Here is a 57,091-nt window from a genome sequence, read left to right on the forward strand (position 1 = left end):
CTTCTTTATCTCCTTTACTGTTCTTTCTTTCCACACGCTTAACGTACTTAATATAATAAAGCGCTTCCCACTTATTTAATAAATTTCGTTCCTTTTGTTTCGTCTTTTATTGCCCGGTGGCCATAGTGGAGAGGTCATACCCGTTCCCATCCCGAACACGGAAGTCAAGCTCTCATTACGCCGATGATACTGCTCTTTCAGAGTGGGAAAGTAGGTAGCTGCCGGGCTTTTTTTATCCTCTTATGAGAGGGTATAAGGTAGGTATTGATGATTATGGTTCTTCGCCCTATCTCAAAGTATTTCATATTATATTTGTTGTTTTTTTCTCTTCTGTTTACCTGTTTTTCATGTACTACGGTTAAAGGCCGTGTTAATACTACCGATACCTCTGACCAGTCTCTAACTGCTACTATTTTACCGTTACCTTCTGCTGCGCAGCTTGCATTAAGCCGCACGGATTCGCAGGTACAGGCTGATATGGAGATCGCTTCTCCTGAGAGCATCCGGAGAGCTGTAAACCGTGTGTATTCCGCATCGCAAGGCTTTACTGTGGAGAAGCAATTTCAATTGACACTGGCTGCACGCTTGATGCGTCTCGTATACCCGCTTGAACTTGTCGATTGGAATGTACCGAGTTATCAGCAGAGTGATCCTTCTCTCGATGCATTGGCTCAGATTGAAAAAGGTGTTTATCCTCAAAAACTGGGGCTTAATACATTCTTTGATGCCGTTATTCCTGCGATTATCTTAACACGCGGAATAAATGTAACGGAATATGCTGATGCACTGGAAAAGCGTTTATTTGCTGCGAGAAATTTTAATTCTTTATCTGTCTTGCCTCCTTATCTTTTGGGGCTTTTGTATGAGCAGCAGGGTAGACTTTCTGATGCGGAAGCTTCCTATCGAATGGCATGGGGACAAGATGAAAGCTGCTATCCCGCCGGTATGCGCTTGGCTTATTTGGCGCTCCGGAACAATAATAATGATATAGCGTATGAAATTGCTGAAAAACTATATAGCCGTTATCCTAATGCGGCAGCAATTCAGTTGCTGCTTGCGGAAACGTATCTTGAAAAAGGTGATTTAGAAAAAGCAGAAGAGATTGTTTATGCACTGCTTAAAACGGGTAATGATTTTGGGCGTCCATTCTTTTTGCGTGTTCGTCTCCATATTGTGAAGAAAGAGTATTTAACTGCTAATGCCTTGCTTGATGAATTTGCTAAACAAAATAGGGTTGATAAAGATTATCTTTTACTGCGTGGACGCGTTTTACTCGAATGGAGCAAAAATGTTACTGAAGCAAAACAATGTTTGGAAAAAGCTGTAACTTTGTATCCGGGAGATTCAGAAGTTATGCTGGCTTGTGCGAATTTTTGCTTTGAAACAAAAAATACCGTTAACGGGAAAAACACTAACGATTTTATTGAAGCGCTATTAAAGCAAAATCCTCGTAATATTCTTGCAATCCGCCTTTTGGTAAAGGATGATATAGCGGAAAAACGATGGGAAAGCGCCTTTGAGCGTGCACAATATTTGTATGATAATAATCCTTCTGAAGAAGATGTCGTACTCTATGCCCGTGTTTGTGCCGGAATGAATAACTGGGAAGCGGCGGTGGATACGGCGCGAGCTGCATATAACGCCGCCCAAAATAAGCCGTCCGACGAAATTATTACATTATATTTGCAGGCTCTTTACGGGGCGAAAAGATACGGCATTCTTAGGCAAGTTATTAACCGCCATCTTGCCGATGCCCGTTCAGCTTTGAAGTCGGTTTTAATTTATTATCAATCGCTGCTTGAATCTAATGATGAAGAGAAGCTCGCGCTTTTGCGCTCGAGTCTTTTAGCTGATCCGCGCAGTTCGCTAACGCTGTTTGCCTTATACGGATGGTATTTTGAGCATAAAGATTATCGCAAAGCATACTATTATTTACAGCAAGTTATTGCACTTGACCCTTATAATAAAACTTATTTGCAACTCGCCGAAAAATTGGAAAGACTCCAGTAAAATTTTGAAGACAGAAGAAATAAAAAAGCCTAAAATAAACCGTTAAGTTTATTTTAGGCTTTGCCATCTCCTAGGGGAATTGAACCCCTGTTGTCGGGATGAAAACCCGATGTCCTAACCACTAGACGAAGGAGACATCACAATTCTGTTGCATAACAACGGAATATATTTATACCGAAAAAGCATCTTATTGTCAAGTAGGAATCTAAAACTGTTGTTATTCGGTAAAATTGATATTGACTTCCCCTATACCGGCTTTAACTTCAATAGTATGTAAAGCAGTACGCTGGTTTTCTTTAACGATATTACCCATTAGTCCGCTTCCGCTCGCGCCGTTTACCGAAACTGAACCGATGCCGGAGGTTATATCAATTGCATAGTCGTCCTTTTTTCCGTTGATGCGCATATCTATTTCACCGATTCCTGCATGAATTTCAAGATTCTGAAATATCTTTCCGTCAAAAACGGTTTCACCGACTCCCGTGTGCATCTCGGTATCCGTAAAACTGCAATTTCGGAACACGGTTTCTCCTACTCCTGTTTTAATGTTCACATTTGATGCGGTAATATTGTTGATATTGACCTCGCCGGCGCCGGTATTCAGTATAAATCGTTGAGTGGCGGTAAATCCGTCAAGCGTCAGCGATGCCGCTCCCGTATTGATGTCAACGGTATCGAAGAGCGTATTTTGAGGTATCTTTACCGTGATAACCGTTTTAGAGCGCCCTATTTCATCCCGATGCCATCCCAAAAACCAATTCCAATTGCGGTTCTTTTTTGTGCTAACCGTCAAAACATTTCCCTCAACTTGCACGGACGCATCGACCCTTTTGGTGTTATTCGTGATGCTGTAGGCAACGGATTGTTTATTGTGCGGTTCAATCCGCAGCGTAACATAAGAAATATCCGCTTTAAGCTGTTTTAAAACGGAATCGTTCGAGGTGAGCTGTACTTCATGTATATCTGCCGGCTGCACCATATTTGTATGCTTGTCATCCATGTTCCACTCCTCATAGTCTGATTTATAAAAAGCTTTTTTAACGCTTCCGCCCATCATCATTCCGATAATGACGAGTATACCGCCAATTCCAATAATCAAAAAAGCTGCTGTTATTCTTTTTTTCATCAGGCGCTCCTAAAATAAGAATGCCAAGCCGCCGAAAAATAAGCCTGCTATTAAAAGGGGAATACCGCATAAAATAACGATGAGCAGCAGAATGCCGAAGGTGAGCAGTTTAAATGAAAGCTTCAGTAAGCCGCCTGCAACGGTAAAGATTAATCCCTCTATTCCGAATATTGTAAACAAAATACATAAAACAATGAGTGTCAGCATTTGTTCCTCCTATAATACACTTAATACGCTCCCCTTATTGTTCCGTGTCGCCTTCATCTTTCCGGACATATTCATATTCGAGCGGTTCCTCTTTTTTTACCGGCATGACTAATGCACAGATGATATAGCAGAGAATACCGCTGCCGAAGAAAAGGGTCGCGAGAATCCACAACAACCGGATGACGGTTGGGTCGATGTCAAAGTATTCGGCAATACCGCCGCATACACCGCAGAGTTTTTTATCGTTTTGGCTTCGATAAAGCTTTTTTTCCATAATAATCCTCCAAAATGTTGTTTTGAGAGCTTCTAAAAATTCGCCTGAGTTTTTAGAGGTTTTCTTTAGATGTCATCTATCTGACTTATTCTTAATATGAGTCCCAATACCGGCAATTAATGCGCTGATACCGTGAAAGATCAGCAATGCAAAACCTACGAGAATTAATGCGCTGCCGAAAAGCAATAACGCGGAAGCGGAACCTAAGAACAAGCTGCCGATACCTTTAATAAAAACAGCTCCTGCTGCAATCACCAAGGCAAAGACAACCGCAAATCCTGCAAATCCGAGCGCTATAATAATGACTACCGATGCGATAATCAGCGGTACTGCGACGGGTGCTGCACAAATCGCCAGTATGGTAAACCAAAAAGCGCGCCACCCGCTTTTTGTAGATGCACGGGCTTTTTTCGCTTCTTTTACGGCATAATCCGATAAAATCTTTGAGGCAAGATGTGCGGGACTTTTTAGTTCGTTTATAACAGCTTGTTCATTTTGACTGCCTGCTTCGTCAAAATACTCTTCGTAATATTGCAATGCCGCCTGTAAATCTTCTTGCGGCAGCCGATGCAGCCGTACAGCCAGCTCGGCCATAAATTCTTTACGGGTCATGAACGCTGTGCTCCTTTAAAAATCTTTTCGATTAATTCCTTGTATGATTTCCATTCATCGCAGTATAAGCTTTGCTGCCGTTTCCCGGCAGTTGTTATACGATAATATTTTCTATTGCGTCCATCAATGGGCATGTCATAGGTTTCTAAAAAGCCCGCAGTTTGCAGCCGTTTTAATACCGGATAGAGTGTCGATTCAGAGATGGACATTACATCCTTTACATCCTGTGTTAACTTATAGCCGTAGGAATCTTCATTACTCAAGATGGCAAGCACGCAGGCTTCAAGCAATCCTGAGTTAATTGAAAAAAGCACTTTTACCTCCTGAGTTCATATTTTTAAAGACGCACAAACAAGGCTGTATCAACCTGTAACGTGTATAATATTATACACTATATAATATATTGTCAAGTATGATATAATGCCTGCAAGTGTGTTTTCTTGCCAGCCTATTAAAACTTTCTTAAATGATATATACTTTCAGCCGATAATTAAAAGCGATGATGTGTATAAAAAAAATTTTTGCAGTGTTATTTTTTTTCTCGTGCGTCCTTGCCGCTGCTTTTACCGGTGATGCGGTATTTGAATTAGGCGGAAAACAGGGCTGGGGAATGCTGCAATATACTGAGAATATACAGATGTGCCCGGGAAAATACGGGAATCCCGGTATTTCACTGAGCAGCAGTGCTCCCAAGATAACGCAGGAAACCGATCTCTATCTTAACTTTGATTCTCCCTCTATTATAGAAGAGACAAGTTCATATACGGTTGTATCGTCAACAATGCGCTTCGCAGGAGCCGAACAGGCAAAGCTCGGCGTAGGGGCGGCAATGTGCAGCCCTCATGTAAAAACGGCCGGTTTAATTTTAAAACCGCAAAAAGGTTCTTTTTTTGCAGGCGAAGGTTCCGCCGGTTCGTTTACGATAGAGTTTTGGATAGCGCCGTCGGTTACCGAAAGCGGCAGCGTCATTCTTCAATGGTATTCCGCATATTTTGAACGAGATCGCCTAACCGATCAACATATCATTGCTCAAATTCTTCAAAATAAGTTGCAATGGGACTTTTTTAATATTTGGCAGGATAAATATAATAACGGTATTTCTATTCAGTTGAAGGGACGTACTAATTTAATTCCTTCTCAATGGTCGCATCATTTGATTACATACAATGAAGAGATAGGCCTTTTGGAATACCGCATGAACGGACATACGGAAAATATCGTTTATGTTACCGAAAACGGACGGGAAGGCGATGCCGTTTTATTATCAAGGCTGGGACATGCCGCCGATCTTTCAATCGGTGTGCACTATTCGGGACTGCTTGACGAAATGAAGATAACCAAGCGTTTTTTTGAACCGCCGACCTTTGCCGAACAAGCTGCGTTATTTGACCGCTATCACCTTAACGGCGGCCGCTTTGAATCCCTTATTATCGATTCAGGCGGTTCGATGTCGCAGGCAAAGAAGCTTACTATTTCTGCAGATACTCCAATCCAAACGGAGGCGGTGTTTTTTGTCCGCTCCGGCGAAAACCGCTATTCTTGGACGGATACGGAGCCGGCGTGGAAGCCTGTCCGCAGCGGCCAAGCTATTACGGGAATGCAGGGGAGATTCTTTCAAATAGCGGGAAATCTCTATCCGGATGCTGAAGGACAAAAAACACCGGTTGTGCATTCCATCAGCTTTGAATACGAAAAAGATTCCGAACCGCTGCCGCCGGCCCGCTTATTTGCAGCGCCGAGGGATGGCAGTATCGAACTGTCATGGACACCGTCGATTGATTTTGATGTAAAAGGTTATATGGTATATTATGGGGAGCGCCGGGGAGAATATTTTTCGGCAGGATCGCCGCTTAATGTAGGCAAGGTACTTTCCTATCGTGTACCGAATTTGGATAACGGCAAAATTTATTTTTTTGCAGTTGCAGCGTATGATGATGAAGAAGGTATACGGGTGGGTTCCTTTTCTCAAGAAGTATGGGCAAGGCCGCGGAAGGAATAGCGGTTTATAGAGGAACTATGTCGGAGTCACTTGATTTTATCTTTGAGCGTGCAAATTCAGCTTTAATTACTCAGGACTTTGAATATGCCGAACAGTTGTTGACTAATGTGCTCAAAAAGCATCCTGATATATTGCCGCATGATAAGACCAAAATTGAAAGTTTATTGGCGCGCATCTATGGAGATGAGGGAGATCTTGAACGGTCATTAGCAGCCTATCTTCGTTTATATGAACGCGAACCCGATAATGTTGATTTGATGTTGAGCCTTGGGCGTATTTATCGGCATTTAGGGCGCTATGACGCTGCTCTTGAGATATTAAAAAAAGCAGAAGATATAGGCGGTGATACCGATGAAATACTGTACAATATTGCAAAGACCTATAAAAGGATGGGCAACTATGATGAGGCTGCCGACTATTTTTCCCGTGCAATAGAAGTAAAACCCGACCATGCCCACGCCTATGATCGACTTGGTAATCTTTATGTTCTGACAGGGGATACGGATAAGGCAATTGAAGTATATAAACAAGGTTTACGGGTAGACCCAAATCATCCTTATTTGAATTTTCATCTTGCCGGATTGTTACGGCAAGAAAAACGGTATGAAGAAGCTATTGTATACTACAATTCGGCACTCCGTATTAACCCTGCATGGGGCGAAGTTTTGTCGGGTATTGCCGCTGCCTATTTACAGTTGGATAAACTTGACGACGCGCTGGATACGTATCGTTCGCTGTTGCGGGTAACCGGAGAGAATGCACCGATATATACCGAACTCGGGTATCTCTTTGAAAAAAAACGGCTGCTGCAAGAAGCGGAACAATATTACTATGATGCTTTAGCGATAGATTTCGGCTTTGCTCCTGCCGCCCTTGCGCTGACTCGGCTATTGGAAAATAAACAGCAGTATAATGAAGCGCTGCCGATACTGCTCGCTGCAGAAACCGCTCCGGTAAATGCCGATAATCATGCATTGCGGCTTAAAGCTATCCAAATGTGCATGTATGCGAAGGACTATGCTAAGGCGTATGAGATTTTCGGACGATTGGATGCGGAGCATAGCAACAGCCTTAGCGCGCTGAAACTACGTGGGCAGCTTTATGCCCTTACCGGCGAATCGGAACAAGCCGAAGAAACATTTAAACAGATATTAAAAATAGCACCGGCAGCAATAGAGTTCCGCCAAGAACTTGCAGAGCAATATCTATTAGCACATAAATATGAAGAAGCAAAGGAACAGCTTAACCTCTTTTTAAAGCAAAGGCCGACCGATATTTCCGCATTGATGGCATTAGGAAGAACCGAAGAATTATTGAATAATCCGCAGGCCGCATATCAAGATTATCAAAAGGTACTTGAATTAAAACCCGATGCTATTGAAGCCCGCTCGGCTCTTTCGAGATTGTTTCAAAAGAGAGGAGACACGCTTGAGGCTTTAAAAACTGCAAGTGAAATTCTCAATATGCAAAGCGGTTTTGAAATAGGGGAACATGAGCAAGACATGGCAGCATCGCTCGATCTCTATGAGCAGGCTGCTGAAAGGTATATTGCCGATCCGCTGCTGACCAAAAATCTTGAACAATTAAAACCCGACGATTCATATCTTTATATTTCACCGACTGAACTAAATCCGGAACCGGATAGAAGTATTCCATCATTACGGGATATATCCCAATCCGAACGGGAACTCCCTTTTGAAATGCTCATTGAAGGGACGGAAGAGATTAAGGAACTACCTCCGGAGGAAGACGACGATGTTTCTATCGGCGGTATGCAGCTGAGCGGGAATGCTCAATCCGGTACATCCGGACAGCCTGCATTTCCTCGCTATGACAATTCCGCACCTCTATCCTCTGCAACCGGTTCCGGCGGGAATTTCGGCATGGCGGGAATGTCTCCGGCAGCAGGAAGTACGGCCGATTCCACGCCCCAAACAAGAAACAACTTGCCGGTTATGCAATCCGGTACGGCCGGAAGTCCGGCCTTTTCTTCTCCTATTGAAGAACTTTATCTTAATCCCGAAAATGCTACAAATAATGCTGCTATCGGTATAGGCGGCATTTCCCAAAAAAATGTAGAAGCGCTGCATAAACGCCGGGATCTCCTTAAAGATGAGGCAATACAGGAACGCTTAAAGATATTGAATACCTACGGCACAACGATGGGGTTCTTGCAGGATATTATTTCGGATATCGATAAGCAGCTTGATGAGAATTGGTATGCACAGGCCGTGGAGTTGTTGGCCGAAAGAATTGCCGAAAACTTAAGCCGAAAAGTGCCGCTTCAAATGGTCAGCCCGCAAGAAGCTCCTCATGAGGTGCTGACAACGGATGAACCGGAGATGCCGGATGAAGATAACGGGGATATGCAGAGCGGAGCGGACGAATCGATACCAAGCGAGGAACCCGTATCAATACCGAGCGAAGAAGGCGTGCAAGTTATCGAAACACAGGAAGATGCCATACTTGCTGCCGGGCGAAATAAAGAAGCTGAGCCCGCAATCGATGACTTTCTGGGTGTCGAGATTATAAATGAAGATAAACCTCTTGCAGATACTGAAACGGTAAGCGCTTCTCCCAAATCCAATGATGACGATAACACGGAAACGGGCGATACCGGAAAAACAAGTGATACCGGAAAAACAGGTGATACCGATGACGGAGAGTTGTCATTCGATGATGTAGAAATTGAAGACGAAGCAGAACCCCGTGATAGTCAAGAGCCTTTTGTTCTTGATCAGGAACAGCAAAACCTCTTATGGTGTCATGCAAAACATCAGGTTAAAGATTCTTCTTCGCTTGAACAGTATCTTAATACAACCGATCCTGAACAGCTTGCACAGTTGTTCTTATACTTGCGTGATTTATTCGCCTATCTGCCGCAGGAAGAGCTTGATATTTTCCTGAATAGCAGCGAAAGAATACAAATCTACTATATCATTGCGCGGTTGTCGGGTGAATTGGGACTTAAAGAACGCGCCAATCTTATTCAACAGGCGTGTAGTGTTGTGAGTGCGCAGCCCCCATATAATGATGCGGCGGTGTTTAAATTGCTGAGTTATTTACGCGATTTAAGTATTGCCCTGCCGGATCAAGAATTGGGAACAAGGGTGAGGCAGGAACTGGAACAATTGATGGCAAATATGTCTTCGGTTCTGCCTGATCTGTAATAAAAGTGAAAAAGAGGCCAAATAGGCGTCTGGGATTTTAGGAGAAAAAAATGGAATTGAATAAGTATATCGACCATACCTTATTAAAACCGAATGCTGTAGAATCGGAAATTACCGCATTATGTAAAGAAGCGAAGGAATATCATTTTGCTTCGGTTTGCGTGAATCCTTGCAATGTCGCGCTGGTAAAAAAGGAACTTGCCGATTCCGATGTGATGACATGCAGTGTTATCGGTTTCCCGTTCGGGACACAAACCACCTCGGTAAAGTGTGCCGAAACGGAGCAAGCCATAAAGGACGGCGCCAATGAAATCGATATGGTGATCAATATCGGAAAATTACTGGAAGGTAATACCGAATATGTTGAAAAAGAAATTGCACGGCTCGCATCGATCTGTCATGCAAATAATGCACACTTAAAGGTCATCGTAGAAACCTGTTATTTGTCCGAAAAGGATATTGCAAATGTCTGCGCTGCAGTTGAACAGGCCGGAGCAGACTTTATTAAAACGTCTACCGGTTACGGCTCTCGCGGGGCATCGCTTGAAGATATTGCATTATTTAAAAAATACCTCAAAAAAGGTACAAAGATTAAGGCGTCGGGCGGTATCCGCACCCGCGAAGATGCGCTTAAATATATTGAAGCAGGTTGCTCACGAATAGGCACCAGTAGCGGTATTAAAATAATTAAGGGGTAGGTACACCGAAAATTAAAAGCAAGCGGGCTATTTAACACGTCGGTTGTTATATAGCTCCTGTATTTTCTCAACGGTGATTGCCGGATGACGTTACGGCACCTTCTATTGTATAATCCCATTATACAGTGGGGCATTCAAGATTTACCGATATTTACCGATAATAAGGGTGTCGGAATATGCCTGACGTATATCAAAGAGGCACAAAAAGGGTTTTAGAATGAAAGATATTGAGTATTTAAGATCTCGACCAAAATCGGATATGCATAATCATCTTAACTTGAGCATGAAGTATGAACGCTACAAGCATTGGGCAGGTGTGGCTATTCCGAATTTTCCCCGCAAAATGACAGGCCTCGACGAAATGCACGAAGTAATCGGCTCTTATACGCGCCCGCGCTGCAAAACGGCAAAGGATGTAAAAGATCTCTTTGAAATGTCTATACAGGATGCAATTGCCGATAATGTTGTGTGGCTGGAAACCTCAATCGATATAAACTTTCTAAAACATTACGATAACAACCTTGATAAGTTTTTGTCAGATATTTCTGAATTGGTAGCAAAATATAAAAAAGAGATTGAGATACGGCCTGAAGTCGGTATTCCGAAAACGCTTGACCGCGATTTTATCCGCACGTGGGTCTATCCTCTTTTTGAAAGCAAGGTCTTCAATAATGTCGATTTATATGGCCCTGAGGTTTTTGAAGGAATTGAAGATTTTGCCTATATCTTTAAATTGGCCGAAAAGCACAATATAAAAAAGAAAGCGCATGTCGGAGAATTTTCGGATGCACAATCCGTCCGTAAATTTGTCGAACTTTTTGATTTGGATGAAGTGCAGCACGGGATCGGTGCGGCTTCCGATGATTCCGTACTGAAATTTTTAGCCGACAGAAAGATACGCTGTAATGTTTGCCCGATGAGCAATGTTATGCTGAGTGCGGTTCCGAGCCTAAAAGAGCATCCTATCAAAAAGATGATCGATGCGGGAATTCCGATAGGACTCGGCACCGATGATCTGTTGTTCTTCGGTAAAACAAACAGCGATCAGCTCTATGATATGCTGAAATGCGGGCTGATTACGGATGCCGACGCTGAAATGCTGATGGCTGTCCGCGGCTAAACGGTACACTCCTGTATTCCTCTATGTCGAATATTGATTTCACCGTACCGGATACCGCTGCCGTTAAAAGTATGGCGGTGTTTTTCATTTAATTGCAACCATCAACACCATTATATCGGAAGGCCGGATTCCGGGGATTCTGCTTGCTTGTCCGATCGTCGCGGGCATCACCTTTTTTAATCGCGCTAGCGATTCCGTCGAAAGCCCTGAAACGGCATCGTAGTTAAAGTTTGCCGGTATGCGGCTTGTTTCCATCTTCTTCATTTTATCGATTCGTTTATCCTGCGCAATGATGTAATGCTCATAGCGGATTTCGAGTTCCGCCGCGGTCTTAATGGCATCGGAATACCGGGTGCTTTCGGGATCGCAGCGGCAAATCAGCTCAAGCGAAATGAGTGGATCGTGCAGCGCATCGGCGAAGGACTTACCGAGATGACACTGCAGCGCCGGTTCCGCTTCTGCGAGGCTGCCGGTGATTTTCCGCTCCCGCCAGTGTTTGATAAGTTCGCCGCGCTGCGCCAGTTTTTCCTGCAAGCGGGTAAAAGAGCTCTGTTTTTGCAAGCCGATGCGGAATGCCCGCTCGGTGAGCCGCTCGTCGGCGGTATCGTGCCGGAGCTTGAGCCGGTATTCGGCGCGGGCGGTGAACATCCGGTACGGTTCGTCAACCCCCTGCGTGATAAGGTCGTCTATCATAACGCCGATGTAGGCTTCGTCGCGACGGAGCGTGAACGGCTCGTAGGCTGCCGGCCGTGTGCCGGGTTGCGGCTGTGTGCTGCAGGCACGGGAGTACAGCGCCGCGTTAATGCCGGCGATGAGCCCTTGTCCGCCCGCTTCTTCATAGCCGGACGTTCCATTGATCTGCCCCGCGGTAAAAAGCCCCGCTATCCGGCGGGTTTGTAAATCCGGCCCAAGCTGGAGTGGAGAGATTACCGCGTAGTCGACTGCATAAGCGGGGCGGGTAATTACGGCGTCGGCAAAACCGGTGAGGGTACGGAGCATTTGATCCTGCACATCCTCAGGCAGCGAAGACGAAAAGCCGTTGATGTAAAGCTCATCGCTCATCAACCCCTCCGGTTCGATATACAGCTGATGTCGCGTGCGTTCGGGGAATTTCCGTACCTTATCTTCGATGGAGGGACAGTAGCGCGCGCCCGTCGCGTGGATTTTTCCCGAAAAAAGCGGCGAGCGGTGGAAGTTTTGCCTGATAACCTCGTGGGTATGCTCGTTCGTGTAGCAGACGTAGCACACCGCCGACGGGCGGAATATTTCCGCCGTGTCGAATGAGAACGGGCGCATCACCGCGTCCGCCTCCTGTATTTCCAGCACGGAGAGGTCGACGGATTTCCGCAGCACACGACAGGGAGTGCCGGTTTTGAGCCTGCCCATCGTGAAGCCCTTGCGTGCAAGGGCTGTGCCGAGCCCTATTGCCGCTTTTTCGCCGAGGCGGCCTTCTTCAGCTTCAAATTCGCCGATGTATATTTTCCCTTCCATAAAAGTTCCGGTGGTGAGCACCACAGCCCGTGCGGAAATCGTCCTGCCGCGCGCCGTCAACACGGCTTGTACGCTGCCGTTTTCCACAACTCCGCTTTCCGCAGTTTGCGAAGAAATCACATCGACAACCGTATCCTGATAAATATGGAGATTTTTTTCTTTTTCGAGGGTATACTGCGCTGTCTGCGCATATAAGAATTTATCCGCTTGAATGCGGGGAGATTGCACTGCCGGCCCGCGGCTTTTGTTGAGCAGGCGGTACTGAATCATGCAGGCATCGGCGAGTTTTCCCATTTCGCCGCCGAGAGCATCTATTTCCCGTACGATATTGCCCTTGGAAACACCCCCAATCGAGGGATTACAGGACATTCTGCCGATGGTGTCAACCGTTTGTGTAATAAGAAGGGTGTGTGCCCCCAGCCGTGCGGCGGCGAGCGAGGCTTCGATGCCCGCGTGCCCCCCGCCTACGACAATCACGTCATAATCCGAATAACGAAAATTCATAGCGGACATTATACCGAAAAGGGGGCGGTTTGTCTGGCATATATTTAGATTTTCGGCTATAACTATGTAAAATGCAAGACAATTGCATCAATAAGGAAGATAATTATGGAAGTTGGAATTAAAGGAGATTGTTCTTTTGTCGTTACAAAAGAGATGCTCGCAACTGCGGTAGGCAGCGGAACGGTGGAGGTATTTGCAACACCGACTATGATTGCCCGAATGGAAGATACGGCAACGCGCAGCGTGATGTCGTATTTGGATGAAGGAAAGGCTACGGTCGGCATTCATGTCGATGTACGGCACTTGGATGCAACCCCCGAAGGGATGAAGGTTTTTATTCATACCGAATTGGTAGAAATCAACGCGAATGGGAAATTTCTTACATTTACGGTTGAGGCGCGCGATGAGCACGGTGTGATCGGCAGCGGTATCCATGAACGAGCAATTATCGACGTCGGTCGCTTTATGGAAAAAGTAAATAAAAAGAAAAACGCGTAAAGCGAAATGTATCAAGATAACGAAATAGACGAATTCGGCATTGTGCGCGGGGAAAGGCACGCGGGAGACGAAAAAGACCGCGCGCTTCGCCCGCAGCTCTTGCGGGATTTTCAGGGGCAGCAAAATATCAAAGAAAACTTGTCGGTTTTTATCCAAGCGGCGCGGAGTAGGGGAGAAAGCCTCGATCACCTCTTTTTGATTGGGCCTCCGGGGCTGGGAAAGACAACCCTCGCGCAAATTACCGCGCAAGAGCTCGGTGTCGAGTGTAAGATTACCGGAGCCCCTGCCCTCGATAAGCCTAAGGACTTGGCCGGTATTTTGACGACGCTTTCCGAACGGAGCGTATTCTTTATCGACGAAATTCACCGGTTAAAACCCGCTATCGAAGAGATGCTCTATATCGCTATGGAAGATTACGAGCTTGACTGGATTATCGGGCAGGGGCCGGGAGCGCGTACTGTCCGTATTCCGCTGCCGCCGTTTACGCTGATCGGTGCAACTACCCGCGCGGGAATGGTGTCCAGTCCGCTTATCAGCCGGTTCGGTATTGTGCAGCGTTTTGAATTTTACAGCGACGAAGAGCTTGCGTCGATTATCATGCGTTCCGCCGATATTCTTAAAATCAATATTGAAAAAAAGGCGGCCATTGCGCTTGCCCGCTGCTCCCGCGGAACGCCGCGTGTGGCCAACCGGCTGCTTAGGCGGATGCGGGATTTTGCGTTTATCGAAGGCAGCGATACCGTCCGCGAAGTAACCGTCGCGCAGGGGCTGGAAAGGCTGCATATCGACCGGCTCGGTTTGGAAAATTATGACCGGCAGATACTCCGTTCCATTATCGAAAACTACGGAGGGGGGCCGGTCGGCGCGGAAACGCTTGCGATTTCCATCGGGGAATCGCAGGATACGCTGGAAGACTACTACGAACCCTACCTTATTCAAACGGGACTGCTGCAGCGTACCCCGCGCGGGCGTATGGTTACGGAAAAAGCATACGCCCATCTCGGTCTTAAAATTCCGGCGGCTGCAGCGCAGACAGGCAGCCTCTTTGAACAAGAGTAAGAAGCGCCGCCGCCCGCCGCAGATACTGTAGTAGAGCTCTATACCTTAAACGTTCCTACTTCTTTTGCCAAATTCTCGATGCTCTGTTTATTTTGCTGACTAATTCCGTTTACTTCTTGAATTGCATTGTTGATTTCTTCTGCGCCGGAAGCCATTTCGTTCATACTGTCGGTAATGACTCGGGTAAGATTGTCCAACTTGTACATTTCTTCCGCGACGCCTTCTCCGCCTTTCAGCATTTCTTCCGAACCGGCTTGTACTTCCGTCGTTACCGAATTGATGTTCTTAATAGCGGTAAGTATTTCTTTACTGCCGTTTTCTTGCTCTTTCATCGCTGCGGTTAACGTGTCGCTCATTGTTTTTACCTGTTCGGCAAGGTTGAATATTGCGTTAAATTTTCCTTCCACTGTTTTAGAGGACGATGAAAGCGTTTCGATTTCGGTGCTTAGCATTTTTAAGGTTGTAGTAATGTTTTTCCCCTGCATTGCAGAATCCTCTGCAAGCTTGCGGATTTCATCGGCAACTACGGCAAAGCCTTTTCCTGCTTCCCCCGCATGGGCTGCTTCTATTGCGGCATTCATCGCTAACAGGTTTGTTTGCGAAGCAATGTGCTGAATAACACTCGACGCTTCCATAAGCGAGCCCGACTCTTCCGCAATCTTTTGGGTTACGGCATTTGAAGTTACCAACGTCGTTTTGCCGTCGTTCGTCGCCGATGTTAAATCTTTTATAACTACATCGGTCTTTCTGAGTGTTTGTCCGATAGAAGCAATATTTGCAACCATCTGCTCAACAGAAGCGGAGGATTGCGCAACGCTTGCCACCTGTGTTTCAATGCTGGAATTCAGCTGTTTAATGGTACGGACAATTTCTTCAATAGTGGAGGCGGTTTCGGTAACACTCGCCGCTTGTGTCAGCGCTTGCTGTTTTAGTCCGTCGATGTTTGCGCTGATTTGATTAACGGCGCTTGCCGTTTCGGTCATATTGGCGGCAAGCTCATTGCCGGTGGCTTTCATGCTCGTGCTGTTTTCTCCGACGGTTTTGATTGCCATGCCGATCTTTTCAATGGTTTTGTTAAAATATTCGGACATATCGGTAATTTCGTCGTTTCCGTCTATCGGTAAGCGTACTGTTAGGTCGCCTTCGCCTTGGGCAATATTTTGCAGCGCCGACACAACTTTGCCGATCGGCTTTATAATATTGCGTGCAATGAAATACACGATAATCAACGCTCCAATAAGGCTGAGCGTCGCTATAATGCCCATGATCATTTGCAGCCTATCCAATGTTCCCATAAATTCTTCTACCGGCGCTCTGATAATGACCGACCAACCTGATAGGCCGATGGGTGAAGCACTGGCAATATAGCGGACGCCCTTATAGGTGTAATATCCGATTTTGTTTTGGTCATCATCTAAAACATGCTGCATAAATGCCGCCACCGTGTCATATTCGCTGTTTTGTTTAGCTTCCTCGATGGCGTTGAATTGTTCTTGAACTAAAGAAATATCTTTATCTGCAATTATAGTACCGGTTTTTCCGATAATATAGCAGTGTCCCGTTTGACCGATGACTATATCACCGATTTGTTCCGATAAAAACTCAGCCGGTACGGTTGCACACAATACGCTGGTAACCTCTTGGTTATCACCTCTAATAGGCACGGCAAAAATAATCTGGAGTGTGTTGAGTTGGCGGGCAATTCGAGGTTCCGCAATGAAATTGGAGCCTTTTGCCGCCGCTAAAAACCAATCTCTGTCGCCGAGATAAACTTCGTTACCGTCGGTATCGTAGCTATTCCCCTGTAGGCTGCATACGGCGAAAGTTTTTATCGTCCCATTATTTTTTGCTTCGGTGACGAGCATTTGGGCTTTTTGCCGGAAAGAAAGCGTATTGTCCCTCAAAGAAGGCATACGGGAGACGCCTTCGATAAATTGAAAGAGTGCTATTATTTTTCCATCGATGATGACGGCGACATCAGCTGCTTTGTCGGTTAGATGGGCTTCAATTTTTTCCGAAACCGCTTTACGCGCCGTATAAATTGCGAGAACCCCTTCGATAGTTAATGCAACAGCGATTAAAAGTCCGAAAATAAGGACGAGCTTTCTTCTGAGCGAGAACCGTTTGTTTACTTTTGATGCACACATACACAATCCTTTTCTTTTCTTGCATGGTATCGCCTTTTTGAACAAAGTATCGAGCATCGCTAAAAAACAAACGTTTTTAGAGGTTCTCTATAATTTTTTTCGATTGCTCAACGGCGCCACACTTTTAGAGTTTTGTGCTTTTCAGCACTATATACGATAGACCTTTTATACGATGGTGTCTAGCGGATTGCAAAATTAACCTTATCCTCTTTTTTCGGCAAATCGAATATCGCCGTCGACTTTGATGGATTTTTTATGCTATTATTGCTGCAGTATATTCCGGCAGGGGGGCTTGAAAGTTGGGTACGTTTTCGGCATCCATCCCCGCATGGAGCATGGATCAGGAGCACAGCGTATGAAAAAGTTTGAAGAGCGGCTAGCCCGTCTTGAAGAAATCAGCGAAAAGATCAAAAGTGCGGATCTTCCGTTGGAAGAGGCGCTTGCCGCTTTTGAAGAAGGTATTAAGCTCGCCAAAACATTGGAAAAAGACATTGATAAAATAGAAAGCAAGGTACAGATTTTGATGAATCAGCCGGTGCAGCCGCAGGATAAGCCTGAACTGGAACTCTTTTCCACTGATGACATATAGCAATGGATAGCACACCTCAATCACCTGAAATATCCCAAACATCTTCTCATATTGACACGGCAGCGGCGGCTCAGCCGGACATATCCGCGCCTGGTGGCGTTTCTCAGACCGGTGAACTAAAGCACACGGCGATTCCGTCCGCCAATTCTGTCGATGTTTACAAGCCGGTAAAAGCGCTCGATCCGGAAACGGCACGGAAGATTGCGGCAGGGGAAGTTGTCGACCGCCCCGCAGCCGTTATCCGCGAGCTGTTAGACAATGCACTCGACGCCGGCGCGTCAAAGATACAGGTAGAAATCGCAGGCGGCGGCATCGAACGTATCAGGGTTACGGATAACGGCTGCGGCATGAGCAGGGAAGACCTCGCCATCTGCACGGACACTCACACCACCAGCAAAATTTCTACAGCGGAAGACTTGCTCTCCCTGCATAGTCTCGGCTTCCGAGGGGAAGCGCTTTCTTCCATTAAAGCAGTCAGTGATTTGGAAATCACCTCGACGCGGGACGGCCCCGCCGCATGGAAGCTGCAGCTGGGAAAAATACAGCCGGCGCGCTTACCTGCCGGTACGGTGGTGCTGGTAGAAAACCTTTTTGAAAACTTTCCCGCCCGCAAGCAGTTCTTAAAGCGGGCTGCTGCAGAAACGGCGCTGTGCCGAACTATCTTCTTCGACAAAGCGCTCCCCCACTATCAAACCGAGATGCGCTTTATCGCGGACGGCGAACTCCGCTTCCTGCTGCCCCCGGCAAAATCTTTGCGGGAACGCTGTCTCGCGGCTTTCTCGTTTAAAGAACCGGAAGCGCTCTTTTTTGAAATTGAAGGAAGCGGAGAGCATTTTTCATTCCGCATCGTGCTCGGCAGTTCCGATGTTGTCCGCAGCGACAAGCGTGCAATACTGGTGTTTGTCAACGGCAGGCGTATCACCGAGTTCGGGCTGACTCAAGCCGTCGAGTACGGCAGCGAAGGGTACTTTCCGAACGGCGGGCATCCCGTTGCGTTTTTATTTTTAACGGTTGCCCCGTCGCGCGTGGACTTTAACATTCATCCGGCCAAAAAAGAAGCGCGCTTTCAAGATTACAGCGCAATTCACCACGCCGTCAGCAGCGCCGTCGGCTCATTTTACCGGCAGCACACCGTTGCAAGCCTCTTAAAAGAAAAATACGATCCCGGCCTTACACGGCCTTTCGATTTCCGGAACGGCGGTTCTTTGCACTCCGATACCGGCCGGGCGAGCGGAACAGATGGACAGGCAGGCACTATCGGAGATATCTCTTCCCGCCCCAATGCCGGACAAGCCGGCGGGCAGGATGCCGCGCCGTATTCCGTATGGAGCGAACAAAACAGGCTGTACGCCGAATCCCTCGCGCAAAAACACAGGGCAGTTAACGGAAATTATCAGCCGCCTTCAGACCGGGTCAAGAACAGGTACGAAATCCCGCAAGAAAATACCGGTGTATTGCCGGACGGGTACGGAAGCGCAGTCCGCCAAATTGTGGCGGCAGCGGCGGTATCGTACACGGCGGGCGGGCACATCATTCCGCCGCCTGCGGCTGTGGGCAGCTCATACACGGATGAGGCGCCGTATATGCAGCCGCCGCCGGATATTCCGCCTGCGGATTTTAAGCTGCTCGGACAAGTCGCCGGAACATTTATCGCCGTAGAAAAACACGATGCGCTGTATTTAATCGACCAACATGCCGCCCACGAGCGGATTATTTTCGATCAGCTCAAGCACAATACCGGCGGCGTACAGGAGCTGCTAATCCCCTATCGGATTATCACCGCATCGGAAGAAGACGATTCGTTTATCAGGAAGCATCGGGAGCTGCTGTGCAAGGCGGGGTTCGCTCTTTCCGATGAAGGCGCAGGCGTCTGGCAGGTAACCGCCGTCCCCGCACGGTGGACAGGTACGGAACGGGATCTTATCCGCGATATTACCGGTGTCCGTAAAAATGCCGGGGATATCCTCTATCAGATTTTAGCCTCGGCCGCCTGTCGCTCCGCCTGCAAGGATCACGCAATTCTCGATCCCGTAACCCAGCAGCGCATCGCCGCGCAGGCCTTTGAACTGCCCGAACCGATCTGCCCGCACGGCCGCCCGATCTGGATAATACTCACCCGCGAAGAACTCTTTAAACGGGTTAAGCGGACATAAATAAGGAAGCATTATGAACGAAACAATTTTTTTAGGCCGCGGCGAAACTGCGGTTGAACTTTTACCGATGAGGGCGAATAGACACGGACTTATTACGGGGGCAACCGGTACCGGAAAGACCGTTACGCTCAAAGTAATTGCTGAAGCATTCAGCGATTTAGGCGTGCCGGTGTTTTTACCGGATGTGAAAGGCGACCTATGCGGTTTTGCCGAAAAAGGCGAATCGAGCGTCAAACTGCAAGAACGGCTCAGTCTCTTACATATTTCAAACTTTGAATTTAAAAGTTATCCCGTACGGATGTGGAGTATCTTGCAAGAAACGGGACACCCCATACGCACCACAATTTCCGAAATGGGGCCGCTGTTGCTTTCGCGCCTTTTAGACCTTAACGAAGTGCAAACCGGCGTATTGAATATCGCGTTTCGTGTCGCGGATGAGGACGGGCTATTGCTTTTGGATTTAAAGGATCTTAAAGCAATGCTCCATTATATCGGTGAAAATAAGCAGGACTTGAAATTAAAATACGGTAATATTTCCGACACTTCGATTGGGGCAATCCAACGGAATCTCTTAACGCTCGAAAATGAAGGGGCGGATAACTTTTTCGGCGAACCGGCTTTAGACATCAACGATTTTTTCAAGCAAACCTCTGACGGGCGGGGATATATCAATGTATTAAATGCCGTCAAACTGTACCAAAAGCCCAATCTGTATGCAACTTTTTTGCTGTGGTTCTTATCCGAGCTTTACGAAAATCTCCCCGAAATAGGCGATGCCGAAAAACCGAAAATCGTGTTCTTCTTTGACGAAGCTCACTTACTGTTTGATAACGGTTCAAAGATACTGCTCCAGAAAATCGAACAAATTATGCGCCTAATCCGCTCGAAGGGTGTCGCGGTCTTTTTCGTTACTCAAAATCCGTCCGACATTCCGGAAAACATCCTCGGTCAATTGGGAAATAAGATTCAACATGCGTTGAGGGCATTTACCCCTAAGGATGCCAAATCCATACGTCTTGCCGCCGAAACATTCCGCATCAATCCTGCGTTCGATACCGCTCAAGTTATCACGCAGCTTAAAACCGGCGAAGCCCTCGTTTCCGTTTTGCAGCAGGACGGCAGCCCAGCGGTAACGCAGCGGATTATGATAGCGCCGCCTCATAGTAAAATAGGTACAATCGATGATGCAAAAATAAAAGCCCTTGTCGAAGAATCTCCCCTTTTATATAAATATAAAGATCCCATTGATCGGGAATCCGCATACGAAATCCTTACGCGGCAATTTACCGAACAAACGGAAGCTGCGGCGCGTCAAGCCGAAGAAAAACAGCTTGCAAAAGAAAACGCAGCAAAGGCAAAAGAAGAAGCCGCGCTCATGCGGGCCGAAAATGCCAAAGCAAGGGCTGAGGCTGCAAAATTAAGACTGGAAGAAACCGCAAAACGGAAAAATCAAAGCACTGCAGACCGATTGGGAAGAATTTTAGTTGACAGCATCACCCGTTCGGTAGGGCGGGAAATTACCCGCGGTGTGTTCGGTTCCATTAAAAAAATGCTGCGCTGATGCGTTTTCCCGGAGAATTTCCGGCAATACCTTGACGAGAGATAGAAATTCGCATAAGCTAGTGAAGTGGAGGTTTGTCCGTGTTGAAGCTAAAAGCTCCCCTAATCATCGCCGGTGCAACATGCGTTTTATCTATGCTTATCGGACTGATAAGCGGAGTACGGTTTTTAAGTATTTTGGGACGGGGGCTTATTGCCGGCGTAGGAGCCGGAAGCTTTGTGTTATGCGCGCGGATTATTTTGGAGCGATTCATTCCCGACCTCTTTGCTCCGCCAGCTCCATCGGAAACTGTTGTTGATACGGCAGATATTTCCTCCGGGGCAAATATTAATATTACCCTTGACGACGGCCTCGTAGCATCGCCGATAACGGCGGGCGATAATGCTGAACCCGATGGCATGCCGAATGCAGCAAAGCCGCAGGTAGAAACTCAAAGTACAGAGGCTGTTTCTACCGCTCCTGTCTCAGATTTCTCCGGCGCCGGCACTACATCCGAAAATACTGACTTTTCGGCGTCCTCTCCTCTTTCCTTTGATGAAGGCAGTACAGGTGATAGCAGCTTATCGGATTTACCCAATATGGGTTCGTTTATAGATGATGATGATGATTTTGAAGAAACTGTCGATGACGGCATACAAGCTGATAGCAGCGGTTTTACGATGAGCGGTATTCAGACCGGCGGTGCCGATAGCAAAGTAATGGCTCAGGCAATCAGAACGGTTCTAGCAACTGAGGATTAAAAGGGCGGGTGTTGATATAATATGGGAAATGACAGGTTAGATACGAGAGCGGAAGACGAGCTTTGGCTCGAATACAAACATACCCAAGACCCGCAGCTCCGTGAATTTTTTATTATAAAATACGCACCGCTTGTAAAATATGTTGCCGGTAAGGTCGCCGTCGGAATGCCCAATAATGTCGAGTTTGACGATTTAGTCGGCTACGGCGTGTTCGGGCTTCTGGACGCAATCGATAAATACGATCCCGAAAAAAATGTAAAATTCAACACCTATGCGGTTACCCGTATACGCGGAGCTATTTTCGATGAGCTGCGTTCAATCGATTGGGTGCCCCGCTCGGTACGTCAGCAATCCCGTGAAATTGAAGAAGTAATAGCGGATTTGGAAGCGCGGCTGGGACACGCCGCAACCGATTCTGAAATTGCCGAAGCGCTCGGTATGAGTGTAGAAGAATTTCATCAAGTTCTGTTAAAAATTTCAGGCACCAGCATTATTTCTCTTACCGATTTGCGCTTTGGGGCGGATGATTCCGAGCAGACACCCGTTGCCGACAGCATTGAAGCTCCTACCTCACTTAATCCCGATGTTATTGTAGAACGGGAAGAGATGAAACGGATTATCGTAGATGCGATTAATGAACTCCCCGACAGAGAAAAAAAAGTGCTCATCATGTATTACTATGAAGATATGACATTACGGGAAATCGGAAAGGTATTAGAGGTAACCGAATCACGGGTGTCTCAGATCCACACCAGCGCGAATTTAAAACTTAAAGCAAAATTAAGCAATATTCGTAAGGGTATCCGTTAGGAGCGTTGCTATGATACATTTTGAACAAATTCGGGAGCAAATGAAGGAACAGTACGAAAAAGATTCCTCCCGTTTTTTTGTTGAAGTTACCGGGCAAACCCTCGAAGAAGCTATCGACAATGCCGCTGTAGAGCTCGGCTTACGCCGCTCACTTATAGATTATGAAATTTTACAAAAGGGTGCTTCCGGGTTTTTTGTTTTAAACCCTAAAGAGTGGAAAATCCGCGCCTACGAAGTACACAAAATACATAAACCCAATGCCGAATCGGAAACCGCAGCAGGCATAAGCGCTGAAGAGCAAGCAGAAGAGAATATCAATAAAGACGGAGCCGCGTACGTATTCTGTGCTCCGGACGGTGTATTCCTTAAAGTTACGCCGCCCACCGGTAGCGGTAGAAAAATAGCCCTTGCCGATGTTGTGGAAAAAATACGCGACAGAAATCTTGCTATTCCGCCGGATGAAATTTTACGGCCGATTGTCAAGGAATGTGCCGATGAGTACGTCAGAATCGGGCATTACGAATATCTGCCCGGTAATGATGCGCTGATGTCCGTCGAAATCAGCGATGATGAAATGAAGGCGTATCTCTTTGTATCACCCCCGATGCCGGGCGGCGCTGACGTTTCGGCGGATATGATTATCACATTCTTATCCAATAACCGCGTTATTTCAGGTGTGAACGAAAAAAGAGTTAAGCAATTCCAAGACAGTCCCGTATACCGCGAGAATTATCTGATTGCGGAAGGAACTGCACCGCAAAAAGGCGCCGATGCTAAGATCCTCTTCAATTTTGAAACCGATAATACGCAGCTTCGCCTCAAAGAAAATACGAGCGGGCAAATTAACTTTAAAGAACTCAACCTTATTCAAAATGTTATTGAAGGACAGCCGCTTGCGCAAAAAGTCCCTGCCGAGGAAGGAAAGAGCGGGAGAACCGTTACCGGAAAATACTTGCCGGCGGCGCCCGGTAAAGATATTGCCATCCCATTGGGAAAAAACACCCGGTTGGCAGAGGATAATTTGACTGTTGTTGCAGAGACAAAAGGACAAGTGCTGCTGATAAAGAATAAGATCAATGTTGAACCGATTATGACGATTGAAGGCAATGTGTCGATCAAAACCGGCAATATTACGTTCCTTGGTACGGTATACGTCAAAGGCAATGTTGACGACGGGTTTGCCGTTAAGGCTGCAGGCAACATCGAGGTAAAAGGCACGGTCGGGAAAGCATCGCTGGATGCGGAAGGAGATATCGTCGTTAGTCAGGGTATTGCCGGAAAAGAAGGCGGGCATATCCGAGCCGGTAAGTCGATATGGTCTAAATTTATCCAAAATATCGAGTTGGTAGAAGCAGGAGATATGGTTATCGTATCGGACGGTATTTTGAACTCAAAGATCATTGCAAACCACAAAGTTATTTGCCGCGGAAAACGCGCTGATATCATCGGCAGTCAAGTAACCGCATGCGAAGGTGTATATGCCCGAAACCTCGGCAGCCCTGCAGGCGGTTCCGATACGGTTATCAGCGTCGGCTTCGATCCGCGCAGTAAAGAACGGTTGGTCATATTAGAGAAAAATCTGCTTGCCGCCGAAAAAAATCTCACTGCCTTAAAATTGGATGTAAAATCGCTCGAAGGCCAAAAAAAGATTCTCAAAGAGCTTTCCGAAGAAAAAGAAGCATTGCTTAAAAAGAAAAAAGAGCTGCGGTATATCAGTGAAACGGAAATTAAAGAACTGCGGAACGAAATAGAACGGATACGGGATTACCTTGCTGCGCTTAAAACGGATGGCCGCGTTTCGGTTTCCGGAAATATTTATACCGGTGTCCGGATTGTTATTAAAGATATTATCGAAGATGTGCGGGTTGATTGTAAAGCAACAACATTCTTTTTGCAAAACGGTCTTGTGCGATATGGTCCTTATGAAGACTATACCAATGATGAAGACGTAAAAAGGACGCCCAGTGGGTATTCAACCGATTGATTTACAGACACTCTATACTCAACTCGATAAAGTCGGAAAACTTCAAGGCGACGCACGGCAAACTTTTGCGGCAGAATTTGAAAACAGTCAACAAGCCAATAAGGAAGACGCCGCGCGACGTCAACAAACGGTACAACGGACAGAAGCTTCGGGAGCTGAAAAAACTGCGATAAATAAAGACGGTTCAAACGGTTCGGCAGGAGGAGCATTTGACAACGCTTCTCAACAACAAGAAAATGACAGCCATCCTATAGAAGAAAAATCATATTATATTCAAGACCCCTCCCTTGGAAAAAAAATCGATATTTCAGGATAACAGCTATGTTTATTGCTTCTTTGATACTTCTCTGTATTAATATTATTTTGATGATTATTTTCTATCGGAAGACATCGCATAATTTTTCGCAAAATGCGTACCGGGATCGCATTCGGGAAGAAGTTAATCGGCTGATTATCGATATTGAACATGAATCGGATCATGCGGTAACGATACTTGAAGATAAAATTCAACAGATAGAAAAATTGCTTTCGGACACGGATAAACATATCGCCCTCGTTGAACAGGAACATGAAAAATGGAATGCACAAAAAGAGTTTCTGGAGCGCTACCGAAATCCTAATCAAAAAGAAGCTGAAGTGTCTGCCGATACGAAAAAAAATACCGTGATGATCTATAAAAAACCGATCGGTATGCCCGAAGCGGCGACACACGCTTCTCCGCTTTTAAACCCGCGGGAACAGGTTATCGAACTTGCACGCCAAGGCTTCTCGATTGACTTTATTGCCGAAAAGGTCGACCTGCCCCTCGGCGAAATTGCCCTTATTCTCTCTATAGACGGATAAGTTGTGTAGTCTTTTTAATGTATATATTATGTACATCGACGCCCATCTTCACCCTGCAGATTATCTCGATTGCTGCGCCGCTTCCGGCAGCACGGGTATTTTAGACGGACAGTTTGCTCAACCGGTGTCGCTTTGTTGTTCGGCGCATGATCATACCGAATATGAGCGGCACCGCAGTCTTTTTAAACACGGTTTATGCGATAGCTCCGATTCACATACGAGTACACAGCGCATACTTTTTTCCTTCGGTATCCATCCTCAAAATCCGGTAATGGATGAAGCCGAGTTTTTATACCGCCTTTTGGAAACACGGCAAATCCACGCAATTGGAGAATGCGGATTCGATCTTTTTAATGATGAGTATAAACAACTCTTGCCGATGCAGCAAACAGTATGGGATATGCAATTACGATGGGCACACAACTTTCAGCTGCCGGTGGTGATTCATTGCCGGAAAGCGCTGCCGCTCATATTTGATTCGGTACCTCGGTTAAAAAAACTGCCGGCGGTTATCTTCCACGGCTGGGGAGGCAGTCCTCAAGAGGCGTCGGCATTTCTCAAAAAAGGCGTCAACGCCTATTTTTCGCTCGGCAAGGCAGTACTCCGCGGGCAGAAATCCGTATGCGCAATGGCTGCCTCATTCGATAGTACCCGCATTCTAACGGAGACGGATGCGCCGTATATGAGGCTCAAAGCCGAAGAATACTCCCATCCCCGCGATATTATAGCGGTTACGGCGCAATGTGCAAAACTCCGGTACGCAGGAACCGGTACGCTGCAACCAGCCGGCTCCGATGCGGTAAGGCGGACAGGCATTATCAAACAGTATGAATCGTGCACGGTTTCGCTCGCGGAAATCAACATATCCGATACTGTTGTAAAAGAATTTAGCGATATGATTGTGCGGAATTTTAATTGCGCGTTCGGATTATCCGTTTAATTAAAAACCCCGATGCAGAGTATCGGGGTTTTTAAGCTTCTGTATGACTAAAATAAAAGGCGCCGATCAGAATCGAACTGATGAATGAAGGTTTTGCAGACCTCTCCCTTACCACTTGGGCACGGCGCCGATAATGGTGCTACTATAGCAGAAACCGGTATCTTATGCAAGAGGTTCGTCAGGGCAAATGCATCAGTCGGTGTTTAAATAACCCCGCAGAAAAATTGAGGCTATTCGACCAGAACTGCCAAGGATGGCAGTGGTTCCATACAGAAGCGATGTTTTGTGCACGCACAAAACTCGCCTTCAACTGTTGTACACGGATGCACAACAGTTGAAGATGGTTCAAATGGTTTCACAACTTCATTTTTTCTGCGATTTTTTATCTTCTCTGCCTGATGCGTTTGCTCTGTTGTCGAAAAAATGTGCGAAAATTCCTTAGGGACATATTGTTTCGTATCGTGAAATTCGATTTTTGATATACAGAACCAGCTCTTTTTATTTTCATTGACAGGTGAAAATTCTGCTCCTATCATAAAATTATAAGGTTTTATAAAAACTTTTTAATCTTTAATAGGAGGCGTTTATGTTAAAAGTACAAACTGCGAGCAGCAATACTCCAGATGCGGCTCTGGCAGGCAAGGAATGCGCACAGAAAATAAAGCATGCGCTACACGATCCGAAGCTTGTGTTTGTATACAGCGGTGTGTCGTATAACCAGCAGGCTTTGTTAAAAGCGATTGGTGAAGAACTTCCGGGTGTACCGTTAATCGGAAATACATCATTTTCCGGTGTCGTTACGCAGGACGGTTTTGTAACCGGCGAAAAAGGCTATGTCGGAATGATGGCGCTGTCCGGTACCGATTTGACGGTCGGAACGGCAGGGATGGCAAAAAGCGGAACTGCCCGCGAAACGGGGCGAAACCTTGCAAAACAGGCTCTCGCTGCCGCCGGTAAACAGGAAGCGCCTGCATATATGTACATGGTCGCTCCCCCGGGCGAAGAAGAGCACTATTTGAAAGGCGTTTCCGATGTCGTAGGCAGAGTTCCTCTTTTCGGAGGCAGCGCGGCGGACAATACGCTTTCAGGTGAATGGAAGCTCTTTACAGACAAAACGATAACCGGCGGAGGTGCGGCTGTTGCCTTTTTCTATACAAAAGCCGGTTTCGCAAACAAATATACCGGCGGCTACAAAGAGACCGGTAAATACGGTGTCATCACCAAAGTAGCAAAAGAACGGACACTTGTGGAAATCAACGGAAAGCCGGCCATTGAGCAGTACCGCGAGTGGACGGGAGCAAGCGCAAAAGACACGGAGGGAGGTAATCTGCTGGTGCGTTCAATCACAAACCCCCTTGGTGTAAAAGATCCCTTAGGTGATTTGATTGCGGTACGCCATCCGATGAACGGCAATGATGACGGTTCAATCGCGGTAGGAAACAATTTGGCAATCGGAACAGCGATTGCGCTCCTCGAAAGCGATACCGATGGTTTAATAAAAGCCGTAAGTACAGCTCTTGCCGACTTAAAGGCAAAGATGAAAGTACCGGTAGCCGGTTTCCACTTGGTTCACTGCGGCGGCAGACGGATCGGTATCGGCGACCGAATAAACGAATTGACAGCGGCAATTAAAAAAGAAGTGGGGGCAATTCCGTTTATCGTTGAATTTACATTCGGCGAATACGGCTACGAAGACGACGGACGCAATACGTGTGGCGGTCTTATGCTGTCCTTTACGGCGTTCGGCGAAAAGTAAGTTAACGGGGCGTTTCTGATAACTCGGTAAGATTTTTGGAGATGCCCGACAAGAGGTACAATTATGAAGATGATTATCAATGGAAAAAAGACGGACAGCACAAGCGGCCAAACTTTTGGCGTAATCGCGCCTGCAACCGGTAAAGTGATTGACAGCGTACCGCGAGCAAACGAAAAAGATTTGGATTTGGCCATTACGGCTGCCGTTCGCGGGCAAAAAGAATGGGCAAAAGTGCCTGTGTTTAAGCGTGCCGAAGTGTTGTATAAATTCCTGAGCTTCGTGCAAAATGCGCATGAAGATTTGGCTCGGCTGCTATCGAGCGAAAACGGAAAGCCCATAACCGAAGCGCGTGCTGAAATCGGGAATGTTACGATCGGCTTTAGCGGATTTATTGAACGCGCAAAGCATTTTTACGGTACGATTATTCCACAGGGAACGGAAGCAGGACAGCAGACAACAATGCAGATGGTACTCAGAGAACCGGTCGGCGTTGTCGTGTGTATCATCCCGTTCAATTTCCCGTGCGATCTATTCGATCAAAAAGTAGCTCCCGCGTTGATGATGGGAAACTCCGCGCTCGTACTTCCTTCATCGGATAACCCGCTGACACTGATGCGGCTGACTGAGCTGCTTGTTCAAGCAGGTGTGCCCGACGGCGCCATTCAATGCGTTACGGCTCCCGGATCAGTTAAAAGCTATGCTGTTTCCGACAAGCGGGTCGGCTTGGTTACGCTGACGGGAAGCACTGAAGTCGGTATCGATTCGGCAATCAAAGCTGCAGCAAATCTTACGCATACGGCCTTGGAGTTGGGTGGAAACGATGCGTTTATTGTGCTGGATGACGGCGATGTCGATTTAGCGGTCGAGGAGCTGGTATGGGGACGCATGTACAATACCGGACAGGTATGCTGCGCAAGTAAGCGCTTTATCATTCACAACTCGTTAAAAGAAGAGTTTGCGAAAAAAACCGTTGCCAGAATCAAGCAGCTGAAATTCGGTGATCCTGCCGAAGAAGATACGAAAATTGCCTGTCTTATCAGCGAAAAAGCGGCAATACAGGTTGAAAAACAAGTGCAAAAGACAGTCGAGCAGGGCGGAAAAATTGTGCTGGGCGGAAAACGCAACGGTGCTTTCTATGAGCCGACCGTCATCGTAGATGTTCCCAAAACAGCTGACGTTGCAAAAGATATGGAAATATTCGGGCCTGTCGTACCGATTATCGGATTTGACACCGACGACGAAGCAATCGAAATTGCCAACAATTCCATATTCGGCTTGTCGAGCTGCGTATTCTCACGCAGTCAAAAACGCGCATTTAAAGTTGCGAATGCGATGGAAGCAGGCGAAGCGGTTATCAACGGTGCAAGTTTTTATCGCTCATTCGAAATGCCCTTTGGCGGTTGGAAGCACAGCGGTATCGGCACGGAAGGCGTTATGTCTACGTTCAATGAAATGACGAAGGTAAAAACAGTTGTATTAAAAAATATTATTGAAGCATAACAAGCTTTAAAAAGCGCTTTCGGGAAAAAAAATACTCGGGAGCGCTTTTTTTATGCTTACAAGCAAAAACGAAGTATTTCTACAGGACATAGCCCATATTCTGAGAAATCTCCACAGCGGTCTGCTTTAAATATTCCGCTATTTCCGGAATGCGTGCATCGGTGAGTATACTCGTGTTACCGCTCGCGCTTATTGCCGCAATTATATCACCCCGATAATCATAGACCGGTGCTCCAATACAGCGGTGTCCGATTTCGAATTCTTCGTTATCGATTGCCCACCCTTGTTGCCTAACCGTATCGATTTCTTTTTGTAACGCTTCAATCGTTGTAATCGTATTATGGGTAAAGCGGGTAAATTCGGTTTGCCCCATAATAGAGCGAAGCTGTGTATTTGAAAAATTCGCTAAAAGACACTTGCCGAGCGAAGAACAGTATGCAGGCATCCGCAGCCCTATTTGTGAATACAATTTGATATTTGAAAATATATCCATTTTTTCGATATAAACTACTTTATCACCTTCCAAAACTCCCAAATGAGATGTAAGCCCAAACTTTGCCGTAATCTGCGCAATATACGGGCGCACTTCAGTTTGTAATTGTAAACTGTCGATATAATAGCTTGCCGCTTCGATAAGTTTTAATCCGATTTTATAGGTACCGTCTTCGTTCTTTTTTAAATACCCTCGTTTAAGTAGTGTCGAAATAATGCGATATGCCGTACTTTTATGCAGGCCGGTTTTTTCGGCAATTTCCGTCAAGACGGCAGAATTTTTACTTGTCGCTACCGCTTCGATGATATCAAATGCCCGTTCAATAGACTGAACACCGCGCTCATCTGCCATGGCATACCTCCGTTAAATTTTTCAACAACTGTAACACTCTCCTATAGCTTTTGAAGCTGATGCACCGTACTCTTAAAATCCTTGGCGTATTCCGCGGTAAAGGCAAACGGCTGTCCGCTGCGGGGATGGACGCCTTCAAGCCGATAGGCATGCAGTGCAAGCCGCCCGATAAGGGGCTGTTCCGTATATACATCGCCGCGCCATCTCTGTTTAAGCTCGGAAAGGAGTACCGGTTTGCCGCTGCCGTAAAGCGAATCGCAGACAATCGGATAGCCGGCTGCCGCAAGATGAGCCCTAATCTGGTGCGTCCTACCGGTAACGGGGCACGCCTCCAGTAAGGAGAACTGCCGGAAGGTTTCCAGCACCGTAAAATGCGTTACCGCCTCCTTGCCCCGCCGCTTATCGACAACGGTACGGTGTAACGCATCTCCGTCGGCACGCAGCGGCAGATCGACGGTGAACTGTTCTTCCGATACCCGTCCGTGAATCAGCAGCCGGTACGTTTTTTTTATTTCTCTATTCTGAAACGCGGTATTCAACGTACGGTGCGCTTCCGCATTAAGCGCATAGAGCAAAATACCGGAGGTGTCTTTATCGATTCTATGCACCGCATAGAGTTTGTTACATGAAGGGGCAATCTGCGGCAGTTCTTTTTGAATAAGCAAATCAAGCCGCGGAGCTTCCGCATCCCAGCGGTCGGCAGCGACTAAAAGTCCGGCAGCTTTATTTACGGCTATCATATCGTCATCGGCATAAATCAGCGTAAAGGGAGTTTTTTTCATTAACCGTTCCTTGATTTTAAAAATAGGATCAATTCCGTGTAGCTTTCGTAATCGGGTAAAATGGAAGGCGTACCGTATTCGGGAGAGATTAATACGCGGGCGTCGAGCGCCTGCATAAAAAGCGCAGGGTATTCTGCTTCGGGAATATGCGGGAAAAGATACCAGCCTTTTTGTGTCCATACACCGGGAAGCAGACGCTCCGCTTCGGCTTTCCTGTTAAGCACCGCTTGCCGCCGTTTCGCTATCGTGCGGCTTATTCTTTCGCTGCGCCCTGCAGCTCCGCAGTTTTGCACCGGTTCGGCGTGTTCTTCATCTATGTTACGTTTCAGATCGAAAAACGCCCGCGCAAGGCTATAGGCAAGCGGCGGGAACAGCGCATCGGAAGGCGGCAAGGATGCTTCAAACCGGCTGCAGGCAGCGATAATTCCGCAGGGAACCGGATAGGCGGGCGTTACCAGTGTAATAGGGGCTGTTTCCGCAACGGTACCGTTTACGCTGCCGGTGTCAATGCCGAGAAACGGACGCCATACCGGCAGCGGCTGTGCGGCTTCTTTCGGGTAGGACTGCAGCGCGGAACCGGCTATTTGTTCCGCCTTCTCTCGGGTTGCATACCAGCGGATAACGGGATAATCCGGCAGTAGGGCTTCCAGCGCACGCCGTAATTGAGCGTCGGCCTTGGTCGGCAAAAAGCCGGTTAAGCCCTTATCGAGGAATTGCTTGCAGACCAAATTCGCCTGCCCCGTTCTTCGCCCTAAAATTGCTGTTCCGCCGTCAAGCCAGAGGTCAAGCAAGCGGACGTTTTTTTCCGTGTATAGATAATAACCGCGGGCACGGCGGACATTTCCGTACCGCTTGCGGATTTCAGCATAAATATCAATCATCAGGGAACTATCATCGCATAACGGCAAAAAAACTACAAGAGAAAAACGCGCGGTTACGGTGAATATAAATGCTTGACATTTGATACATGCAATGCTAGCCTCAATAACAGATTGTTACATATAAGGGAACCTTTAACAACTAACCGAGCTTTTAGGGGCTCCCATAAGTACGGAGGAGATGTTTTATGAAATTAAACGGCATTCTTGGAGTTACGGTAAATGCGGCTATGAATAGACGGGTAAAAAAGGGCATAGCACTATTGTCTCTTTTGTTTATTTGCATTCCTTTTTGCGCTGCAGAAATTACTTTTTCTCCCGGTATAGGAGGAACTGTCCATACGGTACAGAGCTTTTTTGAAATACAAAATGCAGAAGATCCGGAACATTCGGTGGTGTCTGAAAAAGCTGTTACGTATACCATACCGGTTCCATCAAGCGGCTTGGACATACACTTTACCCATGAAAGCAGCGGTTTTACCCTGAGTGTTATCAATAATATAGGGTTCCCGATTACGCTCTTTAAAAAGGGCGGTTTTGGGAACGAGACTCAGCGTGTTATAGGCTTTATTCTTGATGAGCAAGTACTGTTCGGGTATACCTATGGCGTTAAGCAGCCGTTCAGCATTCATTTCGGTATCGGGCCGGGAGCTGCACTGGGACACTTTTGGACACTGCAGAATGTGCAGATTTCAGAAAATGTATATTATACCGTAACACCGATTGCACTACACCTTGGAGTACAGTATCTCTTTACACAGCACGTCGGCATCGCAATCGGCATACACGATATGCTCGGTGTCTCCGGTATTTTTCTCAGCGATAAAAGCTCAAATTCGTCTGCAGAAAAGCGTAAAGTTACCGGAACTGTTGGGCTGGGAAATACCTTTACACTCAGAATCGCCGCTACTCTAAGGTTTTAGTCACAAAAAAAGAATTCCGGCGGGATGTATATCGGTGATTTACCTCTTGCCTTTTTTTATACGATGTGGTATATTAAGAATCATTACTAATATCAAGGAGATACTTATGGACGAAAGAAATAACATGCCGCTCTTAGGCGATACATTTCCCACTTTGAAAGTTCAAACCACACAAGGCCCGATGACATTACCGGCAGACCTGAAAGGTTCGTGGTTTATCGTGTTCAGCCATCCTGCTGATTTCACTCCCGTATGCACAACCGAATTTGTCGGCTTTCAGGAACTGATGCCCGAATTTGAAAAACTCGGTGTAAAATTGGTCGGTCTTTCCGTCGATCAGGTATTCAGTCATATCAAATGGATTGAATGGATGAAGGACAAACTCAATGTGCAGATTACCTTTCCGGTTATCGCTGCAAACGATTCCATTGCAAATGCACTCGGACTGCTGCACCCCGGTAAGGGCACAAACACGGTTCGTGCGGTATTCATTGTCGATCCCGAAGGAACACTCCGGTTGGTACTGTATTATCCGCAGGAAATCGGCAGAAACATGGACGAAATTTTGCGTGCGGTAAAGGCATTGCAGATTTCCGACAAAGAAGATGTGGCATTGCCTGCTAACTGGCCGAATAACGGTTTGATTAAAGATCATGCAATTGTACCGCCGGCTTCTAATGTAAAAGATGCACAAAAGAGACTGAAGGAATACGAAGGCTTTGACTGGTGGTTCTGCCACAAGGCATTAAAGTAAACGATATTATAAAATAACAAAATTTACCTGCGGCTATCCGATAAAGCATAGCCGCAGGAGTTAAAAATATCTAAGGAAACCTTGCGTTTAGCGTCCTTGGCGCGCCAAGGTAAGGTTTGCCAGCTCTTTAGGTAAGTCGTTGCCGCTCAGTGTGAGTGTGTCATCGGTGCGGGTGTATTGGAGTTTCCACGATGCATTCATACTTTCGCGGGTTTCTTTTTTTGCTCCGTTTGTCCACGTTTCGGTTTCTTTATTTCTTACGGTAAAGGTGATTTCGGTATCCGTAGCTGTCCAAAAACCTTTCCACTCAGTTGATAAAGTAAAACCCTGCATCCATTCGATTTCCATAGTGCCGTCCCGATCGGATATGGAAGCTTGCAATGCGGTTAGGTTAAAAACTAATACTGAAAGCGCCGTATCCGCTCGTAAATCGCGGAAGCAATAGGTAAGAGCGTCTCCTTGGTGTTTTGTGCGGGGTCGTCCAATACCGTTTCCAAAAGGTCGTGCAGGACAAGGCCGAGACATTTCCCCGCCGGAATACCGAGCACCATTAAATCCTTTCCGTTCACCGCCAAATCTTTAAGGCTATATGCTCCGTCCTCTTTTAGAATCTTATCGATCCTCGCAGTAAATTCTACAAGGAAGTTCGGTTCCGTATAAGAGCCGGTAAGCCCGAAAACATCAGCCTTTCTTAACGCAAATAAATCATCGATATTTTCTTTTCCTACGCGGACGATAAAGCGGCGGACGGCAGCATCTGTCCATGAAGGGTCGTAATGAAACATGTGCTGGGCAACTAAGTGAGCGGTTTTTTCTATTTCTGCATTGGAGTATTTAAGGCGCCGCATAATGCTGCGCGTTATCTCTTCGGACACGGCTTCGTGGCGGTAAAAGGTATAGCTGCCGTCCGCCGCCTGCTTACGGGTAGCGGGCTTCCCTATATCGTGGAAAAGGCCTGCGAGCCGGATATGGATATGCTCCATCCCCGCAGGACAGGCATTGCAAACTAAAAAGCTATGGTCAAGTACATCAAAATGATGAAAGCTTCCTTGTTCCACGCCGCGGCATTCCGCCAATTCCGGAATAAAGAGGTTCAGCAGTCCCGTACTTTCCATGAGCCGTAAGCCGGTAAGCGGGGCAGGGCAGGCAAGCATTTTGGTAAATTCTTCGCGGAAGCGTTCAATAGAAATTTTTTGGGTGATATGTAACGCCTGCGGAATTGCCTCCAGCGTTTTGCCGTCGATAGCGAAACCGAGCTGCGCTGCGAACCGGACGGCTCGGACGGGGCGCAATCCATCCTCCAAGAAGCGGTCAAGCGGATTTCCGACTGTCCGGATCCGCCCTGCACGGATATCCGCGCAGCCGTTAAAAGGATCGGCGATTATGCCGTCAGGTAAAGAAACCGCAATCGCATTCATAGTAAAGTCGCGGCGCGAAAGGTCTTCTTCTATGGTTGCCGTATATGAAACCGCAGCAGGGTGGCGCCCATCGGTATAATTCGCCTCGGTACGGAAGGTAGTGCATTCGATATGCTTACTTTTATAGATGATGGTAACGGTACCGTGCTCTATGCCGGTTGGAATAGTCCGCCGGAATAAGCACATCACCTCTTGCGGCTGCGCGTCGGTTGCAATGTCCCAATCGCTCGCCGCTTTCTTTAAGAAAAAGTCACGAACTGCGCCGCCTACAAGATATGCCGAAAAGCCTGCATTCCGGAAATATCCGCTGATTTCCTTGAGCAGAGCCGGAACGGGGAATTTTTTTTCCATAATTTTATACGTTACTAGTTTAATGCTTCAATACAGGATGGATTCCGGTTAGATAAAGAACCGTAAATCTTTTCTGCCGGTCATATTAAACCGGTATGCCGTGATATAGGTTCCCGTTATTGCAGTCAGTGCGTTAAGCGCGGCAGCGACAGCTCCGATAAAAAAAGCGGCAGGGCGTAAAATCAAATATCCTGATTCAAAACCCCGTCCGTACAGCGCACATACGGATGCCAGTGCAATGTAAGTACCGCCAGCGGGGAACCTGCCAAGCAAACACGAAAATAGAGAGGCTATTCCTACCAGCCAGAACATATCTTGAATGTTGAGCGAAAGACTTGAATAAGACTTTAGTATCACGATGAAGCTGACGGTGATGACTAATGAGGAACCTGCTCTGCCGAAAATGGAGAAGATGGGAAGCACGACGGAAGAAATACGCCGGCGTACACCGAGGCTTTCGTTGGAGTGGCGCAGCAATACGGCCAGCGCAACATGAGTGTCCTGCGAAAAGAATGCCGCCAGCATAGGAGCAAGACTTGCGTAGAGCACCCGATACGGATTGATATCGCGGCAAAAAATCTTTAATAAGAGGGGATAAATCACAAGGGCTATAATCAATAGATCGGCAATGAGTAGAATTGCAAAATCGGCAAAAACCGCAGTCAGCAGCATCTCGTGGAATTTAATCACCCAATAGGCTGAAACGGCTACCATGCCGAGCATTAGCATATCAACAAAAAAGACAAGCACTGCATAAGAAATCCGTGCAAGAGAGTCGATAAGCGTGATTGCCGGTTTGGCAATATTTCTGTCAACTGCACAACCGGCTCCTGCAAACCCGCCGAAAATACAGAGCGGCAGGATGTATGTTCCGTTTATAACCGCTTCAAACGCACTTGAAGGAAATAATTGCAGCAGCGATTCTCTAACGCCGAGAACTTGTATATCCGAAATACCTTCTACAAAAATAGGAATCCGGGCTGGTGTATGAAGCAGCACTGACAGTAATCCGATAAAGGAAAGCAGTAATGCGGCCGCGCAGATAATAAGACCGGTAATAAGCGCTACTTTCAGCAAACTTCTATTTTCGCGTAATTCAAAGATGCTGAGCGTAAATCCGAAAAACACCGCCGGATAGAGGGCATACCGTCCGAACTGTACCGCTGCTTTTGATAAAAAGTCTGCCGCTTCTATAAACAGCGCATTTTCGGTTCCCGCAACGAGCGCAAAGGTTACGCCCAACACAATACCGATAAGATATTTCAGCCAAATTTTCATAACGGTTGAGTGTAACTCAAAGATTGTACTGCGTCAACTCAATTGGACTTACAATGGGGATGGGCTGTCGAAAAAGTAATCGGCTTTTGAGACAACCTTATCCCCGTAAGAAAGGCTTATTTTTTCATCAAACCTACACCGGACTTCCATGCCTGTCCGACTTTTTCGCCGATTGCATAGTAGCCGTTTTGGAATTGATCAAAAATGAATGCGTTCAGTTTTGCCGATTCAACCTTGCCTTTTTCGTTTAAAACCGCCTCATCAGCCAGAACCCCGACAATTTCTCCGACAACATAAAATCCGAACACAGCGTTTTTTATTTCCACAACTTTGCATTCAAGTGTGAGCGGAAACTCCTCGATAATCGGCGCATCAACCTTCTTGCTTTTTACCGCAGTTAAGCCGCTGCGTTCAAATTTATCCGGCATCTTATTTCCGCTTGCAATCCCGAAAAAATCCGCTTCCGCTATATGAGGAATATCGGCGACACTAAGCGTAAACGCCTGCTTGTGTTTGAGATTGGCCGCTGTCTTATGGCTTTCATCGATATTCATCAACACCATATTTTCGGCACAAATACCACCCCAAGCCATGTTCATCACATCGACTTTTCCATCCTCGCCGTAGGTTGCTACCATTAATACCGGCATCGGGAATAAGAAAGGGTGAACTCCCAATTCTTTCTTTGCATTTTTCTGCATTGTGTTCTCCTATATACCCCTCACAATTGATTATTGAGAAGCAGTGTATGTGTAGGGTATCCTTACAGCTTGTGCATTTTCTTAGGCTGCGTCATGTTCTCCGGTTTCAGAATTTCGTCAAGCGCTTCCTTCGATAATAAACCGCGTTCCAACACAAGGTCGTAGACGCTGCGGTCATCTTTGAGGGCAGTCTTGGCAATATCGCTTGAGATTTCGTAGCCGAGTACCGGATTAAGCGCCGTCACCAAGCCGATACTTCGATAGGTCAGCTCCTTGCACCGCTCTACATTCGCGTCGATGCCGTCGATACAGCGCAGCCGAAGCGTAGACATACCGTTATTTAAAATCGAAATCGATTCCAAAATACTGTAAATAATAACCGGTTCAAAGACGTTCAACTCCAACTGCCCCGCTTCGGATGCCATCATTACCGTTGTATCGTTTCCGATAACGCGGAAGCATACCTGATTCATCACTTCGGGGATAACCGGATTGACCTTACCCGGCATAATCGATGAACCCGGCTGCATTGCCGGAAGATGTATTTCGTTCAACCCGGCGCGCGGCCCCGAGCCAAGCAGACGAAGGTCATTGCATATCTTTGAAATTTTTACCGCAAGACGTTTCAGCTGCCCCGAATAGGAAACAAAGCAGGTAGTGTCATTTGTTGCGGCAATCAAATTCTTCGCCTTCGTAACAGGATAACCGGAAATTTCTGCGAGCCGTTTTGTTACCAAATCCGCATAGGCAGGGTCGCTGTTGATACCGGTGCCGATAGCGGTTGCCCCCATATTGATTTCGAGTAAGCCGGAAACAGCATGCCGGATATGCGGCACCTCCCCTTCCAAACTCGCCGCATACGATTCAAATTCCTGACCAAGCGTCATCGGCACCGCATCCTGCAGCTGGGTACGCCCCATCTTGATATGCCCGCCGAATTCTTTTCCTTTTTTACGGAAAGATGCGATCAAGTTTTCAAGCTCGGTAACCAGGCTTTCCGTATGTAAACAAATACCGAGTTTTGCTGCCGTCGGATACGCATCGTTGGTAGACTGCGCAAGATTGATGTGATTATTCGGATGGCAGAATGTATATTCGCCTTTTTTATGCCCCAGCAGTTCAAGTGCACGGTTTGCAATCACCTCATTTGCGTTCATGTTGGTAGACGTTCCCGCACCGCCTTGAATCATATCCGCAGGGAATTGATCATGCAGTTTACCGGCAATAATTTCTTTACAAGCAGTGATAATGGCTTCCGCTGCCGGTTTTTCCAACAACCCTAATTCATAGTTTGCCTGTGCCGCCGCCTGCTTAACCATCGCAAGGGCTTTGATAAACCCCGGATAGGCGGAAAGATGCACGCCGGTAATATTGAAGTTTTCCATACAACGGAGCGTTTGTACGCCGTAATATGCCTCATCGGGAACATCCCGATATCCTAAAAGATCATGTTCTTCCGCATTGTTTCCTCCTAAATTTTTTGGCAGTTGAATTTTCTTATTTCTGTTGCAACTCGTGGAGTGAATCAAAAGGATAAACACCACTTACGGTTGTCTCGATTCGATTACCGGCGGATGAGCCGAATATAACCGGAGCATCCGGCTGCATAAACTCGGAGATAACCTGCCGGCACGCGCCGCACGGCCCCACCGGATAATCCGCATCGGGGGTTGCGATTGCAATAGCCGTAAAATTTCTTTTACCCATTGCAACCGCGCTGAAAATAGCGGTGCGTTCGGCGCAGTTGGTCAATCCGTAAGAACGGTTTTCAACATTCACACCGGTAACGACGCACCCATCATCAAGCAGTAATGCGGCGCCTACTCTAAAATGAGAATAAGGGGCGTACGCATTTTTTGCCGCTTCCAGAGCTTGTTCAAAGAGATGATCATACTTACTTGAATCTTTCATACTACTATTATACCATATAGACTATGAAAATTACAGCTTTCGATAATCGTTTTATTATTTTTCCTATTCTTTTTTTATTCATATACATATTTGCAGCGGCAGTCCCCCTCGGTTCGGATATTTATTTTCAGCCGGTGTGGGTGCGCACTATCACGCCGGATACCGCACAGGCGGAACTTGAAGGAATAACCGATACGGCCGAAACCGTAGAGAGGCAAGTATCGGCGGAACAATTTATCGGGAAGGAACCTAAAGTATTTCTTACGGAGAACAGATTCGGTTATTTTACTGCCGGCGGCGAATTGCTCCGCTCATCCCCCGTTACACAGCGGATTTCGGCTTCGTCCGCAGCGTGGACTGAATACGGAAGCGATGCCGCCCAAACGCCGATTTACCGCCCCGACGGTTCTTTGATAACCGTTATCGAAGAGCAGGGGTTTGTATATGTTGATGGAGACCGCTTTTATCTTTTTGAGCCTGGCGGCAGCGCCGTCAAACAATACGGTGCAGACGGTAAACCGCTGTGGCGTTATCTGCATACCGCACCGATTACCGCCTTTCACAGCACCGGAGCCGGCGTTATTATCGGATTTTCCGACGGGAAGCTGGTAAGCCTCGATTCTGAGGGTAATGTAGTGTTTGACTTTTATCCGGGCGGCAGCGACTATCAGGTTATACTGGGCGCAGCGCTTTCTGCAGACGGACAGCTGGCCGCCTGTGTATGCGGGATTGACCGCCAGCGGGTATTGCTCATACGGATAGACGGCAACAAGTATAAAATTGTACACCATCGATACTTGGAAGGGAATCTCCGCAGGCAGGTCTTTGTCGATTTCGATATACAAGGAGAGAATGCAGTATTCGAGTGTGCGGAAGGCATCGGTTTTATCGATTGTAATCAGCTGATATCGGGCATTATGCCGCAGCACGGTATAGTGCTCGGCAGCGGGGAAATTCCGTATAAGGGAATCACGGCGGTTATCAGCAAACAGGAAAAAAACGCTCTGCTGTCCTTTATTGAATCGCCTATGTATGTCGTCGGGAAAACGGCCTTTCCTTCAGAAAACACCTTTCTTATGCAGGAGCGGCAAACGATTTTCCTAGCAACCGATACGAAATTGGCACGTATCGATATAAAATAAAGTGTAAAAGAGGCTTCTGCTATGAAACGATTTTTCTTTTTTGCCTTAGCTTTAGCGGTATGTACCGGATTATATGCATTGGATTGGCCGACAGACACACAAAATTTTTTGCGGCTTTTCGGTCAATGCATTGGGGAGAAAACTTTTGAGCAAGGGCTGACTTTTGAAAACACATCGACGGTACGTGCTGCCGATGACGGTATTCTTTTAATTGCTCTCGATAGAAGATACGGAACCGGTGCATTCCCTTCTACGTTGGGAAATGCGTTGATATTTTTACACGATGACGGGCTGCAGACGGTTTACGGAAATCTTGACGCTAACGCAGTGTTCCTAAGCAGAGTAACAACCGAATCAAATGCGGTTATCGGAAGGACGGGAAACAGCGGATGGGGAAAACCGAACGACCTTATCTTTCAAGTAAGCGACAGTCAGAAAAAAGTATATATCAATCCGCTGCTGCTGCTTCCGTCTGTCAACGATAAAATCGCACCGCAAATACAAAATGTCGTTTTGATAAATGAACAAAACACAGCCTTTCAAATGAACGGACAAAAAACCGTGCGGCAGGGAAGCTATGAACTGTATGCGGATATTTCCGACACGGCTTCGCAGGGAGGCCTTAGTTTTAGTCCTTTCCGGATTACTATTTTTGTAAACGGTACAAATATCCGAACCATTCCGTTTGAAACCATTGCGGAAAAAGACGGCGATTCTTATTTAGGCAACACCGCCTTTACCGACACGCTGCTGTACCGGCGGAAAAATGAGCTGTATTTAGGCAAAATTATCTTAAACCGCGGAAAATCCGATATATTAATTACGGCACGGGATATAACCGGCAACGAAAAATCCGAACGGTTTACCATCCAAGTCGACTAGCGGATCAGGGAAAACGTATCAGACTGTATTTTTAACAGCCCCGCAAAATAATTGGGTCTGTTCAACCAGAGTTGAACCGCTTCGCGGTTCAAATGGTCTCACAGTCCCAATTATTTTGCGGTATTGGATATATCCGTCCGATACGTTTTCCTTTTCCTTGGAAAGGCTGCGCGAAATTTAAAAAATTTCGCACAGTTTATTTTAGAAAAAGGGCAATTGCATCAGATAAATAAATAAGAATCGCAGAAGAATGGAGGTTGGGCAAGCATTTGAACCGCGAAGAGGTTCAATTCTGATTGCACTGCCTCCATTCTTCTGCGGGGATGTTCCACAAACGTCTGATGCAATTGCCCTGCGGAGGAATTGTGAAAAAATATGAACTGATACAGGCGTTGATTGAGGCGGGGGCTGTTTCCGTTATTCGGGCGGAAAATAAGGCACAGGGGCTTAAAATCGTGGAAGCCGTGCGTGCAGGGGGGATTACCGCTATCGAAATTACCATGACCGTACCGCACGCCGACGAAATTATCCGCGAGTTAAGCGAGGCATTCGGTTCGGATATACTGTTGGGCGCGGGTACGGTGCTCGATGCGGAGACGGCACGTGCCTGTATTATTGCAGGCGCTCAATATATCGTCGGGCCGTCTTTTAACGAAGACTGCGCACGCCTTTGCAATCGGTATGCGGTGCCGTACATTCCCGGTGTTATGACGCCGCAGGAGGCGGTGCGCGCACTTGAGTTCGGCGCCGACATTCTCAAGCTGTTTCCGGCAGAGCTTTTCGGGCCGAAAATCATCAGCGCCTTTAAGGGGCCGCTTCCGCAGGGAACCTATATGCCTACCGGCGGTATTACTGCCGAAAACGCAGCCGAGTGGATTAAGGCGGGAGCTGCGGTACTCGGTATCGGCGGCGCCCTTACGAAAGGAGCTAAAACCGGTGATTTTGAATCGGTTACCCGCACCGCCCGTCAATTAAAAGAGGCGGTTGCCGCAGCACGCAGTAAATCCATCTAAGGGGGAACTTCTGAAAAACCGGAGTTTTTAGAACTTTCGGCTATAATTGTAATGATCGTTATGAATGAATATTCGGAAACAGGCACATTGCTTAAAAGAAGACAAGAAAACAAGTGGCTTTTGGTATTTGAAAGCCTTGTAACCGGTTTAATTACCGGCTTGGTTATTACGGGCTTTCGGCTCTCAATCTCGTATCTTAGAAATACCCGTGTTGCGTTATACGGTGTTATACGGACTACGGGTGTGCGAGGCGTCCTCCTTGCGCTGGCAGTTTTGGTACTAGCGGGATTATTTATCGGCTTTATCATTACAAAATGGCCGATGATTAAAGGCGGCGGAGTGGCGCAGATTGAAGGCGTCTTTATGAAAAAGCTGCAGTTTTCCCCGCTTTACGAGCTCCCGCTCAAGTTTATCGGCGGTGTTCTCGGCATCGGACTGGGACTTTCGATGGGGCGAGAAGGGCCTTCTGTCCAACTGGGTGCATATATCGGCGATGCTGTTGAACGGCTGGGAAAGCGCTCGTTTACCGAACGGGTGTGCTTGATTACCGCAGGGGCAGCCGCCGGTCTTTCTGCAACATTCAACGCTCCTTTTGCTGCAATTGTCTTTGCGCTTGAAGATATCCATCATCATTTAACTCCCCTGCTTTTAGCCTGTGTCATGGCAGGTTCTTTTGCAGGCGATTTTGCGGGAAGCATTTTTTTAGGCAGGGGGCCGATTTTCCGATTTTTTACGGCTGTGGAATTTCCGCTTTCTCAATTTGCATGGCTGATAGGGCTGGGCATATTCGTCGCGCTTATAGGACACGGGTTTAAGCAGTCGATTTATTTGTTCCAACGATGCTATAAAACACTGCATATCCCGCCGATCTTACGGCCTGTTATTCCGTTCCTGCTGTCGCTGCCGGTCGGCTTGTGGCACAGTTATTCTTCGGGCGGCGGCGACGGGTTGATACGAATACTGACCGAACAATCTTTTCCGATTACGATGCTGTTGATGTTCTTAACTGTTAAGCTTCTTTTTACCGGAATCTCCGCAGGGTCGGGCGCAATCGGCGGTATTTTTGTACCGCTCCTTGCCTGCGGCGCGGTAGGAGGCGCACTGTATGCAACCGTATTAGTGCATTTCGGTTTATTGGCACAGGAGCACGTCAATACAATGATTCTCTTCGGCATGGCTGCCTGTTTTACCACCGTTATTAAAGCGCCGCTTACCGCCTGCGCTATCGTGTTTGAAACAAGCGGCGCCCTCCCCCAGCTAAGCGGGTTGGTGCTGACCTGCCTTACGGCCTATCTAACGGCGAGTTTTATCGGTTCGCAGGCGCACGATCATATTCTCCTGACGCAAATTCTTGAGTCGGATAGCCGTGCAGTGAATAAAAAATCCGGTACGGAATCCGGCAGCCCTCAGCTTTATGAACTACCGATCGGCTTGCATTCAATCGCAGCCTTAAAGAAAATCAACGAAATGGAATGGCCGCAAAAATGCCGCATCGTCGGCGTTATGCACGGTGAACACGAATCTATTCCCGATGGTAATACCGTACTGTATCCCGGCGATAAATTGATTGTCCTTGCAGAAGATGATACAGGCGATATTTTGGAAATACTCACCGTCTTAACCGAATAGCAAGCGTTCCGTAAAAACGGGTGTGAGCGCCGTTAAAAATCTTACTTTTTTTTAGGTAATCTTACAAATTTTTCTTGCTATTTACCATATTCGCAGTTATACTGATAGAATGAGTAAACATTCGCATCTCTATCAGTATATACTCATAGAGTAAAAATACGCGGGTGATATGTATTATAGTTAAGGAGGAGATTATGAGTATTTCAAAAGAAAATATTTATAAGCTCGAAGGCCGTGTCCCGCTAAAAACGGCAATCCCTCTCGGTATGCAGCATGTTTTGGCTATGTATGCCGGAAACCTCGCCCCGATTTTAGTTATATCGGGTGTTCTTAATATCCCGGCGGATATTAAAGTTTCGCTGCTGCAAAGCGCTATGTTTGTTGCCGGCGCCGTCACATTCGTCCAGTTGCGGCCTATCTGGAAAATCGGTTCGGGACTCCCCACCGTTATGGGAACCAGCTCGGGATTTATCCCTGTCGCTATCGGGGTTGGACTGCAGTATGCCGCGATGGGAGACTGGTCAAACGGGTATGCCGCTATTCTCGGAGCATCCCTTATCGGCGGTTTAATGGAGTTCATGCTTGGTTTTATCGTAAAACCGCTCCGCAAGTTCTTACCGCACGTCGTTACCGGAACCGTTGTTACCACTTTGGGAATTTCGCTTATCCCCGTCGGTATTAAATTTGTCGGCGGTGGAGTCGGTCTTGAAAAAACTCCCGGATTCGGCTCGATAAAGAATCTGTTAGTTGCCCTTTTCGTCTTTTTAACAATTATCTTTATCCGGCAAATGTTTACCGGTTTCTTGAGCATCTCCTCCATTCTAATCGGGCTTATTGCAGGGTATATCGTTGCAATCTTTGCCGGTATGGTTGATTTTACACCGGTAAAAAATGCGGCATGGATTTCCGCTCCGCTGCCCTTCTTTGCAGTAGGGCACCTGAACCTCACCTTCCATTGGGATGCTATTGTCCCATTCCTGCTCGTCTATCTTGCGACAACTGTAGAGACAATCGGTGATAACACCGGTATCGCAGTCGGCGGTCTCGGACGCGACATAACCGACAAAGAATTACAGGGGGCGGTTCATGCAGACGGTTTCGGCAGTATGTTTGCGGCAATCTTCGGCGTTATGCCGAATACCTCGTTCAGCCAGAACGTCGGGCTTATCGGTATGACAAAGGTCGTTAACCGCTTTACCATCGGTATCGGCGCAGGCTTCTTGGTATTGTGCGGTTTCTTCCCCAAACTCGGCGCAATTGTTTCGACTATCCCGAACCCGGTATTGGGCGGCGGTGTATTGCTGATGTTCAGTATGATCACCATGAGCGGTTTAAACTTGATTTATCAAAGCGGAAAAATTGCAGAACGCGATGTTGTCATTATCGCAGCATCGCTCGGCGTTGCCTTCGGTTTAAGCAATGTACAAGAAGTCATGCAGCACCTGCCGATGTGGTTCCAGAATATCTTTAAACAGGCCATCGTCGGCGCCTTTGTTACCGCGCTTATTTTGAATCTCTTGTTGCCTAAATCAAAAGATAAAGAGACAACATGATAAGGAAAATTGGGACCGCCCGAAAACTGAAAACCTATCGGCTTTTTCTGTAAGGAGATGATTCATTATATCCGCTAAAGCGGATTGCGAAACGGTTTTTAGCCCGTTTCCTAAAGCTTTAGATACGATGATGAAACTAAGTCATTACTATGATAAAGCCTTAGCTTTAAACTCGCAGGGATGGCGAAAAAGTAATCGACTTTTAAGACATCCCCGGCTCCCAATACCCTACCCCGATGCTTTGCATCTTTGCATTGGGGTTATAATTTTTCTAAAAAAGTAGTTCTAGGAGGAGATAATGGATGTCTCGAAAGAGAATATTTACCGGCTTGAAGGGCGTGTCCCATTAAGGACGGCAATTCCATTAGGTATGCAGCATGTTTTAGCCATGTATGCGGGAAACCTCGCGCCGATTTTAGTTGTTACCGGAATTTTAAATATTCCGCCGCATATTAAGGTATCTCTGCTGCAGAATGCGATGTTTGCAGCAGGGGCCATTACTTTTATACAGTTGCATCCGATTTGGAAAATCGGTTCAGGATTACCGACGGTTATGGGTACCGGTTCCGCATTTATTCCCGTTGTCATCGGAGTCGGCGGCCAATTTGCTGCGAAAGGCGGTAATTGGATGAGCGGTTATGCCGCCATCCTCGGAGCCACATTGGTCGGCGGATTTATGGAATTCATGCTCGGATTTATTGTTAAGCCGCTCCATAAATTTTTACCGCATGTCGTAACCGGAACTGTTGTAACAACCTTGGGAATTTCACTTATTCCGGTCGGTATCCGGTTTGTAGGCGGCGGCGTCGATATTGAACAGACCGCGGCCTATGGTAGAAACAATCGGCGATAATACTGGCATTGCCGTAGGCGGACTTGGAAGAGATATAACCGAGAAAGAATTAGAAGGGGCGGTTCATGCAGACGGAGTCGGCAGTATGATCGCAGCCTTTTTCGGTGTTTTACCGACGACTTCATTCAGCCAGAATGTCGGGCTTATCGGTATGACGAAAGTGGTCAACCGCTTTACAATCGGAATGGGTGCAGGTTTTCTAGTACTGTGCAGTTTCTTTCCTAAACTTGGAGCAATCGTATCAACCATTCCTAATCCGGTATTGGGTGGCGGTATGTTGCTGATGTTCAGTATGATTACCATAAGCGGTTTAAATCTGATATACCAAAATGGAAAGATAACGGAACGCGATATCATCATTATTGCAGCATCGCTGGGCATTGCATTCGGCCTCAGTCACGTACCTCATGTTATGCAGCATTTACCGAATTGGTTCCAAAATATTTTTAAACAGGCGATAGTCGGAGCTTTTATTACCTCGATTCTATTAAACATTGTGCTACCCAAAGAGAAAGAAGGCGTATAAAACTTTGCAACGGATTACTACAAAGCGGATATTCTTTGTTACCGGCGAACGGGGCTGCGGAAAATCTACGTTTCTTGCAGCCCTTATGCAAAAATATGCTCTCCAGCCATCAGGCTTTATTACAAAAAGAGAAGCGCCGCCGGAGAGTGCAGTGTATATGCATCAGGTTGTCGCCGGTACCGCAAGATACCGGTATACAACCGGCAACAAAGTCGGAATATGTCCCCAGCAAAAACCGGTCGGTTTTGCTCCGATATTTGATATATTCGGGGTTATGTGTTTGAAGCAAGCGGAGGAGTCGGTGCTTGCTTCGCTTAACAGCGGCTGTTCCGGCATGGGTCGCACCGAAACAGCTCCGCAGCAAGTCTCCTTTCCGGTAATCTTAATGGATGAACTCGGCTTTATGGAAGCGGAGGCGGAGCACTTTTTCCGCACGGTGTGTGCGTTGTTTTCCAACCCCCGGTATTATATCATCGGCGCCGTTAAGCCGCGCGGAACACGTTTTTTGCCGGTCTTGGAACAAATGCCGGAAGCGGCGGTATTCCATCTAACGCTGCAAAACAGGGATGAACTCTACGCGCAGCTTGAGCGGGCGCAAAACTTTCCGGCCTTTTTACATACCGTAGGCGAAAGACAGTGAAGAATCCCCTGTGCACTGCAGAGCTTCCCACCGCAATCATCCTTGCAGGCGGGCTTTCGACGCGGATGGGCTGCTGCAAACAGCTGCGCCCGCTGTGCGGAAAGCCCCTAATCCGATATGTACTTGAAACACTGCTTGAAGCCGGTCTTACCCATTTAGTCATTACGGTCAATGCCGAAACGCAGCAGCCGATCGAAGCGATAATAGACCAGCTGCGGCAAAAACACCCCGTATCGGACAGCTCTCTACAGGGGGCTGCCGCCGAAGCGGGTATATCCCAGCCTGTCCGCACCTCCAATTCATTCCGCGCATTTCCCCCATTCCGCTGCGATATTGTCCTTAATCCCGAACCGGAGCGAGGGCAAGGATATTCGGCGGCGCTTGCGGTACGAGCCGCTTGTGCCCGTCAGCCGGAACTCCTTACCGCAAACACGGCTTGTACCGGCAGCCCGAGCGGCTTCTTATTCTGCACCGCCGACCAGCCTTTTTTGCAGGCAACCAGCGTCCGCGAACTCTGTTCCGTATTCCACAGCAATCCCGGGTACATCGTCTCCGCTGCCTTTAACGGCAAACACCGTTCTCCGGTCATCTTTCCGGCCGCATTGGCCGGTGAGCTCAGCCGTTTAGACGGAAACATCGGCGGCAGAACCGTCATGAACGCTCACCCCGATCTGATACTGTACGTCCCACTCCATTCCGAGATGGAAGCATTCGATATCGACACGCCGGAAGACTTTAAACGGGCGGAAAGCGAATATAATTATGAATTATGAATTAGCGCTGCGGCGGCTCGATTATTTAACCCTATAGTGTTTCCAGATTCGGACAATCAGCTTTTCGGCGATAATCAGAAAGAGGCCGAGCACAAAAGGCAGGCCGATCAAAAGCGCCGGATGTTCCATACCGATCTGCGCGGCTGCGATGGTGTTTTCAAGATAGACGAACAGCAGCGCGGCGCAGGTTGTCCCGATAACGGAACGGCCGCCTGCATACGCAAGTACAAGGGCAATCCATCCCTTGCCGGCGCTTTGGTTGGGAACAAAGGCTCCCAGCTGCAGGGACAACAGGCAGCCTGCAAGCGCTGCCGCCGCCCCGGACATTCCCATTGCCGCTATCTTTAACCGTGCGGTATGCACCCCTATCGAATCTAAAAATGCAGAATCCTTTCCCAGTATCTTTATCCGTAAGCCTGTTTTGGTATAGCGGCAAAAGAGGGCAAGTCCGAGGCTCGTTAAAACGGCAAGCGCCGCGCTTACCGTTTTAACCGACTGCGGCTGAAGCAGCAGTTCGGGCGGCAGCGCTACGATACTCCGGTTGCCGAAAAGCCGTGTGCTGAGTACGGAAACAAAGCCCGCGGCAGTTAGGTTGACCGCAAGCCCGAGTATGTAGATATTTGCCTTCCGGTAAACGGTAAGATAGGTAATAAATATACTTAACCCTGCACCCAGCACGAGTGAAACGGCAATACCGGGAATAAGACCGCCGAAGCTTTCTGCAAGCAGGATACCGCCGATTCCCGTAAAGGCGCTTAACAGCATCAGCCCTTCTATTCCGACATTTAACAAGCCAATATATTCCGAAACAAGGGCGGCGCAGGCGGCAATTAAGAGCGGAGCTGCTTGGGCAATCAAGGTAATCGATGCGGTTATCATAATGTCTGCCCCCTTCGTTTTTGCCGGAAAAAATCGACCGTTATCAGTATGAATGCGATCCCCTGTACAATCGAAGAAAGATCAAAAGAGATGCTCGTCTGGAGCATTGCAGCCTTGCCGCCCGCTTCCATCCATGCAAAAAACAGCGCGCCGAATACCGCTCCTAACGGATGGTTACGCCCGATAAGCGCCGCGGAAATTCCGCTCCAGCCGAGCCCGGATGTAATGCCCGCATAGACATAGTGCCGCGAGCCGTACACGCTGAATGCGCCCGCAAGTCCGTGGCACGCTGCGCCGAAAGTCAGCGCCAAGACGGAAATCAGCCCTACCTTAATGCCTTGAGATTGTGCAAAGGCGCGGTTGGTGCCGGTCAATCCCAGTTCGTAGCCGTAGCGGGTACGTTTGAACATCCCGTAAAGCAGCGCCGTTATGATCACGGTGAAAAAGATACTGCTATTCAGAGTCGAAGGTTTCCAAAAAGAGGTGAAAAACCAGCTTTCGGTTGTATACGGGGTTGCCATCAAATTACTGGCGGAATCCCGAAATATATCGTTGACGCCGTAGTCGATAAGCGGCAGCAGTGCGCACGATAAAAGGTAGGTGCTGATCAGTTCGGTAATACCGAGAAATTGTTTAAGGCAGGCGGAGATAAAGCCTAAAAGGCCGGAGCAAAGTGCTGCGAGTATACAGCCGGCGATAAGACCGAACGGTTGCGGAAATTGAGGCGTCATCAGTGCAAATTCCACCGCGATAAATGACGCGAGATAGGCTTGGCCTTCTCCGCCGAGGTTAAAAAAGCCTGCCTTTGCCGGAAGGATAAAGCCCATCGCACAGAGCAAAATAAGAGAGGCTCGATCGAGCATATTGCCCAAATAAAATGTGTCGGTAAAAGGGTCGATAAAAAACGAGGCGAGTGTTTCCAGCGGTTCTTCGCTCTGCGCCGCCAGACAGATTGCCGCCGCCGCTACGCTTGCCGTTACCGAAATAACACTGTTTAAAAGCGGAGCGGCTTTTTTTATCGCGTGTTTTTGAATGCCGTTATTCATCTTTACCTGCCTGCATCATAGCCGCAATAATTGCCGCGCGGTTATATGCGGGGCGTTCCATAAAGCGGGTTAGAACGCCGCGGTATAATACATGGATACAGTCGCAGGTTTCAAGCGCGGCATCCACATCGGAAGTCAACACGATAACCGCTGCCCCTGCTGCGGCAAGACTGCGGAGCCGCTGCAAAAGTGCAAGCTGCACCTTCCGGTCTAATCCCCAATAAGGTTCGGCACAGATAACCAGCTGCGGCGGCGGATTGTCGAGCTCGCGGCTGAAAATCAGCTTTTGGATCATGCCGCCCGATAAGCTTAGCACCGAATCTTTCCATGAGCGGGGAATATCGAATGAGCAATGACGCTTCCATGCTTCCGCCGCTTTGGGGGAATAAATGCCGCAGCGGTACAGCGATGCGCGGGCGCGGACATAGAGGTTTTCCGCAATGCTGTGCCCGCCGGCGATGCCGTTTCTCATCCGTTTGCTGGGAATGTAGGCATAAGTTTCGCGCGGTATGCGTGTAATGGGCAGACCGTCAAACCGGATAGTTCCCTTGTCGGGCTTAAGCGTATTGACCAGCAAATACTCCAAAAGTTCCAGCCCCTGTTTTTTTATCCCGACTACGCCGGTTATCTTCCCATGCGGGACGTCGATTGAAAAGTCGGAAAAGCGGACACCCCTGCTGCTGACGGCGGCAACATGGGAAACGGTTAACCCTGCCGCTTTTTCAGATTGTAACGTATCTTGCGGCGATAGTGCGTCCGGCTGCGTCAACAGTGCGGCAGGGGCTTGCTGAACCGGCTCGATACCCTGTTGCTCTGCGGCTTCTTCCCATTCGGTCTGCTCGGAACCGAAGATTTCCTGCAGCAGAAGATGAGCGTTTACGGTAGAATCGATCGGACTATCCCATACCGTCTTACCGTTCCGCAAAATATGCACCGTGTCCATAAAGTTCAGCACTTCTTGGATGCGGTGCGTTACCACGATAATACACGCGTCCCTATCTGCGCAGCTGCGGAGAATTCCGTACAGCCGGGTAATTTCCTGCGGGCTGAAAGAGGCGGACGGTTCGTCCAAAAAGAATACCGAAGGATTTTTGAGTAACGCTTCGCCGATTGCCGCCCAGTGCAGCTGCGCAGTATCGAGCGTTTCCGCTTTTTGCGTCAGCGGCAGCGTAATGCCGTAACGGGAGAGCGCCGCAGCGATTGCATTTTGAGTTTTTTGCGGCGAAAGCAAGCCGGAGGAGATGCCTTTCGCGGTATGCAGTCCGATTGCAAGGTTTTCCCATACCGTAAGCTCCGCCGAAAGCTGAGGATGCTGCGGCACCAGTACAATTCCTTGTACAATGCCGTCCGCAACGGAGTGCAGGTTAAGCGGTGTTCCGTTGTAAAGAATGCGGCCGCTATCCTGCCGTAAATTGCCGGTGCAAAGGCGGGCAAGCGTTGATTTTCCGGCACCGTTTTCGCCTAACAGGGCGTGTATCTTGCCTGCTTCAAACCGAATGCTTACTCCGTCTACGGCGGTAATACCGTTTTCCGGAAACGTAAATCTCAGGTTTTCCGTTGAAAACACAAATACTTCCTATTTGTCGGATAAGGCCGTTTTCCCGCTTTTAATATCATCTATCAGCTGCTTTACTTTTTGAATGGCCGTTTGAGGAACTGCGGAAGGTACGCCTTCAAAGGCAAAGCCGACAGCGTCGTCTTTTATGCCGAGTTCTACCGGTTTACCGAATTCCAAGCGCCCTTCTACAAAGGCGATGACCGAGTCGGTGCACGCTGTTTTTTGGCTAACTTCCGTTGAACCGACTACGATATCTTTTCCATAAGAATAACCCGGCCGGTCAAACCACATCACATACGCGCCGTTTTCGCGGGCAGCAGCCACAACACCGGCATTTCCGCCGCCGCAGATCGTTAAGATAACATCGGCGTTATTTTTAATCATCGAAACGGCAAGCTCCGATGCTTTTGCGGCGTCGTACCAATTGCCGAGTACGCGGAAATCCAGTTCAAAATTCTTATTAACGGCTTTTGCCCCGTCCAAATAACCTTTCCGTATTTTATCGTTCATCACCGGATATTCCTGACCGGCAAGCAGTCCGATCTTATACGCAGCGTTTGCGTTTTTCATAGTGCTCGTGCTGATAAGTGCGGCATAATAACCGTTAAGGTAGCCTTGTTCGTAATGGTTAAAGCCGACTGTTTTTATTTGAGCGTTTCCGGCAAGATATCCGTCCAGCAGCAGGAATTTTTGCTGCGGGGCAAACTGCAGCACTTTTTCCGCAATCGCAGGCAGCGAAGGGTTTGAGCTGATAATTAAATCATACTTTTTGCTGATGGCCAGCGCCGTCAATCCGTTTTGCCATTCACCCTGATTGACTCCGCCTTCCACTACCTTGACGGTAATCGGCTGCCCTTTTTTATCCAGCTGCGCCTTCGCTTCCTGTACGCCTTCTACGAGCAATTCATACGTCGGATTCCCCTTGACAATTCCGGGTACAAAAACCGCAACGGAAACAGCCTTTGTTTTTGCAAAAAGAGGCGCCCCTGCAATTAAGGCGAGACTACAAATCAGCATGATTATTTTTTGTTTTAGCGTCATGTTACACTCCTATAAAAACTTTTGCAGGAAACATAAGTTTCCGAAAAAGTTTTTAGTCGTGCGCGCATTACGCGCACACGTAAATAATCAAGTTTGCGTAAGCAAACTTGAGATAAAAAGCTCCGACGCTATTTTAGGCGGAGCTTTTTATCGTAGCTCCTTACTGTATTAACTATAGCTAATTATAAATAAAGCGATTAAAAATGGTAAAATTGTTAATCGATAGGCACATACCGTACCTTATTTCTCTATTCTTGTCTAGGATTTTTATGAAGCAACGAAGTAGATGCCCCGTATATTTTCAAAAGAGGATTTCAAATGAAGGGAGACCTTGATACTGCGCCGCAGTAACGGTAAAGTTTGAAATATACGCACGCGGATGGGTATGCTGCACCGCGTCGAAAAAGTCATACAATGCGGAACCTTCTCCTTCCGCAAATATTTCCACCGAATAGTCGGGACAGTTCCGCACCCAGCCGGTGATGCCGAATTCCCGTGCAACCTGTACCGTCCAATAACGGAATCCTACGCCCTGTACCCGTCCTTCTACAAAGGCACGGGCTGCCTTCCGTCCGGTATTCGGCGATGTCTCTTTACGCATGTGCAAAACCCAGCGCTTCCGCCGCATCGAGTACGGAAATTCCGAGTTCTTCCGCATACTCGATACCGTTTTGCACTCCTGCCAAAACTTGTTCTATTTGATGTGCATCGGCATTGCAGATAATGCGGGCATCCTTTTGCGCAGCCCGCTTCCAAAATGCCGCCACGGGATATTGATAGTCTTCTCCGTAGTCCCGCTGCACTTTCGATTTAATCAGCCCGTAGCCGTTTATCTCCAGCGGCATTCCCAAATCATTTGCCGCGTCTATCAGCGCATCCGCACAGGCAAGGCAGTCTGCATCGATAGAGTGTATCCCGCTTAAAAATAAATCGGGATGCGCTAAAAACTTATAGATCCCCGACTTCATTCCTTCAATCGTAAAATCGATATAGGTACGCAGCAGACGTTTTTCCGTAACAGACGCTATGTACTTAAATTCGCCGTTCAGCGGGAACCAGTGGGAACCGAACACCAGATAGTCGGCTCCGTAGCGGCCGAGCAGTTCATCTTTAAACCAGCTGCGGTGCCGCGGAGACCATTCACACTCAAACCCGAAATACACGGGAAAATCCGCCTCTTTTTTTGCTTCTTCAACAAGGCGCTTATAAAGCGGTATATCCGCCGCCGACATCCTGCAATAGAGCCATATATCGTCATTGGGATAAGGGCAATGGTCGGAAAATCCGAGCGCGGAACAACCGCCGGCAGCGGCTTGCCGCACATAATGAAGCGGCGTGCCCTCAGCATGCTTGCACAGATAGGTATGCGTATGAAAATTACTGAGCATAAAAAAAGTATAGCGGTAAGCCTTTGAAATGTCAAACTTAGCAAGGACGATCGCATCGGATACTTTTTAAACATCTCCTTTTGCCGATCTTGACTTAACGGATAAATGTGATATAGTTTTCTCTCGTAAATATTTTCATAATTGAGGAGTATGTAATGATAAAACTAGCGACAATTGCAGGTTCCGATGCATCAGGCGGTGCAGGACTTGAGGCGGATTTAAAAACATTTCAGGAGTACGGCGGCTATGGTATGGCAGCGATCACCTTGGTTGCTACCATGAATCCCCACAAGGATTGGGGACATGAAGTATTCCCGATCGCCGAAGATTCCCTTAGAGCACAGCTTGAAACCATTTTTACCGGTATCGGAGTTGATGCGGCAAAAACGGGAATGCTGGCAACTCCCTACGCAATCGAATTGGCTGCCGAGTATCTTAGTAAATATAAGGTAAAAAACTATGTCCTTGATCCGGTGATGATCTGTAAAGGCGGAAATTTACCGCTTAATCCCGAAATTAACGAATTGCTGATTAAAAAACTGTTACCGCTTGCAAAAATTATTACACCCAATGTGTTTGAGGCAGGACAAATTGCTCATGTCGATACGCCTTCAACACTGGGAGAAATTAAAGAAGCCGCCAAGCGGATCTACGATATGGGTGCCCCGCATGTGTTTATCAAGGGCGGTTCAAAATTAAAGGGTGCGGAAACCTCAATCGATGTTTTCTATGACGGTAAAGATTTCCGGTATCTTGAAGCGGAATTGATTAAGACCGAATGGACTCACGGCTGCGGCTGTACCGTTGCGGCGGCAATTACTGCGGGCTTGGGCTTTGGACTCGAACCGTATGAAGCTGCTCTTCGCGCAAAGAAATTTATCACATTGAGCCTTCGTAACGGTTTTGCTCTCAATAAATGGGTAGGACCGGGAAACCCCGCCGCGTGGCGCAAGCCGTTCAATTAAGAGATATATTAGATTAATAAGGAAGAAGAATATGCGTGCAGTTGATATTATTATGAAAAAGCGCGGGTTTAAGAAAACCGGCGCCGGAATCCTCTCTCGGGAAGAAATCGCTTTTTTAGTGAACGGGTATGTAGCCGGAGAGATTCCCGATTATCAAATGTCCGCATGGCTGATGGCGGTTTACTTTAACGGTATGACATTTGACGAAACCGCCATCCTTACCGACGTGATGCTGCATTCCGGGGCGGTGATGGATTTGTCGGGGATTGAAGGCCCATTTGTCGATAAGCATTCCACCGGCGGAGTAGGGGATAAACTTTCTCTGCCGCTAGCGCCTATTGTTGCCGCCTGCGGGGTAAAAGTCCCGATGATGAGCGGTAGGGCGTTAGGGCATACGGGCGGTACACTCGATAAACTTGAATCGATTACCGGATATAAGACCGGCCTTTCCGTTGAACAATTCCGGAATTATATCAAAAAGATCGGCTTTGCGATGACGGGGCAGACAAAAGAGATTGTCCCTGCCGACCGTCTGATTTACGCCCTGCGCGACGTTACCGCAACCGTTGAATCGGTGCCGCTGATTACCGCGAGCATTCTTTCCAAGAAGGTCGCCGAAGGCGCCGACGCCTTGGTATTCGATGTAAAATGCGGAAGCGGTGCCTTTATGAAGACCTTGCCCGAAGCCGAAGCGCTCGCAAAGAGTCTTGTCGGTACCGGCACTGCAATGGGTAAAAAAGTTATCGCGATGATAACCGATATGTATGAGCCGTTAGGAAATGCAGTCGGCAACTTTTTGGAAATGGAAGAAACCTACAATGTACTGAAAGGCGCAGGACCTCATGATGTAACCGATTTAACGTTACAGCTTGCCGGCTGGATGCTCGTGCTCGGCGGCAAGGCGGGAACTAAGGAAGAGGGAATTAAGAAAGCGCAAGAGGCGCTTCGCAGCGGTAAAGCGTTAGAACTGTTCCTCGAAAATATTACGCTGCAGGGCGGTAATGCGCAGCAGTTCGTTGCCGAATGCGGTAAGCGCCGCAGCCCGTATACCTGCCAAATCAAGGCGGAACAGGACGGCTTTATTGCGGATATCGATGCGTTCCAAATCGGTATTGCGGGCGTCAATCTCGGAGTCGGCCGCAATAAAACCACCGATGCGGTGTGCCCCGATGCCGGTATGATTCTGCATAAGCACGCAGGCGATGCCGTTAAAAAAGGCGACCTTATTATGGACGTATACGGCAAGGATGCGGAATGTCTGCCTGCCGCTTCCGATATTATCAAAACGGCAATACGGTATGCAGCGGATAAGCCTCAAGCGCGCCCGCTGGTATTTAAAGAAATCTCTGCGGCCGATCTATAGCTGCACATCCGGTACCATACAGTGAATTGGGAAAAAAAAGATATAGACCCCGATATTGTCCGCTCCATGGCGCAGCAGTACGGCTGCAGCCCGCTTGTTGCATCTATTCTGCTGCGGCGCGGAATCGCCGAAGGGAGCGAGGCTTTCTTTCACCTTGAAAACGATCTCCGCTATGTGCATAATCCCTTCCTTTTTACGAATATGGAGGA

54 protein-coding genes, 2 tRNA genes and 1 rRNA gene (1 of these 57 cut by a window edge) are annotated in these 57,091 nt (G+C 47.6%); 33 read left to right on the forward strand and 24 right to left on the reverse strand.

Going from position 1 to position 57,091, the window contains the following annotated elements:
• Positions 1-112: 112 nt before the first annotated feature.
• Both rrf and HMPREF1222_RS08875 read left to right on the forward strand, forming a co-directional pair.
• Positions 113-227: ribosomal RNA gene (gene rrf / locus HMPREF1222_RS08870) — 5S ribosomal RNA — on the forward strand.
• Positions 228-267: 40 nt separating this feature from the next.
• Positions 268-2,010: a tetratricopeptide repeat protein gene (locus HMPREF1222_RS08875; protein ID WP_016519102.1), complete on the forward strand. Its 1,743-nt coding sequence runs from the start codon at positions 268-270 to the stop codon at positions 2,008-2,010.
• A gap of 64 nt (positions 2,011-2,074) precedes the next feature.
• On the opposite strand, the gene HMPREF1222_RS08880 is transcribed toward HMPREF1222_RS08875, so the two are convergent.
• The 6 genes from HMPREF1222_RS08880 to HMPREF1222_RS08905 all read right to left on the reverse strand — a co-directional run bounded on the left by HMPREF1222_RS08880 (position 2,075) and on the right by HMPREF1222_RS08905 (position 4,543).
• Positions 2,075-2,146 (reverse strand) — tRNA-Glu (locus HMPREF1222_RS08880).
• A gap of 81 nt (positions 2,147-2,227) precedes the next feature.
• Positions 2,228-3,136, reverse strand: a complete 909-nt coding sequence (locus HMPREF1222_RS08885; RefSeq protein ID WP_016519103.1) for a DUF4097 family beta strand repeat-containing protein — start codon at positions 3,134-3,136, stop codon at positions 2,228-2,230.
• Between the two features lie 9 nt (positions 3,137-3,145).
• Entirely contained in the window at positions 3,146-3,343 is a 198-nt protein-coding gene (locus tag HMPREF1222_RS08890) for a hypothetical protein (protein ID WP_016519104.1), read from the reverse strand.
• 34 nt (positions 3,344-3,377) lie between these two features.
• Complete coding sequence (locus tag HMPREF1222_RS08895; RefSeq protein ID WP_006188911.1) at positions 3,378-3,617, reverse strand: PspC domain-containing protein; 240 nt, start codon at positions 3,615-3,617, stop codon at positions 3,378-3,380.
• Positions 3,618-3,689: 72 nt separating this feature from the next.
• Positions 3,690-4,229: a DUF1700 domain-containing protein gene (locus HMPREF1222_RS08900; protein ID WP_016519105.1), complete on the reverse strand. Its 540-nt coding sequence runs from the start codon at positions 4,227-4,229 to the stop codon at positions 3,690-3,692.
• Entirely contained in the window at positions 4,226-4,543 is a 318-nt protein-coding gene (locus HMPREF1222_RS08905) for a PadR family transcriptional regulator (protein WP_006188913.1), read from the reverse strand. The genes HMPREF1222_RS08900 and HMPREF1222_RS08905 overlap by 4 nt, the downstream gene beginning before the upstream one ends.
• 185 nt (positions 4,544-4,728) lie before the next feature.
• On the opposite strand from HMPREF1222_RS08905, the gene HMPREF1222_RS08910 reads away from it, so the two are divergent.
• From HMPREF1222_RS08910 to HMPREF1222_RS08925, 4 genes are all read left to right on the forward strand, one after another.
• Positions 4,729-6,228, forward strand: coding sequence for a LamG-like jellyroll fold domain-containing protein (locus HMPREF1222_RS08910; RefSeq protein ID WP_016519106.1), 1,500 nt, complete (start codon positions 4,729-4,731; stop codon positions 6,226-6,228).
• A 17-nt stretch (positions 6,229-6,245) separates the two neighbouring features.
• The gene (locus HMPREF1222_RS08915; RefSeq protein WP_038076631.1) at positions 6,246-9,398 is read left to right on the forward strand and encodes a tetratricopeptide repeat protein; all 3,153 of its coding nucleotides are present in this window, start codon (positions 6,246-6,248) and stop codon (positions 9,396-9,398) included.
• A 50-nt stretch (positions 9,399-9,448) separates the two neighbouring features.
• Positions 9,449-10,096: a deoxyribose-phosphate aldolase gene (gene deoC, locus HMPREF1222_RS08920; RefSeq protein WP_016519108.1), complete on the forward strand. Its 648-nt coding sequence runs from the start codon at positions 9,449-9,451 to the stop codon at positions 10,094-10,096.
• 217 nt (positions 10,097-10,313) lie between these two features.
• Entirely contained in the window at positions 10,314-11,216 is a 903-nt protein-coding gene (locus HMPREF1222_RS08925; protein ID WP_016519109.1) for an amidohydrolase family protein, read from the forward strand.
• 84 nt (positions 11,217-11,300) lie between these two features.
• On the opposite strand, the gene mnmG is transcribed toward HMPREF1222_RS08925, so the two are convergent.
• On the reverse strand, positions 11,301-13,211 hold the full coding sequence (mnmG, locus tag HMPREF1222_RS08930; protein WP_016519110.1) for a tRNA uridine-5-carboxymethylaminomethyl(34) synthesis enzyme MnmG: 1,911 nt from the start codon (positions 13,209-13,211) through the stop codon (positions 11,301-11,303).
• Positions 13,212-13,316: 105 nt separating this feature from the next.
• On the opposite strand from mnmG, the gene HMPREF1222_RS08935 reads away from it, so the two are divergent.
• Complete coding sequence (locus HMPREF1222_RS08935; RefSeq protein WP_016519111.1) at positions 13,317-13,709, forward strand: thioesterase family protein; 393 nt, start codon at positions 13,317-13,319, stop codon at positions 13,707-13,709.
• Between the two features lie 6 nt (positions 13,710-13,715).
• A complete protein-coding gene (gene ruvB, locus HMPREF1222_RS08940; protein ID WP_006188923.1) occupies positions 13,716-14,768 on the forward strand; it encodes a Holliday junction branch migration DNA helicase RuvB in 1,053 nt (350 codons plus the stop codon).
• Positions 14,769-14,806: 38 nt separating this feature from the next.
• Here ruvB and HMPREF1222_RS08945 read toward each other — a convergent pair whose 3' ends face one another.
• Positions 14,807-16,915, reverse strand: coding sequence for a methyl-accepting chemotaxis protein (locus HMPREF1222_RS08945; RefSeq protein ID WP_016519112.1), 2,109 nt, complete (start codon positions 16,913-16,915; stop codon positions 14,807-14,809).
• Between the two features lie 355 nt (positions 16,916-17,270).
• On the opposite strand from HMPREF1222_RS08945, the gene xseB reads away from it, so the two are divergent.
• From xseB to HMPREF1222_RS08990, 9 genes are all read left to right on the forward strand, one after another.
• Positions 17,271-17,504, forward strand: a complete 234-nt coding sequence (gene xseB / locus HMPREF1222_RS08950) for an exodeoxyribonuclease VII small subunit (protein WP_006188926.1) — start codon at positions 17,271-17,273, stop codon at positions 17,502-17,504.
• Positions 17,505-17,506: 2 nt separating this feature from the next.
• Complete coding sequence (mutL, locus tag HMPREF1222_RS08955; protein ID WP_016519113.1) at positions 17,507-19,657, forward strand: DNA mismatch repair endonuclease MutL; 2,151 nt, start codon at positions 17,507-17,509, stop codon at positions 19,655-19,657.
• 13 nt (positions 19,658-19,670) lie between these two features.
• Entirely contained in the window at positions 19,671-21,218 is a 1,548-nt protein-coding gene (locus tag HMPREF1222_RS08960) for a helicase HerA-like domain-containing protein (RefSeq protein ID WP_016519114.1), read from the forward strand.
• 80 nt (positions 21,219-21,298) lie between these two features.
• A complete protein-coding gene (locus HMPREF1222_RS08965; protein ID WP_016519115.1) occupies positions 21,299-21,958 on the forward strand; it encodes a hypothetical protein in 660 nt (219 codons plus the stop codon).
• A 21-nt stretch (positions 21,959-21,979) separates the two neighbouring features.
• Complete coding sequence (gene whiG / locus HMPREF1222_RS08970; RefSeq protein ID WP_016519116.1) at positions 21,980-22,768, forward strand: RNA polymerase sigma factor WhiG; 789 nt, start codon at positions 21,980-21,982, stop codon at positions 22,766-22,768.
• A 10-nt stretch (positions 22,769-22,778) separates the two neighbouring features.
• Positions 22,779-24,752: a FapA family protein gene (locus tag HMPREF1222_RS08975; protein ID WP_016519117.1), complete on the forward strand. Its 1,974-nt coding sequence runs from the start codon at positions 22,779-22,781 to the stop codon at positions 24,750-24,752.
• Positions 24,733-25,068, forward strand: coding sequence for a hypothetical protein (locus HMPREF1222_RS08980; protein ID WP_006188932.1), 336 nt, complete (start codon positions 24,733-24,735; stop codon positions 25,066-25,068). The genes HMPREF1222_RS08975 and HMPREF1222_RS08980 overlap by 20 nt, the downstream gene beginning before the upstream one ends.
• A 5-nt stretch (positions 25,069-25,073) precedes the next feature.
• The gene (locus HMPREF1222_RS08985) at positions 25,074-25,595 is read left to right on the forward strand and encodes a DUF6115 domain-containing protein (RefSeq protein WP_016519118.1); all 522 of its coding nucleotides are present in this window, start codon (positions 25,074-25,076) and stop codon (positions 25,593-25,595) included.
• Between the two features lie 28 nt (positions 25,596-25,623).
• Positions 25,624-26,535 (forward strand): TatD family hydrolase, encoded by a 912-nt coding sequence (locus tag HMPREF1222_RS08990; protein ID WP_016519119.1) that lies wholly within the window; start codon positions 25,624-25,626, stop codon positions 26,533-26,535.
• Positions 26,536-26,592: 57 nt separating this feature from the next.
• On the opposite strand, the gene HMPREF1222_RS08995 is transcribed toward HMPREF1222_RS08990, so the two are convergent.
• Positions 26,593-26,664 (reverse strand) — tRNA-Cys (locus HMPREF1222_RS08995).
• A 457-nt stretch (positions 26,665-27,121) separates the two neighbouring features.
• On the opposite strand from HMPREF1222_RS08995, the gene HMPREF1222_RS09000 reads away from it, so the two are divergent.
• Together HMPREF1222_RS09000 and HMPREF1222_RS09005 are read left to right on the forward strand one after the other, a co-directional pair.
• Positions 27,122-28,291: an FIST signal transduction protein gene (locus tag HMPREF1222_RS09000; RefSeq protein ID WP_006188935.1), complete on the forward strand. Its 1,170-nt coding sequence runs from the start codon at positions 27,122-27,124 to the stop codon at positions 28,289-28,291.
• Positions 28,292-28,354: 63 nt separating this feature from the next.
• The gene (locus HMPREF1222_RS09005; protein WP_016519121.1) at positions 28,355-29,791 is read left to right on the forward strand and encodes an aldehyde dehydrogenase family protein; all 1,437 of its coding nucleotides are present in this window, start codon (positions 28,355-28,357) and stop codon (positions 29,789-29,791) included.
• A gap of 79 nt (positions 29,792-29,870) precedes the next feature.
• On the opposite strand, the gene HMPREF1222_RS09010 is transcribed toward HMPREF1222_RS09005, so the two are convergent.
• The 3 genes from HMPREF1222_RS09010 to HMPREF1222_RS09020 are packed head-to-tail and all read right to left on the reverse strand — an operon-like array spanning position 29,871 to position 32,298.
• On the reverse strand, positions 29,871-30,635 hold the full coding sequence (locus HMPREF1222_RS09010) for an IclR family transcriptional regulator (RefSeq protein ID WP_016519122.1): 765 nt from the start codon (positions 30,633-30,635) through the stop codon (positions 29,871-29,873).
• 41 nt (positions 30,636-30,676) lie between these two features.
• Positions 30,677-31,417 (reverse strand): RluA family pseudouridine synthase, encoded by a 741-nt coding sequence (locus tag HMPREF1222_RS09015; protein ID WP_016519123.1) that lies wholly within the window; start codon positions 31,415-31,417, stop codon positions 30,677-30,679.
• On the reverse strand, positions 31,417-32,298 hold the full coding sequence (locus HMPREF1222_RS09020) for a hypothetical protein (protein WP_016519124.1): 882 nt from the start codon (positions 32,296-32,298) through the stop codon (positions 31,417-31,419). The genes HMPREF1222_RS09015 and HMPREF1222_RS09020 overlap by 1 nt, the downstream gene beginning before the upstream one ends.
• A 185-nt stretch (positions 32,299-32,483) precedes the next feature.
• Between HMPREF1222_RS09020 and HMPREF1222_RS09025 the strand changes: the two genes are divergently transcribed.
• Together HMPREF1222_RS09025 and HMPREF1222_RS09030 are read left to right on the forward strand one after the other, a co-directional pair.
• Positions 32,484-33,218: a DUF2715 domain-containing protein gene (locus HMPREF1222_RS09025; RefSeq protein WP_016519125.1), complete on the forward strand. Its 735-nt coding sequence runs from the start codon at positions 32,484-32,486 to the stop codon at positions 33,216-33,218.
• A gap of 106 nt (positions 33,219-33,324) precedes the next feature.
• A complete protein-coding gene (locus tag HMPREF1222_RS09030; protein ID WP_016519126.1) occupies positions 33,325-33,972 on the forward strand; it encodes a peroxiredoxin in 648 nt (215 codons plus the stop codon).
• A gap of 87 nt (positions 33,973-34,059) precedes the next feature.
• Here HMPREF1222_RS09030 and HMPREF1222_RS09035 read toward each other — a convergent pair whose 3' ends face one another.
• The 6 genes from HMPREF1222_RS09035 to HMPREF1222_RS09060 form a co-directional block, all read right to left on the reverse strand.
• Positions 34,060-34,320: a hypothetical protein gene (locus HMPREF1222_RS09035; protein ID WP_006188942.1), complete on the reverse strand. Its 261-nt coding sequence runs from the start codon at positions 34,318-34,320 to the stop codon at positions 34,060-34,062.
• A gap of 50 nt (positions 34,321-34,370) precedes the next feature.
• A complete protein-coding gene (locus HMPREF1222_RS09040) occupies positions 34,371-35,741 on the reverse strand; it encodes a CCA tRNA nucleotidyltransferase (protein ID WP_016519127.1) in 1,371 nt (456 codons plus the stop codon).
• Between the two features lie 48 nt (positions 35,742-35,789).
• On the reverse strand, positions 35,790-37,019 hold the full coding sequence (locus HMPREF1222_RS09045) for a dicarboxylate/amino acid:cation symporter (RefSeq protein WP_006188944.1): 1,230 nt from the start codon (positions 37,017-37,019) through the stop codon (positions 35,790-35,792).
• A gap of 116 nt (positions 37,020-37,135) precedes the next feature.
• Positions 37,136-37,720, reverse strand: a complete 585-nt coding sequence (locus HMPREF1222_RS09050) for a flavin reductase family protein (RefSeq protein WP_016519128.1) — start codon at positions 37,718-37,720, stop codon at positions 37,136-37,138.
• Positions 37,721-37,782: 62 nt separating this feature from the next.
• A complete protein-coding gene (gene aspA, locus HMPREF1222_RS09055) occupies positions 37,783-39,207 on the reverse strand; it encodes an aspartate ammonia-lyase (RefSeq protein ID WP_038077040.1) in 1,425 nt (474 codons plus the stop codon).
• A 10-nt stretch (positions 39,208-39,217) separates the two neighbouring features.
• On the reverse strand, positions 39,218-39,631 hold the full coding sequence (locus HMPREF1222_RS09060) for a cytidine deaminase (RefSeq protein WP_016519130.1): 414 nt from the start codon (positions 39,629-39,631) through the stop codon (positions 39,218-39,220).
• A 23-nt stretch (positions 39,632-39,654) separates the two neighbouring features.
• On the opposite strand from HMPREF1222_RS09060, the gene HMPREF1222_RS09065 reads away from it, so the two are divergent.
• The 9 genes from HMPREF1222_RS09065 (at position 39,655) to HMPREF1222_RS09100 (ending at position 48,642) form a co-directional block, all read left to right on the forward strand.
• The gene (locus HMPREF1222_RS09065; RefSeq protein ID WP_016519131.1) at positions 39,655-40,773 is read left to right on the forward strand and encodes a hypothetical protein; all 1,119 of its coding nucleotides are present in this window, start codon (positions 39,655-39,657) and stop codon (positions 40,771-40,773) included.
• Between the two features lie 21 nt (positions 40,774-40,794).
• A complete protein-coding gene (locus HMPREF1222_RS09070) occupies positions 40,795-41,655 on the forward strand; it encodes a peptidoglycan DD-metalloendopeptidase family protein (protein ID WP_016519132.1) in 861 nt (286 codons plus the stop codon).
• 365 nt (positions 41,656-42,020) lie between these two features.
• Positions 42,021-42,668 (forward strand): bifunctional 2-keto-4-hydroxyglutarate aldolase/2-keto-3-deoxy-6-phosphogluconate aldolase, encoded by a 648-nt coding sequence (locus HMPREF1222_RS09075; RefSeq protein ID WP_016519133.1) that lies wholly within the window; start codon positions 42,021-42,023, stop codon positions 42,666-42,668.
• A gap of 60 nt (positions 42,669-42,728) precedes the next feature.
• Positions 42,729-44,297, forward strand: coding sequence for a ClC family H(+)/Cl(-) exchange transporter (locus HMPREF1222_RS09080; protein WP_244870141.1), 1,569 nt, complete (start codon positions 42,729-42,731; stop codon positions 44,295-44,297).
• 194 nt (positions 44,298-44,491) lie between these two features.
• Positions 44,492-45,850, forward strand: a complete 1,359-nt coding sequence (locus HMPREF1222_RS09085) for a uracil-xanthine permease family protein (protein ID WP_006188580.1) — start codon at positions 44,492-44,494, stop codon at positions 45,848-45,850.
• Between the two features lie 298 nt (positions 45,851-46,148).
• On the forward strand, positions 46,149-46,703 hold the full coding sequence (locus HMPREF1222_RS13165) for a solute carrier family 23 protein (protein WP_016519135.1): 555 nt from the start codon (positions 46,149-46,151) through the stop codon (positions 46,701-46,703).
• Positions 46,663-47,229, forward strand: coding sequence for a solute carrier family 23 protein (locus HMPREF1222_RS13170; protein ID WP_244870142.1), 567 nt, complete (start codon positions 46,663-46,665; stop codon positions 47,227-47,229). Before HMPREF1222_RS13165 ends, HMPREF1222_RS13170 begins: the two co-directional genes overlap by 41 nt.
• A 4-nt stretch (positions 47,230-47,233) precedes the next feature.
• Positions 47,234-47,869: a nucleoside-triphosphatase gene (locus HMPREF1222_RS09095; RefSeq protein ID WP_016519137.1), complete on the forward strand. Its 636-nt coding sequence runs from the start codon at positions 47,234-47,236 to the stop codon at positions 47,867-47,869.
• Positions 47,866-48,642 (forward strand): nucleotidyltransferase family protein, encoded by a 777-nt coding sequence (locus HMPREF1222_RS09100; protein WP_016519138.1) that lies wholly within the window; start codon positions 47,866-47,868, stop codon positions 48,640-48,642. Before HMPREF1222_RS09095 ends, HMPREF1222_RS09100 begins: the two co-directional genes overlap by 4 nt.
• 21 nt (positions 48,643-48,663) lie before the next feature.
• Here the strand turns inward: HMPREF1222_RS09100 and HMPREF1222_RS09105 are convergent, their stop codons facing one another.
• The 6 genes from HMPREF1222_RS09105 to HMPREF1222_RS09130 form a co-directional block, all read right to left on the reverse strand.
• A complete protein-coding gene (locus HMPREF1222_RS09105) occupies positions 48,664-49,521 on the reverse strand; it encodes an ABC transporter permease subunit (protein WP_006188585.1) in 858 nt (285 codons plus the stop codon).
• A complete protein-coding gene (locus tag HMPREF1222_RS09110) occupies positions 49,518-50,567 on the reverse strand; it encodes an ABC transporter permease (protein WP_016519139.1) in 1,050 nt (349 codons plus the stop codon). Before HMPREF1222_RS09110 ends, HMPREF1222_RS09105 begins: the two co-directional genes overlap by 4 nt.
• Positions 50,560-52,134 (reverse strand): ATP-binding cassette domain-containing protein, encoded by a 1,575-nt coding sequence (locus HMPREF1222_RS09115; protein WP_016519140.1) that lies wholly within the window; start codon positions 52,132-52,134, stop codon positions 50,560-50,562. Before HMPREF1222_RS09115 ends, HMPREF1222_RS09110 begins: the two co-directional genes overlap by 8 nt.
• Before the next feature lie 9 nt (positions 52,135-52,143).
• Complete coding sequence (locus tag HMPREF1222_RS09120; RefSeq protein WP_016519141.1) at positions 52,144-53,166, reverse strand: BMP family ABC transporter substrate-binding protein; 1,023 nt, start codon at positions 53,164-53,166, stop codon at positions 52,144-52,146.
• A gap of 301 nt (positions 53,167-53,467) precedes the next feature.
• Entirely contained in the window at positions 53,468-53,767 is a 300-nt protein-coding gene (locus HMPREF1222_RS09125; RefSeq protein WP_006188589.1) for an acylphosphatase, read from the reverse strand.
• Positions 53,760-54,554 (reverse strand): PHP domain-containing protein, encoded by a 795-nt coding sequence (locus tag HMPREF1222_RS09130; RefSeq protein ID WP_016519143.1) that lies wholly within the window; start codon positions 54,552-54,554, stop codon positions 53,760-53,762. The genes HMPREF1222_RS09125 and HMPREF1222_RS09130 overlap by 8 nt, the downstream gene beginning before the upstream one ends.
• A 155-nt stretch (positions 54,555-54,709) precedes the next feature.
• Between HMPREF1222_RS09130 and thiD the strand changes: the two genes are divergently transcribed.
• The 3 genes in view from thiD to recJ are tightly spaced (at most 31 nt apart) and all read left to right on the forward strand, a layout consistent with a single transcriptional unit that may run on beyond the window.
• A complete protein-coding gene (gene thiD, locus HMPREF1222_RS09135; protein ID WP_006188592.1) occupies positions 54,710-55,519 on the forward strand; it encodes a bifunctional hydroxymethylpyrimidine kinase/phosphomethylpyrimidine kinase in 810 nt (269 codons plus the stop codon).
• 31 nt (positions 55,520-55,550) lie between these two features.
• Positions 55,551-56,882 (forward strand): thymidine phosphorylase, encoded by a 1,332-nt coding sequence (locus tag HMPREF1222_RS09140; protein WP_016519144.1) that lies wholly within the window; start codon positions 55,551-55,553, stop codon positions 56,880-56,882.
• A 21-nt stretch (positions 56,883-56,903) separates the two neighbouring features.
• Positions 56,904-57,091, forward strand: the beginning of a protein-coding gene (recJ, locus tag HMPREF1222_RS09145; RefSeq protein ID WP_016519145.1) for a single-stranded-DNA-specific exonuclease RecJ. 1,948 nt of this gene lie beyond the right edge of the window; only the first 188 of its 2,136 coding nucleotides appear in the window; its start codon is at positions 56,904-56,906; the stop codon falls past the right edge of the window.

The sequence above is a fragment of the Treponema vincentii F0403 genome (assembly GCF_000412995.1).
Lineage (GTDB): Bacteria > Spirochaetota > Spirochaetia > Treponematales > Treponemataceae > Treponema > Treponema vincentii.

What these genes read in the sequence shown, in the direction of transcription:
- HMPREF1222_RS08875 (WP_016519102.1), top strand. Translation starts at nt 268, where the DNA reads ATGATTATGGTTCTTCGCCCTATCTCAAAGTATTTCATATTATATTTG.
- HMPREF1222_RS08885 (WP_016519103.1), bottom strand. Translation starts at nt 3,136, where the DNA reads ATGAAAAAAAGAATAACAGCAGCTTTTTTGATTATTGGAATTGGCGGT.
- HMPREF1222_RS08890 (WP_016519104.1), bottom strand. Translation starts at nt 3,343, where the DNA reads ATGCTGACACTCATTGTTTTATGTATTTTGTTTACAATATTCGGAATA.
- HMPREF1222_RS08895 (WP_006188911.1), bottom strand. Translation starts at nt 3,617, where the DNA reads ATGGAAAAAAAGCTTTATCGAAGCCAAAACGATAAAAAACTCTGCGGT.
- HMPREF1222_RS08900 (WP_016519105.1), bottom strand. Translation starts at nt 4,229, where the DNA reads ATGACCCGTAAAGAATTTATGGCCGAGCTGGCTGTACGGCTGCATCGG.
- HMPREF1222_RS08910 (WP_016519106.1), top strand. Translation starts at nt 4,729, where the DNA reads ATGATGTGTATAAAAAAAATTTTTGCAGTGTTATTTTTTTTCTCGTGC.
- HMPREF1222_RS08915 (WP_038076631.1), top strand. Translation starts at nt 6,246, where the DNA reads ATGTCGGAGTCACTTGATTTTATCTTTGAGCGTGCAAATTCAGCTTTA.
- deoC (WP_016519108.1), top strand. Translation starts at nt 9,449, where the DNA reads ATGGAATTGAATAAGTATATCGACCATACCTTATTAAAACCGAATGCT.
- HMPREF1222_RS08925 (WP_016519109.1), top strand. Translation starts at nt 10,314, where the DNA reads ATGAAAGATATTGAGTATTTAAGATCTCGACCAAAATCGGATATGCAT.
- mnmG (WP_016519110.1), bottom strand. Translation starts at nt 13,211, where the DNA reads ATGAATTTTCGTTATTCGGATTATGACGTGATTGTCGTAGGCGGGGGG.
- HMPREF1222_RS08935 (WP_016519111.1), top strand. Translation starts at nt 13,317, where the DNA reads ATGGAAGTTGGAATTAAAGGAGATTGTTCTTTTGTCGTTACAAAAGAG.
- ruvB (WP_006188923.1), top strand. Translation starts at nt 13,716, where the DNA reads ATGTATCAAGATAACGAAATAGACGAATTCGGCATTGTGCGCGGGGAA.
- HMPREF1222_RS08945 (WP_016519112.1), bottom strand. Translation starts at nt 16,915, where the DNA reads ATGTGTGCATCAAAAGTAAACAAACGGTTCTCGCTCAGAAGAAAGCTC.
- xseB (WP_006188926.1), top strand. Translation starts at nt 17,271, where the DNA reads ATGAAAAAGTTTGAAGAGCGGCTAGCCCGTCTTGAAGAAATCAGCGAA.
- mutL (WP_016519113.1), top strand. Translation starts at nt 17,507, where the DNA reads ATGGATAGCACACCTCAATCACCTGAAATATCCCAAACATCTTCTCAT.
- HMPREF1222_RS08960 (WP_016519114.1), top strand. Translation starts at nt 19,671, where the DNA reads ATGAACGAAACAATTTTTTTAGGCCGCGGCGAAACTGCGGTTGAACTT.
- whiG (WP_016519116.1), top strand. Translation starts at nt 21,980, where the DNA reads ATGGGAAATGACAGGTTAGATACGAGAGCGGAAGACGAGCTTTGGCTC.
- HMPREF1222_RS08975 (WP_016519117.1), top strand. Translation starts at nt 22,779, where the DNA reads ATGATACATTTTGAACAAATTCGGGAGCAAATGAAGGAACAGTACGAA.
- HMPREF1222_RS08985 (WP_016519118.1), top strand. Translation starts at nt 25,074, where the DNA reads ATGTTTATTGCTTCTTTGATACTTCTCTGTATTAATATTATTTTGATG.
- HMPREF1222_RS08990 (WP_016519119.1), top strand. Translation starts at nt 25,624, where the DNA reads ATGTACATCGACGCCCATCTTCACCCTGCAGATTATCTCGATTGCTGC.
- HMPREF1222_RS09000 (WP_006188935.1), top strand. Translation starts at nt 27,122, where the DNA reads ATGTTAAAAGTACAAACTGCGAGCAGCAATACTCCAGATGCGGCTCTG.
- HMPREF1222_RS09005 (WP_016519121.1), top strand. Translation starts at nt 28,355, where the DNA reads ATGAAGATGATTATCAATGGAAAAAAGACGGACAGCACAAGCGGCCAA.
- HMPREF1222_RS09010 (WP_016519122.1), bottom strand. Translation starts at nt 30,635, where the DNA reads ATGGCAGATGAGCGCGGTGTTCAGTCTATTGAACGGGCATTTGATATC.
- HMPREF1222_RS09015 (WP_016519123.1), bottom strand. Translation starts at nt 31,417, where the DNA reads ATGAAAAAAACTCCCTTTACGCTGATTTATGCCGATGACGATATGATA.
- HMPREF1222_RS09020 (WP_016519124.1), bottom strand. Translation starts at nt 32,298, where the DNA reads ATGATTGATATTTATGCTGAAATCCGCAAGCGGTACGGAAATGTCCGC.
- HMPREF1222_RS09025 (WP_016519125.1), top strand. Translation starts at nt 32,484, where the DNA reads ATGAAATTAAACGGCATTCTTGGAGTTACGGTAAATGCGGCTATGAAT.
- HMPREF1222_RS09030 (WP_016519126.1), top strand. Translation starts at nt 33,325, where the DNA reads ATGGACGAAAGAAATAACATGCCGCTCTTAGGCGATACATTTCCCACT.
- HMPREF1222_RS09035 (WP_006188942.1), bottom strand. Translation starts at nt 34,320, where the DNA reads ATGGAAATCGAATGGATGCAGGGTTTTACTTTATCAACTGAGTGGAAA.
- HMPREF1222_RS09040 (WP_016519127.1), bottom strand. Translation starts at nt 35,741, where the DNA reads ATGGAAAAAAAATTCCCCGTTCCGGCTCTGCTCAAGGAAATCAGCGGA.
- HMPREF1222_RS09045 (WP_006188944.1), bottom strand. Translation starts at nt 37,019, where the DNA reads ATGAAAATTTGGCTGAAATATCTTATCGGTATTGTGTTGGGCGTAACC.
- HMPREF1222_RS09050 (WP_016519128.1), bottom strand. Translation starts at nt 37,720, where the DNA reads ATGCAGAAAAATGCAAAGAAAGAATTGGGAGTTCACCCTTTCTTATTC.
- HMPREF1222_RS09060 (WP_016519130.1), bottom strand. Translation starts at nt 39,631, where the DNA reads ATGAAAGATTCAAGTAAGTATGATCATCTCTTTGAACAAGCTCTGGAA.
- HMPREF1222_RS09065 (WP_016519131.1), top strand. Translation starts at nt 39,655, where the DNA reads ATGAAAATTACAGCTTTCGATAATCGTTTTATTATTTTTCCTATTCTT.
- HMPREF1222_RS09070 (WP_016519132.1), top strand. Translation starts at nt 40,795, where the DNA reads ATGAAACGATTTTTCTTTTTTGCCTTAGCTTTAGCGGTATGTACCGGA.
- HMPREF1222_RS09080 (WP_244870141.1), top strand. Translation starts at nt 42,729, where the DNA reads ATGAATGAATATTCGGAAACAGGCACATTGCTTAAAAGAAGACAAGAA.
- HMPREF1222_RS09085 (WP_006188580.1), top strand. Translation starts at nt 44,492, where the DNA reads ATGAGTATTTCAAAAGAAAATATTTATAAGCTCGAAGGCCGTGTCCCG.
- HMPREF1222_RS13165 (WP_016519135.1), top strand. Translation starts at nt 46,149, where the DNA reads ATGGATGTCTCGAAAGAGAATATTTACCGGCTTGAAGGGCGTGTCCCA.
- HMPREF1222_RS09105 (WP_006188585.1), bottom strand. Translation starts at nt 49,521, where the DNA reads ATGATAACCGCATCGATTACCTTGATTGCCCAAGCAGCTCCGCTCTTA.
- HMPREF1222_RS09110 (WP_016519139.1), bottom strand. Translation starts at nt 50,567, where the DNA reads ATGAATAACGGCATTCAAAAACACGCGATAAAAAAAGCCGCTCCGCTT.
- HMPREF1222_RS09120 (WP_016519141.1), bottom strand. Translation starts at nt 53,166, where the DNA reads ATGACGCTAAAACAAAAAATAATCATGCTGATTTGTAGTCTCGCCTTA.
- HMPREF1222_RS09125 (WP_006188589.1), bottom strand. Translation starts at nt 53,767, where the DNA reads ATGCGTAAAGAGACATCGCCGAATACCGGACGGAAGGCAGCCCGTGCC.
- HMPREF1222_RS09130 (WP_016519143.1), bottom strand. Translation starts at nt 54,554, where the DNA reads ATGCTCAGTAATTTTCATACGCATACCTATCTGTGCAAGCATGCTGAG.
- thiD (WP_006188592.1), top strand. Translation starts at nt 54,710, where the DNA reads ATGATAAAACTAGCGACAATTGCAGGTTCCGATGCATCAGGCGGTGCA.
- HMPREF1222_RS09140 (WP_016519144.1), top strand. Translation starts at nt 55,551, where the DNA reads ATGCGTGCAGTTGATATTATTATGAAAAAGCGCGGGTTTAAGAAAACC.